Below are 57,671 nucleotides of genomic sequence, written 5' to 3'. Positions count from 1 at the left end.
AAGCCGAGACCAATCAGAATTGCCCCGGTCACCGCTACCGGCGTGCCGAATCCCGCCGCACCCTCGAAAAACGCACCGAAGCAGAAGGCGATCAGCAGCAACTGCAAGCGGCGGTCATCGGTGATCCGCGCGAGAGAATCCTGCAGCACTTTGAACGAGCCGTTCTCGGTAGTCAGGCGATGCAGAAAGATGATGTTGAGGACGATCCAGCCGATCGGCAGCAAGCCGTTCGCCGCCCCGAACAATGCCGCGGAACCGGCCATGCTCGCCGGCATGCCGAAGGCGAAGATCGAGATCAGCAGGGCGGAAGCCAGCGCCAGCAACGCCGCCAGATGCGCCTTGACGTGGAAGAACGCCAGCGTCGCGAGCATCACCACCACCGGCACGGCGGCCATGAGCGTGGAGATTACCGGGTTGCCGAACGGGTCATAGATTTGCTGCCAGACCATGGTCCACCTCTGCTTGTTGTTATTGAGGGCGCAGATCCATTGCGTGGGGCTTGGTTGCAAGGAGTATAGGTGGCATTTCGCCGCTGCTCGGGTGGGGCGGGCAGGGTGACCAACGGTCGGTAGTGCAGACGCGGGGGGAGTGGACGCAATGATGGCAATTCAGTAGCATCGCCGTTTTTTTGCCCCGTCTCCCCAAGGATGATCATGTCTGTCGCTTTGCTGTTGCGCCGTTCACCCGTTGTTATCGGTGCCGTTCTGTCGGGCCTCCTGGCGTCGGGATGTACCCAGATGGGCACTTATCAGGATTCGGCCGCACCTGATGCCGCCAAGCTGCGCTTTGTCGCCAGCACCGATAACGCTTCGGTGGATTACTACGATGCAGAGCATTGCGATGGCCAGACCACCGGCTTGCTCAACAACCTGTTCATCGTCGACAGCACGCGCCGAGTCGGCATGAGTGTGGCGCCACCGGAAAAGGCCAAGAGCTACCTGGAAATCAAACTGCCGCCCGACAAGGACATGTACCTGAAGGTCAACACCCAGACCGGTTATGCCGTGTGCGGGTCGGGTTTCAGCTTCAAACCTCAGCGCGATACAGAATACGAGCTGACCTTCGACCTCAAGGGGCGCCAGTGTTCGACACTGATGCAGCGTGTGCAGCGCATCGATGGCAAGGACGTGCGCACACCGATCCTGATGAAACGCGAGGGCCTGGCGGCCTGTGCCGGGCGCAACCCGATCTTTCCCAAACCGCCAGTGCTGCTGCCGGATACGCCGGAACGTACGGTGATGATCGATCGCATCGTCAATGGCAGTCTCTTCGTGGTGATGAAATCCGAAGCGAAGAAGCCGGTCTCGACGACGTTTACGCCGCAAAAGCTCGATGCCCTGGTCAGCGAACGCAAGGCGAAAATGGGCTTTGAACTGCCAGACGATTACTGGGCGCTGTACCGCCAGAATCTGGCCGAATTCAACAATGAGAGTTCGGCGATTGCCGACGAGGCGATCACCCGTTCCAGCGACGAGTATCGCAAGCGCCTGCGCAGTATCGACGACAAGCGCCTGAAAGAATGGTCTGCCGTCGACGGTACTTCCGGCAAGCGTAGCAACGCGGCGCCGACCGACATGGAAACCGACATGATCATGTACTACTTCCAGTCGTCCAAGGAAATCATGGCCGAATCCGTCATGCGCCATCTCGACCGCATGGCCAAAATGGATGCGCAGTACAACGTCTGCTCGCGTTATGCCGAGTGCTGGAAGCGCTGAACGGCGCAACCCTGATGTGAAAAAGCCCACTGCGCCGAAATGGCCAGTGGGCTTTTTAGTGCGTGCTGCAATTAAAAACGAGCGCTCGCCCGGACGCTGGATCGCGCAGGCACAGCGGCCTCGATGTCCAGCAAATGGGTGGCGAGAATGTCGCTCAGAAAACGGAACTGATCGTTGATGCCGACCACTTCATTGCTGAAGTGATTGATGGCGGCGGGCATCAGCAGATCTTCGAAAGCTTCGTTGAATACCAGTGCCTGCGCTTTGTGCGACACGACGTGCTGGTCGTAATAGTTGCTGCCGAACACCGGGAAACTCACGGAGAGTGTGACGTGGGTGTGAATCATGCTGTGAACTCCTCGTTGTGTCTCGGATGGCTTAATCGTGCCTTTGATGGGCGGTGGGCGGAAGGCAATCGTCGCGATGGTGAATATCGATGGCATTGATGGTGGGGTTTTTGGGGGTGTTGCTGATGGCCTCATCGCTGGCAAGCCAGCTCCCACAGGTTCTGAGGTGATCACAAAATCTGCGGCCGCTGGAAATCCTTGTGGGAGCTGGCTTGCCAGCGATGAGGCCAGTACATCCAGCATCAGGCTCAATTGACCCACCTATACTCAAATCTGCCTCCCACTCATCTCAAGGAAACCGCCACCGTGAACCCGCGTGCGCTGCTCGTCGCCGCACTGTTGTTGCTGGCCGGCTGCGCCACCCCGGCGCGGGCCCCGGTGTCAGCGCCGCAGGCCGTGGTGGTGTCGCCGGCAACCTGGCAGCAGATCGACCGGGAAATCGTCAGCGCTTCGCAGCAGTCCACCGAGCAAGTCAAAGTCTTTGCCCGGGGTTCGATGGAACATTGGCGCACTCGCGTCTATCAGCAAACTGAAGAAAATTTCATCCCGTGGTTCAGTAGCTACTGGACCCAGGAATGGCTGTCGATGAAGGTCAGTTGGTACACGATCGATGCCGGTGGCGAACAGGACGCCTCGGCCAAGCGGCTGGCGGCGTATCTGCTTGAGCAATATCAGGAAAGGGTGCTGGCGCCGGTCGCGGTGGAGATCGATCCGGATGCGATTCTCGGCCAGGCCACAGCGTTCTACGCGCAACTGATGGCGCAGCAGATGTCGCTCATCGCCCAGCGCCACGGTGTGCCTGTTGCGCAACTCAATGGGCGTTTGCAGAAGATCCCGGCCATCGCTCTCGGCCCGCCACCGGCGCGGGATGCTTCGTTGTATCAGGTCATCAGCACCGAGCCGTTGAATACGCTGCCGGCCTACGCCGCGCTGATCGACAAGATCCACACCGAGGGAGGCGCCAAGGGTATTGCCTCGACCGATGCCGGCATGGCGCCGGTGGCCAAGCGCGCCAGCCAACGCATGGAAGCGGAAATGGCCCCGCGCGGTGCCGCCAGTGCGGTCGCTGCCGCCGCAGGGAAACTGGCGGGAGGTTTGATTTCGATCGGTGTGGCGGGCATTCGCGCGATCATCCAGGCCAATGACCGGCCTGACAGTGAAGCGTTGATTCGTAACAGTCTGGGCAGCACCTTCGACAAGGCCTGGCTGAAACTGGTGCAGAACCCGACGACTGGCGTAATGGCCGGCACGTTGCACATGGCCGGGCAGGTTGAGCGCAATTTGGCCGTCGAGGATGAACCGCCGGTCGGCTTGGGCGTGAATCCTGTCGAATGGCAGCCGCCGCAATCGACTAACCAGCAGATCGAACCCAACGTGCAAGGAGAGTGACATGGCTTATATCGATATTTTCGTAGCGCCGGTGCCGACTGCCAATCATGAGCAGTACAAAAAGCACTGCGCAATCGCGGCGAAACTGTTCAAGGAATACGGTGCACAGGATGTGATTCAGTGCTGGGGTGATGACGTGCCGGATGGCAAGGTCACCTCATTTCCGATGGCAGTAAAACTCAAGGAAGGCGAAACGGTGTCGGCCGGCTGGCTGATCTGGCCCGACAAAGCCACCCGTGATGCCGGCATGGCCAAAATGATGGACGACCCGCGCATGCAACCGGACGTCAACCCGATGGGGTTTGATGGCCAGCGGATGATCTTTGGTGGCTTCAAGAACATCCTTGAACCCTGAAGCCAGCGCAAATATCTTGTAGGAGTGTTCACTCCGAGGGGGTGATGCGGCAGCTTTTGCGATCGCGAATCTGCTCGTCCGTCGGGCGTTCGCGGACGAATTCGAAACGCGGCTCACCCTCGCTGTAATGCACCAGCCAGCCCCATTCCAGTTCCTTCTCATCCTGCCCGGGATTCGGGGGGCGCGCCCACCAGGGTTCTTTGCTGAGGATCTCGCGCATGGCGGCCTCCGGTTGATGGCAATCCTTGAACTATAGCTTCCTGTCACGAGTCGTCTGATCAGGCTGTGTAGAATCCGGCGGATCACGATGAACAGGGGAGCAGGGCCATGACCGATGAAGCGAAGCGACTGTTTTTCGCCCTCGATTGCCCTCCGGCGCTACGTAAGGCGATCGCTCAGTGGCGCGGGGAGTTGGGTTTGCGCACTGGTAAGCCGGTGCCTGCGGACAACTTTCACCTGACGCTGCTGTTTCTTGGCGCGGTGCCGTTGGCGCAGATCAATGAAGTCTGCGAGGCGGCCGGGCAAGTGCGCACACCGGGTGAGGCGTTGAAGATTTCGCTGGATCGTCTGCAGGTCTGGCATCGCGCCGGGGTGTTGTCGCTGGCGCCAGAGCAGGCGCCGCAGGCGTTGTTGCGACTGGTCTATGCGCTGGAGCAGGCGATGTTGCCGTTTGGCTTTGAAGAGACGCCACGCGAGTTTCGCCCGCACCTGACGCTGGCCCGTGAGTACCGTGCGCCGGAGCCGGAATCCGCCACGCCGCCGGAGTTCTTCCTGCGCGCCGAACGTTTTGCGTTGTTCGAATCGCACAAGGGGCGCTATCGGATTCTGCAAGATTGGTCGTTGATCTGAGCGCACAAAAAAAGGCGCCCGAAGGCGCCTGAGAATTCACCTGAACCGAGGAAGCCAGGTGAGGCCGTTCATAGCAGGGTGCAGCGGTGGTAAGGCGCTGCGTGAACGGGAAATCAATGAATTATTTAAGCTAAGAAAATCCTGGGCCTGGCACTGTCTGAATGTGATCTCAAAACCCTGTGGGAGCTGGCTTGCCAGCGATGGGGTCAGCACATCCGAAATACCTTTGCCTGACCCTCCGTCATCGCTGGCAAGCCAGCTCCCACAGGTTCATCGTGTTGTTGGAATTCCAACTCCGTAGTCTTACTTACCGAGTTTCACCCGGGTCCAGCCACGGGTCATGATTCGTTGCGTGGCAATCGGCTGATCCGGCACCGCATACAGTGTCGCCATCACCGCTTGCGACGGGTACGAACCCGGGTCGTTGCGGATCGCTTCATCCACCAGTGGCGTCGCCGCCGCGTTGGCGTTGCTGTAGCCGTTGCTGTTGGTGATCTCGGCGATGATGTCCGGACGCATCAGAAAATCCATGAACAGGTAAGCGTTCTCGACGTTCGCCGCATCGCGCGGGATGGCGACCATGTCGTAGAAGCTGCCGGCGCCTTCCTTGGGAATGCTGTAATCGATCACCACGTTGTTGCCCGATTCCACCGCGCGGGCCTTGGCCTGCAGCACGTCGCCGGAGTAACCGACCGCCACGCAGATGTTGCCGTTGGCCAGATCGGAGATGTATTTCGAGGAATGGAAATACGCCACGTTCGGGCGGATCTTCATGAACAGCGCCTCGGCTTCCTTGATGTGCGCGGTGTCCCTGTCGTTCACCGGGTAACCCAGGTAGTGCAGGGCAGCCGGGATCATTTCCGTCGGCGAATCGAGGAAACTGATGCCGCAGGCTTTGAGTTTTTCAGCGTTTTCCGGTTTGAACAACAAGTCCCAGGAATTGGTCGGGGCGTTGGCGCCGAGCACTTCCTTGACCTTGGCCGGGTTGAAACCGATGCCGATCGAGCCCCACATGTACGGGAACGCGTGGGCGTTGTCCGGATCACTGGCGGCGGCGTTTTTCAGCAGCACCGGGTTGAGATTCTTCCAGTTCGGCAGCTTCGATTTGTCCAGCGTCTGATAGACGCCAGCCTTGATCTGCTTGGCCAGGAAACTGTTCGACGGCACGACCAGGTCGTAGCCGGATTTGCCCGCCAGCAAGCGCGCCTCAAGGGTCTCGTTGCTGTCGAAGACGTCGTAGGTCACGCGGATGCCGGTCTCGTCTTCGAACTTCTTGACGGTGTCCGGCGCGATGTAATCGGACCAGTTGTAAACACGCAGCACCTTGTCGTTGGCCTGGGCGCCCATGACCATTGCGCCCATTAAGGACAGTGTCAGCAGAGTCCTGCCAAACATTTTCATCGGTACAACTCCATTCTTTTTATTCACGTTACGCAAAGCCCCCTAGCCCTAGCCCTCTCCCGAGGGAGAGGGCTAGGGATACAGGTTAAGCAGTGGCTGCGGATTGCTGAGGTTGCCACGACTCGTTCGCCGTCTGATCCATCGCTTCCTGAATCGCTTTTTTGCGGTTGGCTTCTGCCTTGCGGCCGAAGTACCAGACCAGGAAGGTCACCAGCGACACCGCCAGCAGAATCAGGCTGGCCACGGCGTTGATCTCAGGCTTCACGCCCAGTCGCACCGCCGAGAACACTTCCATCGGCAGCGTGGTCGAACCCGGCCCGGAGACGAAGCTGGCCAACACCAAGTCATCCAGCGACAAGGCGAACGACATCATCCCGCCCGCCGCCAGCGACGGCGCGATCATTGGAATGGTGATCAGGAAAAACACCTTGAACGGCTTCGCACCGAGATCCATCGCCGCTTCTTCGATCGACAAATCCAGCTCACGCAGGCGCGCGGAGACTACCACCGCCACATAGGCTGCACAAAACGTGGTGTGGGCGATCCAGATCGTGACGATGCCACGTTCCTGCGGCCAGCCGATCAGTTGCGCCATGGCCACGAACAGCAGCAACAGCGACAGACCGGTGATCACCTCAGGCATCACCAACGGCGCAGTGACCAGACCACCAAACAGCGTGCGACCCTTGAAGCGCGTGACGCGGGTCAGTACGAAAGCGGCGAGGGTGCCCAACGCTACAGCGGCGATCGCGGTGTAGCAGGCGATTTCCAGCGAGCGCACCACCGAGCCCATCAGTTGCGTGTTGTCGAGCAAACCGACGTACCACTTCACCGACCAGCCGCCCCACACCGTCACCAGTTTGGATGCGTTGAACGAGTAGATCACCAGAATCAGCATCGGCAGATAAATGAACATCAGACCGAAGATCAGCATGAACTTGGAAAAACCGAAGCGTTTCATCCCCGTGCCTCCATCTCTTTGGCCTGGCTGCGGTTGAACAGCAGAATCGGCACAATCAGGATCAACAGCATCACCACCGCCAAGGCAGACGCCACCGGCCAGTCGCGGTTATTGAAGAACTCTTGCCACAGCACGCGACCGATCATCAGCGTCTCCGGGCCACCCAACAGTTCCGGGATCACGAACTCGCCGACCACCGGAATGAACACCAGCATGCAGCCGGCAATAATTCCGTTCTTGGCCAGCGGCACGGTGATTTTCCAGAAGTTGTTGAAGTTGCTCGAGCCCAGATCCTGCGCGGCTTCCAGCAGGCTGCCATCGTGCTTGACGAGGTTGGCGTACAGCGGCAGCACCATGAACGGCAAATACGCGTACACGACCCCTATATAGACCGCCGTGTTGGTGTTGAGGATCTCGATCGGGTGATCGGTCAGTCCCGTCCACATCAGAAACGCGTTGAGCAAACCGTTGTTGCTGAGGATGCCCATCCACGCATATACGCGGATCAGGATCGCGGTCCAGGTCGGCATCATGATCAACAGCAGCAGGACGTTTTGCGTTTCCTTGCCGGTCTTGGTGATCGCGTAAGCCATCGGGAAACCGATCAGCAGGCACATCATCGTGCTCAGCGCCGCGACCTTCAGCGAACCGAGGTAGGCCGACAGGTACAGCTCGTCTTCGCCGAGCATGGTGTAGTTGCCGATGTTCAGCATCAGCTGGAATTTCTGTTCGGCGTAGGTGTAGATCTCCGAGTACGGCGGGATCGACAGCGCGGCTTCCGAGAAGCTGATCTTCATCACCAGGAAGAACGGCAGCATGAAGAACAGGAACAGCCAGATGAACGGAATACCGATCACCAGTTTTCGCCCGCTGGGCACCAGGCGCAGGAATTGCTGATTGAAGGTTCTCATGAGCGCAGTACCACGCCGCTGTCATCTTCCCACCACACGTAGACTTTGTCGTCCCAGGTCGGACGTGCGCCACGGCGTTCGGCGTTGGCCATGAACGACTGGACGATTTTGCCGCCGGGCAGTTCGACGTAGAACACCGAGTGGCCGCCGAGGTAGGCGATGTCATGTACCTTGCCTTCGGACCAGTTGTAGCGGAACTCAGGTTTGGTGGTGCTGACGAGCATTTTTTCCGGACGGATCGCGTAGGTGACCGACTTGTCCTGCACCGAGGTGCTGACGCCGTGGCCGACGTAGATCTTCTGTTCCAGGTCCGGGCTGTGGATGATCGCGTGACCTTCAAGGTCTTCCACCACGGTGCCGTCGAAGGCGTTCACGTTGCCGATGAATTCGCAGACCATGCGGCTGACCGGCGCTTCATAGATGTCGATCGGGCTGCCGATCTGCGCGATCCAGCCCAGGTGCATGATCGCGATGCGCTCGGCCATGGTCATGGCCTCTTCCTGGTCGTGGGTCACCATCACGCACGTCACGCCGACGCGTTCGATGATCTGCACCAGTTCCAGTTGCATCTGCGAACGCAGCTTTTTATCCAGCGCGCCCATCGGCTCGTCGAGCAGCAACAGCTTCGGACGCTTGGCCAGCGAGCGGGCGAGGGCGACGCGCTGACGCTGGCCGCCAGACAACTGATGCGGACGGCGTTTGGCGTATTGGGTCATGTGCACCAGACGCAGCATTTCATCGACACGGGCATCGATTTCACTGGCCGGCAAACGGTCCTGCTTGAGGCCGAAGGCGATGTTTTGCGCGACGGTCATGTGTGGGAACAGCGCGTAGGACTGGAACATCATGTTGATCGGCCGCTCGTACGGCGGCATGTCGGTGATGTCCACGCCGTCGAGCAGAATCCGCCCTTCAGTCGGACGCTCGAAACCGGCGAGCATGCGCAGCAGGGTCGATTTGCCCGAACCGGAGCCGCCGAGCAAGGCGAAAATTTCGCCCTGATGGATCTCCAGGGACACATCGTCCACGGCCACGGTTTCGTCGAACTTCTTGGTGACACGGTCGACTTTCACCAGAACCTTTTTCGGTTGCTGATGACCTTCAAGTGCCTTCCTGTAAGTGCTGGAGGCGTTTGCCATGTGAAACTCCCAACAGGTTTCGTTCGCCGGGCCAATGTGGCCGGGCTTAAGTGGATTGCAAGCCTGCAAGCGCAGCCCCGGTCGAATCGCCGCAATACCCTGTGGGAGCTGGCTTGCCAGCGATGGCGGTGGGTCAGTCACCCCTAATGTTGAAGGTGACGGCCTCATCGCTGGCAAGCCAGCTCCCACAGGGTTTTGCATTGTTCCGACAGGTATTGCACTTACCGATCCGGCTTGGTCGGCGCCGCCGTCCTGGCTGCCTGGGTCGTACTTGTTGTTATTACGGGTGTTGCTGTTCACGAATGACGGATGCGCAAAGGCACACCCGACATCCATGGGGGCAGTAAATCGTTGTGATCTTTGGGTTGTGTCAGCGCTGGTTGCGTCGCGCCGCCCGTTGCCGGCAAGCCGCGCCGAATGCCTGGAAAATCTTCAGGTAGTTCGGGTTGTCGAGCACTTGCCATTCCGGGTGCCATTGCACGCCGAGGGCGAAGGTCGGGCTGTGTTCGACCGAGACCGCCTCGATCAGACCGTCCGGCGCCAGCGCTTCGGCACGCAGGCCGGGGGCGAGGCGGTTGATGCCCTGGCTGTGAATCGAGTTGACCTGGAACTCGCCCGGCAGCTCCAACGCCTCAAACACGCCGCCGCCCAATACCGTTACGGCGTGAGCCGGTGCGTATTGCACGGCCACATCAGGGCTGTCGGCTTCGCGGTGATCGAGCATGCCCGGCAACTCATGCACCTTCTGATGCAGGCTGCCGCCGAACGCCACGTTCATTTCCTGGAAGCCGCGGCAAATGCCGAGCACCGGAACGCCCGCCGCGATGGCTGCACGCAATAAAGGAAGGGTGGTGGCATCCCGCGCGGGATCGTGATCCGTGCCGGGGGCGCTGGCCGGGCCTTGATAGTGGAAAGGTTCCACGTTGGAAGGCGAGCCGGTCAGCAGCAGACCGTCGAGTTGACCGAGCAGGTCTTCGATTTCAGTCAGGTTGCCAAGGGAAGGAATGACCACTGGCAACCCGTTAGCGCCAACGCTGACAGCACGTACGTACTTGTCGCCGCTGATGTGATAGGGGTGCAGGCCAATCTGTTTGACGCACGCAGTAACGCCGATCAATGGCTTGAATGCCATTTTTATTCACCTCGAAGTTTGACACTTGAACGAGCTTTTCCGGAGCTTAGCCTCGTTGATTTTAATTAACAACTGCCATGTAAAAAATTCTAAACGCCGTTCATCATATCTTCATGATTCTCGGGGCTCTGGCGCCTGTATTGGCACGCAAGTGTTAAAAAAAGCCCGAAAAATAAACCCTGAGCGGTCATCTGTTCGCTATTGACTTCACTTTGCCGTTCGGGTTGACTGGCTCGGCGAAACAGTAGTGAACATAATAATTAACAGCTAAATAGGTGCATCATGTCGGTCCCTCTGCGTACCGTTCAACTCAACGAAGCAAACGCATTCCTTAAGAAATATCCTGAGGTTTTGTACGTCGACCTTCTGATTGCGGATATGAACGGTGTGGTGCGCGGCAAGCGCATCGAACGCACCAGTCTTCATAAGGTTTACGAGAAAGGCATCAACCTGCCGGCCTCGCTTTTCGCGCTCGACATCAATGGCTCCACGGTGGAAAGCACCGGCCTGGGTCTGGACATCGGCGACGCTGACCGTATTTGCTACCCCATCCCCGGCACCCTGAGCATCGAGCCGTGGCAGAAGCGCCCCACCGCACAACTTCTAATGACCATGCACGAGATCGAAGGCCAGCCGTTCTTCGCTGACCCGCGTGAAGTGCTGGCTAACGTTGTGCGCAAATTCGACGACCTCGGCCTGACCATCTGCGCGGCGTTCGAACTCGAGTTTTATCTGATCGACCAGGACAACGTGAACGGCCGTCCGCAATCGCCACGTTCGCCAGTCTCCGGCAAGCGTCCGGTGTCGACTCAGGTGTACCTGATCGACGATCTCGACGAATACGTCGACTGCCTGCAAGACATCCTCGAAGGCGCGAAAGAGCAGGGCATCCCGGCTGACGCGATCGTCAAGGAAAGCGCCCCGGCGCAGTTCGAAGTCAACCTGCATCACGTCTCCGACCCGATCAAGGCGTGCGACTACGCCGTCCTGCTCAAGCGTCTGGTGAAGAACATCGCCTACGACCACGAGATGGACACCACCTTCATGGCCAAGCCGTACCCGGGCCAGGCGGGCAACGGACTGCACGTACACATTTCGATCCTGGACAAAGAAGGCAACAACATCTTCGCCAGCGAGGATCCCGAGCAGAACGCCGCACTGCGTCACGCGATCGGCGGTGTGCTGGAGACCCTGCCTGCGCAAATGGCGTTCCTCTGCCCGAACGTCAACTCGTACCGTCGCTTTGGCGCACAGTTCTACGTACCGAACTCGCCGAGCTGGGGCATCGACAACCGCACCGTTGCGGTCCGTGTGCCAACCGGTTCGGCCGACGCTGTGCGTATCGAGCATCGCGTTGCTGGCGCTGACGCCAACCCGTACCTGCTGATGGCTTCGGTGCTGGCTGGTATTCACCACGGTCTGACCAATCAGATCGAGCCGGGCGCCCCGGTGGAAGGCAACAGCTACGAGCAGAACGAACAAAGCCTGCCGAACAACCTGCGCGACGCACTGCGCGAGCTGGACGACAGCGAAGTCATGGCCCGCTATATCGACCCGATGTACATCGACGTGTTTGTCGCTTGTAAGGAGAGCGAGCTGGCCGAGTTTGAGAACTCGATCTCGGACCTTGAGTACAACTGGTATCTGCATACGGTGTGATTGGCTGAGGCCCTCAAAAGCTGAAGAGCCCCTCACCCTAACCCTCTCCCGGAGGGAGAGGGGACTGACCGAGTTGTCTTGAGATATTCAGCGACCTGAACGATCCAGCCGATTATGGATTCGGCAAAGATTTTTCAGGTCGGCGGAGATTCTGAGCATCCCCCGATCGGTCCCCTCTACCCCTGGGAGAGGGCTAGGGTGAGGGCAGCCATCTCAAACCAGACACAGCAACCTGACACCCCCAATTCCCCCCTTGTCGAGCCACAACAATGACAACGACCCGCAACGACTGGGAACAACGCTTCCAGTCCCTGACCATCGAAGCCCGCGCGTTCATCAACGGTGAATACCGCCCGGCCATCAGTGGCGACACCTTCGAATGCCTGAGTCCCGTCGACGGCCGTTTCCTCGCCTCCGTGGCCAGCACCGATGAAGCCGACGCCAACCTCGCCGTTGAGGTCGCGCGCCAGTCTTTTGAATCTGGCGTGTGGGCAAAAAAAGCCCCGGCCGAGCGCAAGCGCATCCTGATTCGCTTCGCCGATCTGATCCTGCAGAACCAGGAAGAACTGGCGCTGCTGGAAACCCTCGACATGGGTAAACCGATCAGCGATTCGATGAGCATCGACATCCCGGCGACCGCCAACGCGATCCGCTGGAGCGCCGAAGCCATCGACAAGATCTACGACGAAGTCGCCGCCACCCCGCACGATCAACTCGGTCTCGTCACTCGCGAGCCGTCGGGCGTCGTTGCGGCCATCGTGCCGTGGAACTTCCCGCTGATCATGGCCAGCTGGAAATTCGCCCCGGCGCTGGCAGCGGGCAATTCGTTCATTCTCAAACCTTCGGAAAAATCGCCGCTGACGGCGATCCGCATCGCGCAGTTGGCGCTGGATGCCGGCATTCCGAAAGGCGTGTTCAACGTCTTGCCAGGCTTCGGCCACACCGTCGGCAAGGCGTTGGCGTTGCACATGGACGTCGACGTGCTGGCCTTCACCGGCTCCACGGCGATTGCCAAGCAGCTGATGATTTATGCCGGCCAAAGCAACATGAAACGCGTCTGGCTCGAAGCAGGGGGCAAGAGCCCGAACGTGGTGTTTGCCGACGCACCGGACTTGCGCGCGGCAGCACAAGCAGCGGCCGGCGCCATTGCCTTCAACCAGGGCGAAGTGTGCACCGCCGGTTCGCGCTTGCTGGTCGAGCGTTCGATCCGCGAGCAGTTCATTCCGCTGCTGGTGGAAGCGCTGCAAGCGTGGAAACCGGGTCATTCACTGGATCCGGCAACCACCGTCGGCGCCGTGGTCGATCAGCGTCAACTCGACAACGTGCTGCGCTACATCAGCATCGGTCGCGAGCAGGGCGCCGAGCTGATCGCCGGCGGCCAACGCACCCTCGAAGAAACCGGTGGCCTCTATGTGCAGCCGGCGCTGTTCGACGGCGTGACCAATGCGATGACCATCGCCCAGGAAGAAATCTTCGGCCCGGTGCTGTCGCTGATCACCTTCGACACCGCCGAAGAAGCGCTGCAGATTGCCAACGACAGCATCTTCGGCCTCGCCGCCGGCGTCTGGACCAGCAACCTCAGCAAGGCGCACACCTTCGCCCGTGGCCTGCGTGCCGGCAGCGTCTGGGTCAACCAGTACGACGGCGGCGACATGACCGCACCGTTCGGTGGTTTCAAACAGTCGGGCAACGGCCGCGATAAATCGCTGCACGCGTTCGACAAGTACACCGAGCTGAAAGCGACCTGGATCAAGCTCTGACTCTATTACAGCGGTGGTCGCCGTTTATTGGCGACCCTCGGAGAAACGTATGAAACAGCAACACGTAAACAGCTACTACGCCGCCACTCGCAACGAAGTCATCGACTTCCCGGTTCTGGAAGAGTCGGTCGAGTGCGATGTCTGCATTATCGGCGCCGGTTACACCGGCCTGTCCTCGGCGCTGTTCCTCACCGAAGCGGGCTACAAAGTGACGGTGCTGGAAGCGGCGAAAGTCGGCTACGGCGCCAGCGGTCGCAACGGCGGTCAACTGGTCAACTCCTACAGCCGCGACGTCGACGTGATCGAAGAGCGTTACGGCGACAAGACTGCAGAAATTCTCGGCAGCATGATCTTCGAAGGCGCCGACATCATCCGTTCGCGCATCAAGGAATACGACATCCAATGCGACTACCGCCCGGGCGGTATCTTCGCAGCGATGAACAAGAAACAACTCAACGGTCTGGCTGAGCAGAAGCGTGGCTGGGAACGTTACGGCAACCGCAATCTGAAGATGCTCGACGCGGCTGAGATTCGTCGTGAGGTCGGCTCCGACGCTTATGTTGGCGGTCTGCTCGATATGCAGGGCGGCCACGTTCATCCGTTGAACCTGGCGCTCGGTGAAGCTGCGGCGATTACGCGTTTGGGTGGCAAAATCTACGAGCAGTCGGCTGCCGTGGAAATCAAATACGGCGAACCCAACGTCGTGCGCACCGCCAAAGGTCAGGTACGCGCCAAGTACCTGCTGATCGCTGGTAACGCTTATCTGCCGCAAGGCCTCGACAACCGCGTGACCGCGAAAAGCATGCCGTGCGGCTCGCAGATCGTCGTCACCGAACCGTTGACCGAGAAACAGGCGCGCAGCCTGATCACCAACAACTACTGCGTCGAAGACTGCAACTACCTGCTGGATTACTACCGCCTGACCGCCGATAACCGTTTGCTCTACGGCGGCGGTGTGGTCTACGGCGCACGTGAACCGGACGACATCGAACAACTGATCCGGCCGAAGATCCTCAAGACCTTCCCGCAGCTCAAAGACGTGAAAATCGACTACCGCTGGACCGGCAACTTCCTGCTGACCATGTCCCGCATGCCGCAATTCGGCCGCATCGAGAAAAACGCCTACTACATGCAAGGCTACAGCGGCCACGGCGTCACCTGCTCGCACCTCGCCGGCAAACTGATCTCGGAAATGATCCGCGGCGACGCTGAGCGTTTCGATGCGTTCGCCTCGCTGCCACACATGCCAATGATCGGCGGCCGCACCTTCTCGGCGCCACTGACCGCCCTCGGCGCCGTCTATTACTCACTGCGCGACCGCTTCGGCCTCTAAGTTACCTCCCCGGCGGCGGCCCCCAAGACCCCGCCGGTTTTTCTTATCGCAACACCGCAGATATCCAGATGTGGGAGCTGGCTTGCCAGCGATAGCGGCCGATCAGCAAAAGGGATGTTGAATGTGCCACCCAATCGCTGGCAAGCCAGCTCCCACAGGTTTTGTATTCAACCCAGAATTACCACCGGCAGGTCCATTTCACCCGCCGTCCATCGAACCTGCTGAGCAACACCGGCAAACGTGATTTAATAGCCGCCTTTCACGGTTCCGGGACACGGGAGCAACGTGATCCGCGCCCCTCGCGCGGCACCCGCCACCCACCCCCATTACCCGTGGGTCTGCGCGAGAACCGCCGAGCGGCGATCAGGCAAGGCAAAAACAGGCGAGGAAGCGGAGTGTAGGGCCCTACATGAGCATTCCGAGCCTGTTTTTAACGCAGCATGATCGTCGCGCAGGCAGTTTTCGCGCAGAGCCTAAGTACTTCTCACATAAGGCAGTCATGGATACGGGTTCTCGACTCAAACTAGTACGCGAAAGCTACAAACTCTCCCAGCGTGAGCTGGCCCGGCGTAGCGGCGTGACCAATGCCACCATCTCCCTGATCGAACAGAATCGCGTCAGCCCTTCCGTCAGCTCCCTGAAAAAGCTGCTCGAAGGCATCCCGATGTCCCTGGCCGACTTTTTCACCTTCGACCAACCCCCGCGCGAACACCAATACGTCTTCCGCGCCAACGAACAACCCGACCTCGGCCGCCACGGCCTGCGCCTTCTGCTGATCGGCGCCTCCGTGCCCAGCCGGCAGATGCGTCTGCTGCGCGAGCAATACGCCCCTGGCGCGAGTTCCGGGGAGGAGCCGATTGTGCATGCTGAGGGCGAGGAGTGTGGGTTGGTGACGCGGGGCACGGTGGAGTTGACTGTGGATGGGTCGGTGAGTGTGTTGAATGCGGGGGATGGGTATTACTTTCCGACTACGCTGCCGCATAAGTTTCGGAATATCGGGGCGGATGAGGCGGAGATTATTAGTGCGAATACGCCGGCTAACTTCTGATCACTGTTCAGATTAAGCGTACGTTGTAAATAAATCCGACACCTTTTATTGGGTGTCGGATTTTTTTTGCGTGGATGAAATGTTTGTAGGGTGCAGGGTTTTGATTTGTAGGAATGTTCTGGATGGGTGCGGGAAGGTGCAGGATCGATGATGTTGTGGCCTTTCTGGCATGTTTACATTGCGTGGTGGTTGATCGGAAGCCGTTTTTGATTGTTCGTAGGGCTTGGGTTTTTTTGTTGTTATAGCTATATGAGGGAGCGGGCTGTGCAATTAAATGACCTTCGGTGTTTGTCCCGTGTTTATTGTCTAATCCTTGCTTCTTCAGTTTTCTGGAGTGTAATGGTCTTAAATTGTATTGGTCAGTTTATAGAGCTTGAGGGGGACTTTGTATGGTTTTATATTTTCCGCTCCATCGCTTCGCAATATATTCGCTGGAAAAGTGATTGAAGAAAAGCACTGCGATTTACGATGGGTGTTAATCGAAATGGTCTTTTTGTCTATGATATCGGCTATTGCTTTTGTTCCTTTTATGATGGGGTTCGATTTTTTTAATGGCTTTTCGTACTGGATTATAGCGTTTTTTTTTGTATTATTTTTTGGATTGTTTTGCTATTTAAGCTTTTTTCAACGTTCGTTTCGCTCTCACCGTTGACGGAATAGTTTTTAATTTTTGGTCTTTTAGCTAATTGGGAGTGTGAGTGGTAATATGTTAATTCGAGAGTTTGGAGTTGTTGTTGGTCTTTTTATTGTCACTCTCCTTCTCAGTGCGCTGTATAGCGCGTTACTGGTGCATAATTTGGAGAAGGTCGTTCCTCTGAGTGGTGTTGTTAGAAAAGTTATTTTAGGTGTTATTTTTTTTGGAATGTTGTTTATTAATTTCCGTTATTTTTTTTGTTGGGGAGCTTGCGGAGTGGCTTGGTCGAGATGCAGGGGCAGAAGGAACTCCAGTAATTGTCGGATATATTTACATTTTTGTTTCCGCGTTGTTTTGCGCTGAGGTTGTTGTTCAATTCATCGTTCAATTTATTGGTGATGGCTTCGATTTTAGCGATCTTCATCGTGGCGTCATAGGTGTAGGGGCGTTTGTAATAATTTTTATTTGGCTCTGGTTGCGCACGATAGATTTGTGATGGTGCTAGTTTGTTGTTGGTGTGTTTGTGTCATGAAGGTGCGGGGTCAGTGATGTTATGGATTTTTTTGGCGTGCTTACATTGTGTTGCGGTTCAATTTTTCGAGGCTGAGAATTGGTCTTGAGGTTTTAGGGTGAATTAATGAAGCTGGATGAACTTCGGTGTTATGTTAGTACCTTCTGTCTTGTTGCGGGTTCCGCTGGTTTCTGGGCAGTAATGATTGTGAGTGGTATCCGTCAGTTCATTGATCTGGAGGGAGGGTTGCTTTGGGGGATATTCTGGGGTGTTTATGTGTTTCTTATGGTGTTTGATTGTATTTATAATTTACCGCGACTTCGTAATGTGCTCCGTGGCGAAATGATTGAGGAAAAGCATTATAGTTTACGAGTTGCATGGATTCAGATAGTTGTTGTATCTATAGCTGCGACTTTTATTTTTACTCCTTTTTTGATGGGGTTTGATTTTTTTGTTGATGTCTCTTGTTGGGTTATGGCTGGAGGACTGTTTTTTTTGTTTCTTGGGTTGTTTTGTTATTTGAGTTTTTTTCGGCGTTAATTTCATTCTCGTCGTTGATAAAACCGTCACTTGATAATTTTTCAGGAATTGATTCCTTTATAATCGTAGTCAGTGTGATGCTGTCTGCAAGTGCTTCGAGGGCTAGTGCGAGCGCTCCCATTTGTTTGTATCCGCGCTCGTAGTTTATCGGGTCTCTATTGAAAAGCTGTACCGAGTCAGGTTTTCGAACAAAACTCATCATTCCGTGAATAGATAGGTATAAATCGAAACTGTAATAGGCCAAGTTGCCATTTTTAGGACCGAAAGTTTTCTGATAAGCCATCCTTATAGGCCCCAAAACACTTGGTTTTTCAGGGCCGACGTAGATGTTTCCTACCCCCTCGTAAATGTTGTTGATGCCATGAGCCACTAGGGCGGCGCCCTTGACGCCGTCCCTCCCTCGGCTAGCTGAAATTACTAAGGCGCCCGCCTGAAGTTGCATGCTTCCCGCAGCGATAGTCACCCCATTCTGAAAATAAAACATGGATTTGGCAGAAAGCTCTGAATACTCCTCCCTCAGTTTCTGCAACCCTTGCTTCGCACTAATAACACCTTCATCCACCGCCCGAATAATCTCATTCGCATAAGCCGACACGATCTCGCCAAACTTGAGTTGGCTGAAACTGTCGTACAACTGCGTGGCGCCAATCTGACAGCCGAAAGCGACCAGGTCCGACGCGGCGCGGGTAACGTCGTTAATGTCGCATGAGTCCTCATTCATCGTTATTTCCCCAAGTGCTGTGGCCGCACGTGCCCGCTTGAATATGTGTCCAACTGATTTCGCGATAAGTGAATGACACCAATTCTTGTGGCTGCGCATCGTTTAGATGAATGGCGTGGGGGACCTGAAGATTGATATGAGCGATTTTTGCGCCGGTTATGTGGATTTTGAAGTATTTATCCTGAGTGCCGGCGGGCGAGGTTCGGTAGAAGAAGATTGTGCATTCCAGCACTTCGCGCTCGTGAAGTGCTGCGGACAGGAGCGGGGACGATTTGTCTATGTTCTTGGTGATCATGATAGGCAGGTGTTTGCCTCGGTCGGCACCCACGCTGCCGTTATTGCCGGCGGTCATGTTGTGTGAGTAGGCCAGCACCATGATTTCATCCAGGTGGCCCAACTGGCATTTGTTGCCGATTGAACTAGTGTCGGAACACCCGGCGGAGATCAGTCCTTGACGATTTCCGGTAATACTCATGTAGCTGTGATTGGCCATGGTTGCTCTGCTTTATTGGCAAGTTAGTCTTGTCTGCAGAGTAACCGCCAACTAAAGCCAGGGCCGAGAGGCAGAGTTTCGCTGTTTTTGAAACTCAGATGCGTCTTACAGGGGCGGCAGACGTCAGGAAGTGAATGTTCTGAAGTGCGGTGAGGTCATGGCCGGTTTTTGGGGTCGCTTCGCAGCCCAGCGGGAGCAAGCTCCCTCGCCACGTGGGGTGTTTTCCTACGAAGTTTTCAGATATCGAAATTAACTATTCGTCTGGCGCACCGCGACGTTCGTCGCACACCTTCTTCCAATGCTCGCCACGCAGAGGAAGAGCCACCACGCTGAAGCATAAAATCGCGGTGTTTACCCTCGCGGCGTTCCTTTGAACCGGGCTTTTCTTCGCGTAACGCCAGCGCAGATATAGAACGATTACTTCGCCTTCCAGTGCCCGCCACCATTCTCACAATCAATCCGCGCCTGCGCCAAATGCTCCACGTCGTAGTAATACGTGGTCACTTGCGCGTTGTCGGGGATGTTCAGCGCCTTGGCATTCTTGTCCTTACTGGTGGAGTGCGGATTAGCCAAGGATTCCTGGGTGATCGTCGCGATACACGTAGCCTGGTAGTGGTCGGCGCAGTGTTCGACCTTGGTTTTGGTGCTGCTGAGCATGTCTTTGCTTTCGTTGCTGCACGACCAGTCGATGGAGTTGACCGGCATGCCTTCGTATTCATAACAACTGTGGCTTTCGACCGACGGCACTGAGACGCTGGAGGATTGGGTCTGGACGTCGCAGCCTTCGGCCATGACGCAAGTGGGGATGATGGCGAAGGTGGCGATCAGAAGCAGGAGGCGAATGTTCATCGGGGTTTCCTCTTCAAAGGCGCCGTGTCTGATCGATGATTTGGCGCTGATACAGTTTCGAGATTGTGCGGAGGAGGGAGGTTCCATCGGGTTTTTGATTTGCTCCTGTCGCGTACACTGCGAAACAATCGGAAACATCAGCGCCCAAGGAATGGAATATTGCCCATGATCGAAATCGGCAGCCGCAACAATGCGCTCCCCTCACAACATCCGTTTCACGACATCTACCTGTTTCACATTGACCCTGCCAAGCCAGACACGCCTTTTTGTTTCGAACAGTCGATGTCCGGCGGGCATATGGAACATGGCGGCGCCCGCTGGTTGGCGCGGGATGAGCTGGATGCCTGGCCCGGCGAGTGGCGCGAGCATCTGAAAAAGGCCGATTGCGCGTGGGTTGCCGAGTTGATCGATGCCCATCCAAAAGCCGATCAGGCCAAATTGGTGACGCTGATTCTTCAGCGACATTGCGGGCCAGCGAAGCCAGTCAGTCGCCTGAAGGCGATCGGCAACTGGCTCAAACGCAACATCCATGTCGGCGGCCGCTACGGCGTTTAACCCTCGGAGATTCCCATGACCCAGACCCTCGAACGCGCTATCGCCATCGCCGCCACGGCCCATGCCGGGCAGGTCGACAAGGGCGGTGCGCCGTACATTCTGCATCCGCTGAAAGTCATGTTGCGCATGACCACACTGGAACAACGCATCGTCGCCGTGCTGCATGACGTGGTCGAGGATTGCGGCGTCAGCCTCGATGACCTGCGCAAGGAAGGCTTCAGCGAAGAAGTTTTGAGCGCTATCGAATCGGTAACTAAAGTGCCGGGCGAATCCTATGAAGACTTCGTCGACCGCGCCGCACAGAACCCGATCGGTCGGGTGGTGAAGCTGGCGGATCTGGAAGAGAACAGCGACCTGTCGCGGATTGCCTCGCCGAGTTGGGAGGATCTGGAGCGAATCGAAAAGTATCGGCAGGCAATTGGACGGTTACGCTGATAAAGAAAAGTTAACGCTGATTTTTTTGGTGCATTTGTGAAAAAAACAATTGAAAAATTACCCTTTGAATTGCTTCGGTCGAATAAATGGGAGAAACCATGGGATAGTCATGTCGCAGAGCAGATAAAGCTTACCGGGAATTTTGACGATATCATAAAAGGTCATCCGGATTTGGCGGATATGCCGAAAGTGGCTGCGAGGAAAGAAGTTGCGAAAAGTATTTATGCTGCCGGTAAGCAGCCAGATTTGTTAGCTCAGCGATTCGATCCAAAGACTGTAATGGGCTCTGTCGGAGAGGCATTAACAGAGTTGTTGTTACCAGGTGAAGAGGTACCTGTAAATAATCCGGGGCATGATGTCAGCTATAACGGCAATTATATTGAGGTGAAAAGCACAGTTGGATCTCGTGTGAAGCTAAGTAATGTGCAGTATCAACAAGCTCATTTTTTGATAATGCATCGGTTTCATCGAGAACTTGGGACTTATTATAATTCTTATCTCATCCCTGTTGATATTATACGTTGGCACAAGCCTGACAGAGCAACCAATGTTACTGTTGATATTAAAAAGGATGTTTGGGCGCGAGAATTGACTATTACGCCTGATAGAATAGTAGGTTTTTTTGAGTTAATAAATAAATATACTGTCGAGGGCAGAGGCTTTAAGTCCTGTGAAGGATGCTCCAATAAGATTCTAACTGCCGAAGGAATAAATTTTTCTGCGATTACAGACCCTTGCAAAAAATGTACATGGGATAAATGGGAGAAGCGCTATGCTTATTACTCCATTGATATACCAGTAAGAGCGAAAGCAAAAGGTTCGGTGACTGTTCCAAGTACTTTTCGCTTTATGCTGGAGCGTAGAGAGAAATTTGATGAAGATTGGAGTTTTTCTTTTAAGCGAAAAATAAAGGACGGAATGCGGTTTACGGGTAGTGCACCTGCTAGAATGCACGTGGGAAGTGAGGGTGCAGCTATTCATTTTTCCCCGGCTCTATACCCAAGTTCCAGCGTTCAAGTAAAACCTGTCGATTTTGATTTTTGCGATTTTTACAGAGAAATGCAGAGCTACTATGGAAGTGAAGTTGTCCTGCGAGAGTTTTATTTTGGTTATACGGCGACTGAAATTCAGGTGATGGTGAAGGTTGGAATGGCTCAAAATCATGGAGATGGGATGTACAATAAAATTTCCCGACTTGACGTGCATGGGCTTCATCCAAGTTTGATTAAGTTGTTGAATAAGCTGGATGCTTTCAAATTGTCGATCGAAACAGTGGGGCAGTCTGCTTCGCAGGTGACTGGCTGATTTAGTTTGAGTCAGCCGTTGTACAGTATTCCAGAAAGTTACTGCTTGACCAATATTGGACGACTACCCTTTGATAGCCAGGAAGGCGACTATGAAATCCATTCTCTGTTTGTTGATTGCCGCCGGTTTCGGCGCACTCTTGCAGTTCCAAGGCGTGCCCCATGGCCTGCTGTTGGGCTCGATTGTGGTTACCGCATTGTTCGCCAGCAAAACCGGCATCGCCCCGGCAACCCCTTTTGGACTCGGCTACATCCAGGTCACGCTGGGCATCGCCACCGGACTGATGTTTGAAGCGTGGGACAGCGAGACGGCTTCGACGATGTTGCCGAGCCTCGGCGTGTTATTGATCTGCCTGACGGTGCAGATCGCACTCGCCGGTTGGTGGCTGACACGCGGCGCAGGCTGGAATCGCACCGATGCACTGTTGGCGGTTTATCCCGGTGCGCTGGCGGCGGTGTTTGATTTGCTCGAATCGGAAAAGGCATCGAGCAAGGTCATTATCGTGCACCTGATGCGCTTGCTGTTGATAACCGTGCTGGTGAGTTTCCTGATTCCCGGCCAGGTCGCTGCGGTGGCGGTTGCCGACGGCGATCCTTTGACGACAGGCATGGCACTGACCGCGTTTTCAGTGATCGCGCTGAGCGTGCTGCTTGGACGCTTGCTGCTGGTGATCGGCGTCCCGGCGCCGTTCATGCTTACGGCGATCATCATCACTGCGGTGTTTGTGAAGTCTGGATGGCTGCACGGTTTTCACATGCCGGACTGGAGTTTGAATCTCGCGGCGCTGATTCTCGGTGTGCGGATCGGTTCACGGTTTCAGGGGCTTGGCGTCGCGGAATTGGGGCGTCACGGCCGCACGGCGTTGGTCTCGGTCGGATTGATGATCGTGGTCGCGGCGGTATTTGCTGAAGTGGCGGCGCGCTGGTTGGGCAGTGATCCGCTGTCGTTGTGGCTGGCGTATATGCCGGGGGCGATTGAGACGATTGCGATTGTCGCGTTTGGTGGGGGGCTGAATGTGGTGTTTATTCTGACTCATCATTTGAGCCGGATGGTGTTGCTGCATTTTGCCCCGGCGTTGTTGGTGCAGGTGCGGCGGGCGCGCGAAGAGGCCTGACTAGAGCTGCGGTGTGTCAGTTAGATCCGTCCCCCTCACCCCAGCCCTCTCCCCCAAGGGGGCGAGGGGGAAAGGGAGCCGATTGTGGGCTGTTCGAAACTTGCGTTCGGCTCGATATTCCAGGTCGGCGTAGCTCGAAAAAACAACTCGGTCAGTCCCCTCTCCCTCTGGGAGAGGGTTAGGGTGAGGGGCTTTTGCTCTACGTGGTTGATGCGGCACTAGCGGATGTGTGCGTCGAAGCCTTCGCTATCCGGCGCGATATCGCTCTTCAACGTCAAAGCAGGAATCTCATACTCCCCCCCATTCTGCTGCCGAAACCCAATCGGCCGTGCGCTCCACAACTCATCCAGCCGCCGCCCCAATTCCTCACAAGTCTCGGCATACCGCGCCGCATCCATCCGACTCGTCCGATACACCACAAACGGTGGCACCACCTCAAAACCGGGGTAATACAAAATCCCGTGCTGAATCGGAAACAGCAAATCATCCATTGGCCCGTTGATCCCACGCGCCGTGTAATGCGACTCCCAGCCACCGGTGGTGACCATCAGCATCGCCCGTTTGCCTTTCATTTTCCCTTCGCCATAGCGCTCGCCCCAACGGCTGTCGGAATGCTCGCCGACGCCATAGGCAAAACCGTATGCATACACCCGATCAACCCAACCTTTGAGAATCGCGGGCATGGTGAACCACCACAGCGGAAACTGCAGAATCAGCGCGTCGGCCCACAACAGTTTTTCCTGCTCGCGAGCGATGTCGGCGGCCTGGCTGCCTTCGGTGTAAGCGATTTTCGAGTCGAGCGAAGCATGGAACGGTTTATTCGTATCGCGCTGCGGGGCGTCGTCGGCGTCGAGGGTGGCTTTCCAGTTCATTGCGTAGAGGTCGGAGACCTGCACGGTGTGGCCGGCGGCTTGCAGGCGCTGGACGCTGAAGTCGCGCAGCGAACCGTTGAGGGAAGTCGGTTCCGGGTGGGCATAAACCAGTAGTACTTTCATGTTGAAGCTCCGTTTGCTGAGTGACAGCAGAATCGGTGTTCAACAGGTATATTGGAAATGAATGTCTGATATGTCTGGTATAGCCATGAATAATTTGAGACGGCTGGATATCAATCTGCTGCTGACCCTCGATGTGTTGCTCTCCGAGCACAACGTCACCCGCGCGGCGCAGCGGCTGAACCTGTCGCAGCCTTCGGTGAGTGTGCATCTGGCCAAGCTGCGCGACATCTTTGGCGATCCGTTGCTGTTGCCCGGCCCTCGGGGCATGCGCCCGACGGCGCGCGCCGATGAGTTGCGTGAGCCATTGCGCGAGGCGCTGGAAGCCTTGGAGAGGGCGGTGGCGCCGGCCAGTGCGTTCGACCCGGCGCAGGCAACGCACACCTGGAAAATTGCGGCGACCGATTACGGCGAGTCGACGGTGGTGTTGCCGGCGCTGAGCAGCTTGCGCGAACAGGCGCCGGGCACGCGGCTGGCGGTGCTCGATCTGACGCCGGCACATTTGGTCAAACAGGCCGAGCAGGGCGTGTTCGATCTGGCACTGCACATCAGTGAAGACGCGCCGCCGGAGCTGCATCGACGGCCGCTGTTTACCGAGCGTTATGTGCTGGCCGGTCGAGTCGGGCATCCGGGATTGAAGTCTGCACCCACACGCAAACAATTCTGCGCGCTGGAACACGTGATGGTGTCGCGCGAGGGCGGGGGCTTTTTCGGCGTGACCGATCGGGCGTTGGCCGATGTCGGGCTGATGCGCAAAGTGGTGTTGTCGGTGCCGCACTTTCTGATGGCGATGTCGGTGCTGGCCAGCACCGATCTGGTGGCGATGCTGCCGTCACGGCTGGTGCGCGGCAACCCGGCGTTGCAAGTGGTCGGCGCGCCGCTCGAAGTGCCCGGTTACGAAATGGCGATGTTCTGGGGTGAACGCTCGCATCGCGATCCGGCGCACAAATGGCTGCGTGAGCATCTGTTGGCGTCGGTGTGAGACCTTAGGCGTGGCCCAAGGCAATCGCAAACGACACGACGATCATGCACGCGAACGCAAAATTGAGATTCATGAGGTGTTCATCCTGAGCCTTTTAGAAGTGAGGCCATTCTGAACAGGCTGAAAGCAAAGAAAAAATTCGCCGTGTTGATTCCAAAGATCGAAACAATTGATATCCCGCCAGTTTGTGTTTACTCAGGGCTTTCGCTAATCTCGCAGAAACCTGCAACTACAAGCACAAACGGGCACCACCATGCGCGATCACTCAGCGGCTGAACTGCCGTCCCTGCGTCGACAGAAAATCCTTTTGCTCCTCGAACGTGACGGTAAAGTCATGGCGTCCGACTTGAGCCAGCACTTCGCAGTCTCCGAAGACACCATCCGCCGCGATCTAGCCGAACTGGACAACGCCGGACTGGTACAGCGTGTCCACGGTGGGGCGCTGCCGCGTCCGAAGGACTCCGGCAAGGATTACTTCACGCGGCTGGACGAGACCGATGAGGTGAAAATTCGCTTGGCGCAACGGGCGGCGCAGGAGATCGAGGACGGGCAGATTGTGCTGTTCGACTCCGGCTCGACCACGTTGCAGGTGGCGCGCTCGTTGCGTGCAGATATCAGCATCACGGCGGTGACCGCTTCGCCGATGACGGCGATTGCCTTGTCGGAATTCAAGGGTGTGAAAGTTATTCTTGCTGGCGGCCAGTTGAACCCGCGAACGATGGCGGCGGGTGGGCATGAGGCGCTGCGGTTGCTGGCCGGGATCAGGGCGGATCTGGCGATTACCGGGGTGTGTGCGATTCATCCGGAGGTGGGGATTACCTCGCTGCATTTCGATGAAGTGCCGGTGAAGCAGGCGATGCTGGAGGGCGCGGCGCGGGTGATTGCGGTGACCACGGCGGACAAGCTCGGGGCGGTGGAGCCGTTTGTGGTGGCGTCGTGTACGCGCCTGCATACGCTGATTACCGAGCGGCATGTGGCGTCGGGGAGTGTCGAGGATTATCGGCGGTTGGGGATTGTGGTCGAGCAGTTGGCGGATTGAGGTTTTGTGGTTGTTTTGATGGCCCCTTCGCGAGCAAGCTCGCTCCCACATTCGAACGCGTTTCTGAGATAGAACTCGGTCAACTGTGGGAGCGAGCTTGCTCGCGAAGGGGTCGGTACATTCACCCCATCTTTCAGCGCAGGCGCTCAAGCATTTGGTAGTACCACATCCCGGCGGCCAGTAGCGGATTACCGAGCAAATCCCCCATCGGCACACGAATGTGCTGACACGCGGCAAACGTATCGAACTGCTCCATCTGCCCGGTGATCGCCCGGCTCATGATTTCGCCCATGATGTGCGTCGTCGCGATACCGTGTCCCGAGTAGCCCTGGCAATACCAGACGTTGTCCGAGAGCTTGCCCAGTTGCGGGATGCGGTTGATCACGATGCCCATCGCGCAGCTCCACTGGTAATCGATCTGCACACCTTTGAGCGCCGGGAAGGTTTGTTCGATGCACGGGCGCAGCTCGGCGGCGATGTCGCGTGAATCCTTGCCGCTGTAGTTGGCGCCGCCACCGAACAGCAAGCGGCCATCGGCGGTGAGGCGGTAGTAATCGAGGACGAAACGGCAGTCGTACACCGCGAGGTCTTCGGGGTTGATCTGTTTTGCCAGATCGCCAAGGGGCGCCGTGGTAACAATGCCGCCCATGGCCGGGAAAATCTTGCCCTTGAGCTGACCCGGTTCGAGCTTGTGATAGACGTCGCCGGCGAGCATCACCTGCTTGGCGTCGATCTGGCCGTGGGCGGTTCTTACGCCAGGCGAAGCGCCGTGAATGATCTCCAGCACTTCACTGTTCTCGAAGATCAGCGCCCCGAGACTTTCCGCCGCCCGCGCCTCACCGATGCACAGATTGAGCGGGTGCAGATGCATGTTGCGGGTGTTCTTGATTGCGCCGTGGTAGAGCTCGCTTTGCAGCAGATCGCGCACCTGGCTGCGGTCGAGCAGGCTGACCTCATCACCTAATCCGCGCCGTACGGCCTCTTCATAATCCTTGCGCAGGTCGGTCATGTGACTGGGCTTGTACGCGGCGTGCAAATGGCCGTGTTTGAGATCGCATTGAATGGCGTATTTCTCGACGCGTTGCTGGATGATTTCGTGCCCGCGCCAGCGCAGGTGCCAGATGAAATCATCGACATCGTCGCCGAGTTTCGCGCGCATCTGTTTGCGCATTGCGCCGTCGCCGGAAAGGCTGCCGGTGGTCCAGCTTATCCGACCCAGGCGATGTTGACTTGCAGAATAGTCAACAGATGCTGAGCCGTGTTCAGGCCTGTATTTTTTGGGACTCAAGGAAATTTTGGGGCGACGATAGTCAGTCGTTGAGCGTTTCATCGAAATGCGTCGGGTTATTGAAGTGTCACGAGCGACGGTGTCATCGACTGCTAAGGGATATCGGGTGATGGCTTTTTGATGGTGCGGGGCGGAGCCTCTACGTTACAGTGGTCCTGACTTTTTTAGCCTCTCAAACAGGATGTGTTTTAAGCATGCATGCCGCTCTTTCTGCCGATGTCATGATTAGCTTCAATAATGTTCAGACACAGCTACGCATTGTCGTTGATCAAATGTCTTTCAGTCTGAAGGAGGCCAAGGCAGCACAAAGCCAACTGACTCGATTGCCGCGAACGACGGAGGAAAATGAGCTAAAAACCGACTTGCGGTCGCCTATCGAGGAATTGCAAAAGGCCCGACAACAATTGCGTGAACTAGAGAGTGAAGGCCGGTTAGGACGGCTGATTAAAGGGTTCTCCGCCCGAAAGTTGGTTGCGACAGCAGAGCAGGTATTGGCTGACCAAAAGGGCAAAGCTAGTGGTCCTAATGAATCAGCGCGTCGCAAGGAACAGGTCGCCGCACACAACCGCCAGGTTGAGGATGTGGCCCGGCAGTTTCAGGAACTAAGCCAGAAGATGGAACGAGCCAAGGCATGGCTAATCGCTGGAAAAAAACTGCAAGAGCAGTTGCACCCGTTGGAGCAGGCGTTGTTGCGCCAGGGTTGGGTCAACGGGGACAGCGCTGCTCTACTAGACGAAATTCAGCAGCATTTAACCCGAAGCGACATATCGGCAGCACTACAAGTAGCCGGCAATTTACTCTTTCAAACGATGCCGACTACGGTGCAGATCGAAAAATGGATTGAAGAGACTGTGCGCCTCCGTACGGTGGCGTGTAGTGAGGGCGGAGTTGGGTTCACCGCGTTGGGTTCCTTCACATCGGTCGTGAGCGGTTCCACAGAATTGATGCTGGCAAGTTGCACCCGTCCGGTCCAACAAGCGGTGCATGAAGATCTAGAACCGGCAGATCGCTGGTATCACCTGGCTCACCAGTTGACCCGGCCAGAACACGTCATGCACTGGGTGCAATGGGCTTTGTATTGGGCCGGCTTTCAAACCGCACAGCGATTTTCCAAAGAGTTGTCTTTGGCCGATGCGCACGAAGAGCATTCCACGGGGGCTTTCCTGAGCAGTTTTCGCGCTGAGCTAGAGCGCTGGGCAGGGCCGAAAATCGATAGCATGGGGTTCCCCAAAGTGACGTCTTTCATGGGCACGTTGGCATTAGGCGGAACCACAGCTGAAGCACATCTGGGGGCGGATTTCGGCATCATTGTAGACGTCAACGTGGGCGGGCTGGTGGTGCGTAAGGTTGCGTTGGTACAGGGCAAGGTGAGTAAAAATGGTAAGGCTGACATCGGAAGTAAGCCTAGCGGGCCGCATAAATTGACCCAGCTGGAAAAGCTGAATGACCCGCAACGGGATTTTTACGCTTTTTATCACTGTGGATTACGGCAGGCGAGTGTTCCATGGCCAACGGTTGATCGAGCGTGTGCATTGGTCAAACCTGATACAGACGTGCAAGCCGGGTCGATCATCGTCTCAACGCGGGAAAACGGCTGGGATTGGGCCTCTTTTTTCGCTTTTGGGTTGTGCAGCGAAAGCAGTGGGGTCGGGCGGATGTTGGAGGAGCACGAGGATGCGCTGGCCGTTCTGGGCGGTGAACATCGCGAGCTTCTACCCAGTCGACTGATTGTGGTTGCAGCTGGGGGAAGTGACTACAGCTTCGAACTTCAACGTCGCGTGCAGCAACACTATTCCACCATCGGCACCGGGTATAAGCGAGCCATGGACAAAAGAGATGGTCCCAAAATGCAGGGGCCGGGCTGGGGCCGATAGCCTAGCGATAAATCAGAATTAAAAACGTTATCTGCCCAAGCAAAAAGGGACACGGTTAAATGGATATGGAACAGGATATGGATTGGCTCTTCGGCAACATTGGCGGCGGACCAGCCAAGCAAGTTGAGTCGGTTCCAGAAAGCTATGAGTCTATACAAGCAGCGTTGACTGCCATCGTTAACGCTGGCCCAATCGGTCGGTCCGAAGCACGAGGTCTGGTCAACTGGGATGCTGTGGAACAATTATTTTCTGCTGAGCTCGAAACCCTCGCCCTCAGCGATGAGATGTTTTCGAACGTATACATGGCGCTAAAAGCACATGGTTTTGCGGCCAATACCACGCGAAGCCAAATTGTGCAATACGGAAACTTTCGCTGGAGCGAGTTTTCTTCAGCCGTTAGGCGCTTGGCGTTGGAGTCGTTCGCGGCCAAAAATTTTTTGATGTTCAGCACAGCATTTCGAGAAATCATCGGGGACTTCCCGGCACTAGCCAGCGATGAGGTGATCGCTGATGAGGTTATCGACTTCATCAGGTACAACCGCACGGACTTGGAGGTTACTCTTCTTCAGCTACGGGCTCTGAGCGGTAACGAAAGACAACTCAGGCGGGTCCTGCGCGCGATCGGCGCTGCAGGACATCAATCGGCCCCTCATCAGTTTTCACTCTTGTGTGCTGAGTGGGCAGCCGCGAGTACGTTCGGTAACTTGCAATATGCGTTGTGGTACGCCCCTTCGAAGAAGCAATGTGACGAAGCTCCCATTCACCTGGAAATTTCAGGCCAGATGAGAAAGGTGGCTGACCTGCTCGTTGAGTTCGGTATTGGCGTGAATGCAGACCCAATGCATTACGCGTTGTCCAACTTAGGCGCTGCGGCTATGAGCTCTTGGAAGGAGGAGCTTGTAGCAGTGATCGTCGGGGACCGGGAGTTGGAGGAGGCCACGATCGAGACCTTATTGGTCATGGGCGCCATCGGACGAGATGAACAACTGTTGCTAACCATTATCGAACTTGCCAAGTATGCTGAAGAGACTGTGGCTGCTCACATCGACCCTGATACAACACTGGCCAACCGACGAGGCCGTGCTTGTATAAGTATGCTTCGGGGAGCTCCGGACGTGATGGACTTGATGGTTGAAGCACAGCGTGGCGTCGCTGTGCCATTAGCTGACACCGCAGTTTCTCAACCTAGAACCTGGTTGAATGATGCTCGAGTAGAACTACTTTTTGAGTTGAGTGTGAATGAGCTGGCTAAGCGGGTGGGCGGAGAAATCTTTGATAACCTCCACGCTGGTGAAGAAACGCATCTAGCTGAGCTGTTCATACAGTTGAAGCATTGCCTTGAGCAGTTATCCAACCGTCTCGTCTCTGCAGCCAAAGCGTTGGACTCACGTGAAAGATTTGAATTCAGCCTTTCGCAGAGAATCATTGGAAAACCAGAGGAAGGGGGCTCTGGCGTCGACCATCCGCGTTTCTCAACAGACATTTGCCTGATTTTTAAGGCAACGGATGAAGGTGTCTGTCTTAGCCAACGAGCAACATTAATTCAAGCTAAAAGGCTGCAGGTTAGTACCAAGAAATCGTATGCGTATTTTCTCAAACGCGATCAGCTCAACGACATTGCACAGCAGACGCTGGCCAGCTTCTTGCTGCTACTTGGTCCGGCCTATGCGAGCAGCTGTTTGCCAGTGATGCCCGCAAGGCTGATGGTCGACCTGATGAAGCAGAACGCCTCCATGTCACTTTCTATGCCTCGTGCCGCTAATCTGGGCAAAAGCCTGGGTACCTGGCTGCTCGAAGATATCATTGGGCTTTGGACCGGCGACGATTCTCATAAGCTTGTAGATAAGGCGTTAGGCGTGGGCAATGGCCGGCCACGGCTCATATACGAACTTGTCGTGCGGCGGCATTTGAAAGGATCTGACGGTTGGTAGGTTCAGTGGCAGTGTGTGCTAACGGATAGGTTCATCGCGGCTGATCGACTGCTCTGGCGCAATTAACAGTATTATTTTCTCACCCAATCTCCCAGAAGGCACCGGAACAGCTACCCAGCCCTGGTAGGGGAGAGCATACCGGTAGCTTTGACTAGATAGTATCAACAAGCCGTTCCTGACCTGAATTCAGAGTAGTCACATTTTAATCTCTTTTTGCTGATGTCGGCGCTGGCCCTCGAGTAGGGCCTGGTTTACGCAGAAGAGGCCTACACAGGAGTATTTCAGGATGAGTGCGTCACCCGTTGCGGACTGCCAGAGCGGTCGATGAAAGTCGACCGGCTCGAGGATTAGGTTTTACGGAGTCGACCCGGCGCGACTCCTCGCCAGCGTTTGAACATTGCCACAAATGCACTGGTGGTTTCATAACCTAACTCCAGTGCAATAGTGGTTACAGGGAGTTCGCTAGCAAGCAACTCAAGTGCACGCAATACTCTTGCCTGCTGCCGCCACTGGCCGAATGTCATACCCGTTTCATCAATGAAATGCCGTGAAAGGGTTTTCGAGGAGGATCCGGTCCAACGCGCCCATTCAGCAATACTTCTGTTATCCGACAGGTTAAAAGCTAGGGCATTTGCCACACGTAATGCTCTGCTGTCCTTGGGCATCGGTAACCCGATTGCATCGTGACGTAGTGAGTAGATTTCATCCAAAATCACCAGAGCGATTCGCTTCTGCGCTTCAGTGATGTCGCCGGCCTCCCAACGTGCGGCCCTGCATGCGGCTTCGTTGAGAAGGGAGGTCGTTTGCATCGTTCCCGGATCCGCGGGTAGACGCTGGCAGGCTTCTTCATCGAGGTAAATGCTCCAACTTTGAAGGGGGCCGTAGGATTGCAACGAATGGGTACAATTGGCAGGAATCCAAACCAAACGCCCAGCTGGAACGATCCAGTGATGCTCGCCCACTACTACTGCGACTAAACCACGCATAGTACCGAACAATTGACCGCAGTGATGCTGATGGGGCTGGGTGTTCTTAATCACCTGCTCGTCTATCGCGCGTACCGCTAGAACGGGACTGAATATTGATGGAGGGATGTCGATTGTTGCCGTCTTGACTGAGCTCATGACCATTCACACGTATAAGTTGACCGTTCTCAACGAGCGGCATAGATGTCTTACGCGCTAATTTGAGTCTCCCAAACTTCACGGATCCACCCAATTATGCGTGCACACGATTTACTACCCGATCATATCGACTCGATGCAGACCAATGGAATCCAAGTCCGAAAGGGCACAGTGGGTGCGTTTTTGGTAAATGCCCGCTCTTGGTTGTCAGCCGATGCCGAAAGTGAAGCCAAATTAATGGCCCAACTAGATATTCTTGATGCTTTGCCAGCATTGCAAGCCTTGGGGCTGTTCGACCTCATGACCATCAATGACATCCGATTGCGGCTGCTTGTCGACAATCACATTGAGGTTGCTGAGCGGCGATAATCATCTTGGGGCGACCATTTTCACCTCGCCATTGGAGATGGACATACTCGCCGGAGTGAGTACCTGGCAACGTCGGGATTGGTGCTTACAATTCTGCTGTGCGATAAATATCACAAGGCAAAAGTGCCTCAGGTGGTTGCCGCGTATGTTGTCGCAGCCTACTGGTTTACTTCCTCTACGAGCTTTGCAAATCCGGCGGTGACGATTGCTCGCGGGTTCACTGATACGTTCTCGGGGATACGGATATCAGACGTAGCGCCGTTCATCATTGCGCAGTTTTTCGGTGGGCTAACGGCGCTGTTCCTGGCGAAGGTTCTCGGTGGTAAAGACGTCGTCGTATATATCCCGCAGCCTGGTCTCCACGAGCAGAAGCTCCAAATTCAGTAAACGGTGCTCTCTGCGGTACGTGGATGCGGTGATCCCGTTTGAAGGAAAGTTCACGGTTCACCCGCTGATACCTCTGCCATCTAGGCTATCTACGCGCCAATGGTTTTGGACACGGTCATCTCGTTCGAGCTGATACCACCGACTGTTGATGAGATGGCCGCACGAATAGCCGCAACACTGCCGACGTATCCCTATCTGGTAGCCGAGGTGGAAGGCAAGGTCGTTGGATACGCTTACGCAAGCCAGCATCGAGCGAGAGAAGCCTATCGTTGGTCGGTGGATGTCACCGTGTACATCGATCCGGCTGTGCACCGAAAAGAGGTTGGTCGTGCGCTTATCAGCAGCTTTTACCAGTCCTAGAGAAGTAGGGGGTTCATGCCGCCTATGCCGGTATCGCCTTACCCAACGCGGGGAGCATCGGTATCCATGAGGCGCTCGGGTTCACACACATCGGCACCTATCCGGAGGTTGGGTTCAAGCACGGCCAATGGCATAGCGTGGGTTATTGGCGCAAACCACTTCGTCCTGGTACTCCGCCAATAGAAATCATTCCGTTCAGTAACTTGAAGGACGGCGTAATTGTCTGAGCTTGGCCGTCCATCAACCCGCTAGGTAGTTAGTGCCGAAGACGACGTCCTCTAAAGTGCTCACGCGAAGCCCACTGCACTAGCCCCCGTGATTGGGAGCAAACGTTGCTACTCGGATCCAATCCGCATTGGCTTACGATCTGCAGCGTTTTGTAGGTGACAGTCTTTACACACGGCCTGTAGTGTCGCGCTTTGATGTGCCTTAAGCGTGAAAGCGAGAGCGGGGTTGTCTGCAGGTAAGATGAACGGGTTCTCGCTCCACCAATCAAAACCACGAAACGCTTTATGGAACTCAGAAGTCGTCATTAGATGCATAGCCTGATGAACTATTGCTCGAAATTCGGGATTAACGTGATCCACCTCGGTAGAGGGAGAAATGCCACAACGTTCACAAATGGGGAACGCGCGCCTTCGAGCGGTTAAGAATGGCGCGGATGCCAAGCGCAGGGCAGATTGAATCCAGTCGTTTTGATCCCTTGGATCTAAGCACTGAGACCAAGACACTTTATGCCATCTATTTGAATCAAACAGACCATAAAAGTCATAGCCGCCTCCAGGTCGGTTGAGCATGCGGAATTGGCTTGGACGCAGGTCGTGAACAGCGCAATAGTAGTGTTTTTCAGCGATAAGATCGGAAATCAATTCATCCTGAAAGGCCACCTCTAACTCTCGCACTTTCAGCCGCAATCGGATACAGGCGCGCAACTGAGCCCTGGTCATTCCTGCAAAAAAAACTGCACCTCGTGCCATGCTCTTGTCTCCCTCTACGTTGATCCATCTTCAGTCCCCATGCCACTTTGACGGCCGTATCTCACCTTATTGAAGATCTTTATCCCGTTACTTACTCGCGGTACAGATGTGTGTGAATGCAAGCGCGCTCAGAAATGCATTTGCCTCATTCCGCAGTTCGCTGAGGAGGTCTACAGTCATGGGTGGTGAACCTGCCACATTTGTCGAGTTCGCCAAGTCGGCGTATACCTCGCGCCCCTATGCCACCTATTGCGGCGGATCAAAATGGACGATTACTTTACCTTTGCTCGATTTTGGCGCTGTGCTCTACAAGTCAATCCCTTTAGTTATCAAGGTACCTACCGAGGCTCTGATCACGGCTTTGATGAGGATCAGTACAACCACGCATTGCTTGAAAAGTGCTTGGCACATGACATCAAGGTTGTTGGGATTGCTGACCATGGCAGCGTAGTCAGTGTGCATAGCTTGAGAAAGGTGCTTGAACCGAATGGGATCGTTGTGTTTCCGGGTTTCGAGATCGCCGCAAATGACAAAACCCACTACGTATGCTTGTTCCCTGAAGATACGGGTACACAGCAGCTTGAACGTTACCTCGGCAATCTCGACTTGCTTGATCCTGCGGACGGCGTTCGACCTTCTGGCTTGAGCTCTGAACAGTTGATTGACAAAGTAGATCAACTTGGAGGGTTTATTTACGCCGCGCATTGCACTCAGGATAGCGGTTTGTTGAAAAACCGACTTAACCATGTGTGGAAGCTTCCAAAACTTCGGGCGGCCCAGATACCGGGGGCTTTGGAGGATTTGGAAGGAGTCGAAAGTGATTTCTACAGCCGAGTGCTAAAAAATAAAGACGATGCCTACAAAAGAAAGCGTCTGGTCGCCTTGATCAATGCCAAGGACATCTCCAAACCATCAGATTTGGAACATGCTGGGGCGACATGTCTGATCAAGATGACACGTCCCACATTCGCGGCTTTTAAGGTGGCGTTCCTCGATCCCGCCTCCAGGATTCGGCTAAATTCTAAGTTGGCCAAGAGCCCAGTCGGCAGGGTTCTTAGCATGGTGGTCGCCGGTGGCTATCTGGATGGTTTGAAGGTCAATTTTTCTGACCATCTCAATACTGTCATTGGTGGACGCGGCACTGGTAAATCCACCCTCTTGGAATGTCTTCGTTTCGCATTGGACCTTGCGCCGAAAGGTAAGCAAGCTCAAAAACTGCATCAAGAAATTATCAAAGAAAATTTAGGAAGGGCGGCCGGTCGAGTGGAATTGGTCGTGGTCTCATCAGCGCAAAATGGTAAGCAATACACTGTGTCTCGCCGGTACGGTGAGCTGCCGGTGGTGCGAGACGTGAATGGTGACGTATCTACCATGCTGCCCAGAGAACTCCTACCTGGCTTGGATATATATGGACAGAACGAAATCTACGAGTTGGCCCAGGATGAAGCCAGCCGATTGCAACTGCTCGACCGATTTCTGCCGCAGGACGATGATTATGAGAAAAAGCGATTTGATGCGCAGAAGCGTTTAAAGGAAAACCACCTCAAATTTGTGGATTCCCTGTCTGGGCTGGACGACATTGAGTTCGAACTCAACCGGCTCCCTAATCTTGAAGAACAATTGCGTGACTACGAGACGTTGGGTGTTGCTGAAAAGTTGGCCACGACGTCTTTGCTAGCAAGGGAGCGAGTGCTAGTCGGTACCGCTAAAGAAAGTTTGAAAAGCTACGAAAATGCGCTGGTTTGCCTGAGACAAGCCTTTCCGGATCTGTCTTTTATGAATGACGAGGCGGTCAACGGGGTGCCCGATAGGGACGTGCTTGTGGCAATGCGCAGAGTTTTAGAATCACTCAAGATGGATTTCGAAACCCATTTGACCGTAATGGAGGAGCTTGTTTCCAACGGTCAAACGCAGTTTTCGACTGAACACGATGCCTGGCTGCTCGCGGTCCAAGAACATGACAAGGACTTGGAAAAAGAACTCCGCAAGCTTCCTGAGACTGCCGGTAAGTCAGGGCAGGAAATTGGTGTTGCTTATCAAAAGTTGCAAGGAGATATCGAGCACATAAGGCCATTAGGGGCAAAGCTACCTTTATATCAAAAGCAATGCGAAACGCAGGAGCTGGAGCGAAGAAATATATTGGCGGAGCTTTCAGGTTTGAGAAGTCTTCGCCTTGATGCCTTACAGAAGGGGGCTAAGAAGCTAACGCGTAAGCTGGATGGAAAATTAAGAATTGAAGTTGTGCCTGAAGCTGACCGTTCACCACTGATGGCGTACCTATTGAGTTGCAAGCTGGAAGGGATTGCTGAAAAGAGATTGGCGTGGATCGAAGAGGTAGAAACGATCAGTCCATCCCTGCTGGTAGCATCGATCCGGCAAGGGAGCATGATGCTGCAACTGGAGTGGGGTTTGACACCTTTGGTCGCTGACGCATTGGCCAAGCTCCAACCGTCGCAGATAATGGAGCTTGAGGCGCTGGAATTGGAGCATCGCGTGGACATTTCTCTGAACGTTGCTCATGGAGATGCTGAGCCATTATTCCGTCCTTTGAATAAGCTTTCGACTGGTCAACAGTGCACGGCGATTCTGCACATGCTGCTTCTGGACAACATTGATCCGCTATTTATGGATCAACCGGAAGACAACCTTGATAACGCATTCATCGCTGAGAGAATTGTAACCGAGTTGAGGGACGCCAAAACTAATCGGCAATTTCTCTTCGCCACTCACAATGCGAACATCCCTGTATTCGGCGACGCAGAGTGGATCGGGGTGTTCACTACTGAAGAGAACCGCGGTTGCCTTCCACCTGATGCGCAGGGTTCCATCGACGTCACCCTAATCCGAGACCAGGTGGCGAGAATCTTGGAGGGAGGCCGAGATGCCTTCATCCAGCGCATGGAAAAGTATGAGTTTTAGCAGTCTGGTTCCATCGCAGCCACCACCTCCAGTGTTCGTCCACTGAGGTGATACTTCTTCAAAAATACATCGAAGCTGCCCAGCTCGCCCTCATGGGTCATCTCAACGCCGGGAATTTTCGTAGCGCGTAGCGTTTTTCTCTGCCGCCAAATGCATCACGTCTCTGCTGGGCACGTATAGAAACTCGGTCTGCGGATCGATATAGCGAGCCTTCGCTCCGTCCTAGAGCCTGTATGCTGAAAGTAAGAATCAAAGCCGTCGAAGGAGTCATCGATGAAAATAACCGGGAGAGTCGAAGTCGAGACTGTCACTGACGTCTTATGCGATGTGTGTCGTTGCTCCACCCGCCTGGATACTGGTGGGCACCAGTTCGGCACCCTACAAGCACACTGGGGGTGTGGCACTACCCATGAAGGGGAGCGCTATGAACTGCACCTGTGTGAAGAATGTTTCTTCCTGTCGTTGGCTCACCTTAAGCAGGAACGGCGAATTCAAAATCTATTCAGTGAGGACGGCCGAGATTTCACCGATAACTTCGGTCTTGTCGCGAAGGATGACTATTTTGGTGACGTTGGGAGCCGATAGATAATCTCCGACTGACTGGTTCAAAGTCGCAAGATAGAGGGGAGCGCCCAATTTGGGGGTATGAGGGCGCTGCTAACAAACAGGAGCTTGTCATAGCATAATCTGATGGCACTAATGGGATGAAGAATTTACAAAATCAAACGCCCTGACGGTCGGGGCGCTTAATCGAGCTTCATCAGGGTGGTGCACTGCTGTTGTCCGTGGGTGGAGACTCTCGCCTGCGTTTCCCTCGGCTAGCAATTCAATATAAAAATATGCGCTCTTGATGTCAACGCTCAGCACGTTACCCCGCTAGCTATGTTGCGGGAGCGTTTACGATGAATTGCAGCTCCCTGTTTATGCGTGCAAGGAAGGTCTCAACGTCAGTTTCGCCCTCCTTTCGCATGTAGCACGCCGATAATAGGCTGACGGGGTGAACATCAAGCACTTGGCAAAGCTCGGCTAGCTTCTCTAGGGTCGGATTGGTGGCTCCACGTTCCAACAAACTGATGTTGGTGCGGCTGCTCACAATCGAGAAGTCTTCCTGCGTGAGGCCTTTTTGATGGCGTACGTGTCTCAAGGATGCTCCAAACGCGTCTTTCAGTTCCATTTTGCGATCTCACAAAAGGAACGATGGAGCGATATTGCACAATATATGACTACAACATATATTGGTCATTCGTGATTCAGGGGGGAGGTATCGATGAGTAGAGACCGCGAAGCGTCGGAAATTCTTACCGGCCTTTTTGATACCGACTTTCTCGCTCAACCCTTCATCCGTCAGGCAATGGCGTGCCCCTGGTTTTATCTAGAAGCACAGATCCGTGAGGGTGAAAATTTCGTCGGCGAAATGCTAATGATCTCTTCATTTGAGTCATTGAAATCTATTCTCTCACTCCGACATGAGTCCTTTCGGGTCCAGTCAATAAAATTCGTCACTCCCAGTTTCGTAAATCAAACTGGAGACTGGAAAATGGAGCCTCTTTTGGAGGCGATTGAGGCAACAGACCAAAACGGGGAGCTCATTTCTCTCTTCAGGGTTTCCGGCCAAACCTACTCGAACTTAGGAGATACCCCGGAAACGAATCTGCAAAATGTCAAAGTCTTATTCCCGCTACAGCATGAGGTTTGACCACCAGTGGCTAGGCTGTCTCATCGGCGCAATCGACTCAACTTGGATGATTTTTTGGGCGCACATTGAGCTGCCTCGGAAGAACATCCATCCACTGGAGTGAGCATGACGTTGGCAGATAAACGTAAAAGATCTCTCATTCATGCCAGGGATTTTTTGATTGATCTTTCCGGTGACCACTCGGTTGCTGAACCCTTGCGCCTAAGGGCTTTTCATCTATTAAGGCACTATCCTGATCCGACTGAAATTCTGTCAGCCGTGTTTTCTGATGATCAATCACATTGCGTTGATTCACCCGCCCCTTAAGCGCCGTTACTTGCGTTCTGTTCGCCAATAAGCTGACAATTGTGAAGTGCGCGAGTCGACCCGGTTCAGCCCTTCGCCCCCAGTGGAAATTGCCGTTGCTGACTGATCGCAATGGAGCGATTCTGCTGAGCTTTAGGTCGGTGTTTACAGCGGAAAATTAAGCGTCTGATATTCAGATCCAACGGTGGCGCAGAAGTGAGCAGGTGTACCACCACCGCACCCCGTCACTTCGCGGATCGAATCTGGTAAAGAAGATAGACTTTCAGTAGAGAAATTCGATCGAGTTGACGTCATTGTATAACCGCTTGCTGTCCTGACATCGTAGTAGTATTAGCTGGCAGCGCGAAATCGTCGTTCTACCAGGCACTCCGCCTCGCCTCGTAACTCTCGTGTCATGCTGATCGCATCACGTCAGATTCGAGGGCAAAGGTACCTGTGAATGATCTTATGTCTGACGAGCATGAGCGACCTGGCTTGGCGCGGATTGGAGTAACAATGCAGCATGAGCTACGACTTCAGAAATCTCTCATCAGCGGACTTTGAGGATCTAGTCCGTGACCTCATCGGAAAAGAAGAGGGGGTTCGCTTTGAGGCATTCTGTGCAGGCCCAGATGGTGGTATTGACGGTCGGCACGCGCACGCCAGCGGGAACGTTGTTCTACAGGCGAAGCATTATGAAGGTTCGCCGTTCAGCAAGTTAACCGCGGCCATGAAGCGTGAACGTTCTTCAATCGATAGACTGGCCCCCGGCCGCTACATACTCGCGACTTCTTGTAGGTTCACGCCGCTTGGCAAAAACAGGCTCTCCCCACTCATAGGGCCAAGTTTGAAATCAGAGGCGGATATTTTCGGTCCGGAGGATCTCAATGGTCTTCTCCGGAAGTACCCAGAAATTCTCAAGTCGCACATCAAACTCTGGCTCTCGGGTGTGGGGGTTCTGGAGCGCGTAGTACATGCGGCGGCCCACACCTTTGCAGCGCTAACCCTCGAAGATATTGAACAAAAAGTTCGTGTCTACGCCGCAAACCCTAGCTTCGACGAATCACTGGTCACGCTAGAAAAGCATCGGCTTCTGATCATATCCGGGCCGCCGGGCGTCGGAAAAACCACATTGGCCGAGATGCTTTGTTACACATTTTTAAGCGAGGAGTGGGAGCTTATTCCTATACGAAGCCTTGAAGACGGTTTCGCGGCCATTAAAGACAGCAAGAAGCAAATTTTTCTTTTCGATGACTTCCTTGGAAAAGTCGCCCTCGATCGACAAGCTTTGGCGCATAAAGACTCTGATCTTGCGCGCTTTATGAGCCGCATACGTCGCTCACCGAATGCCCGTTTCATTCTGACAACAAGGGGTTATATATTTGAAGAAGCCCGTAGAGTCTCTGAACATCTTGGTGATCAGCGCCTCGATGTGACGAAATATGTGCTTGATGTTGGCATTTACACTCGTCGAATCAAGGCGCGGATTCTCTACAATCATCTTTTCGTGTCAGAGACGCCGCAGTCGCATATCCGGGCGTTACTGGAGAGTAAGAGTCTCCCAGAAATCGTTGATCACAAAAATTATAACCCACGTGTCATCGAGGCAATGACCGATGCATTTCGCGTCGGTGACATTGAACCCATCAACTATCCCGCTGCCTTTATCGGCGCCCTGAACAATCCGAGCCAGATTTGGGACACCGCGTTCCGAACGCACATTGACCATCGTTGTAGGCATCTACTGATGGCGATGTTTTTCCTCTCAGAATACGGTGTCTCAATTACGACTCTTCGCTCATCTTTCGATATCCTGCATACCTCGATGAGCATGACCTATGGTCTGCCGCACGGTCCTAAAGATTTCGAAGAAGTCCTTCGTATTCTGGAAGGTAGTTTCGTCAATGTCGTCATCTTCGATAGGCCAACGGTTTCTTTTCTTAACCCTTCGCTCAAAGACTATCTATCAACCTACCTGTTGGACACAGAACTCCTTATTCGCCTCGTTCCCACGGCGGTTTCAATCGACTGGCTGTCGAGCCTTTGGGACTTCGTGCATACGTCTGGGCTTAGCGAGGCCGACCAAGCAAAGATCGCTAGAGCCTGCGCAGATAAGGTCGAGATGATCGAAGAGCGCCCAAACTGGCGGCCGCGAGCCGGTGACGCTCGCTCGCTCGAATACAATGATGCCGCAAACTCCCGGCGACTCCGGATGCTGATGGATTGGTGGGAGATCACTGACGATCAACGGTTTGCAGATAGCATAATCAGGGTCGCGCGCAATCCACAGCAGGGCTTCAGTCCATGGTCAGATGGGGAGGCTCTGATCGAGTTCTTTTCCCTGCGAGGCGGGAGTGGTTATGACCGGCCGTTCATTTATGAAGCCGAATTTCTAGAGCTCATCGAAAAGGCACTCACCGACGTCATACGCTGGAGTTCAAGTGACATGCTCTCCACCCTTGTCGATGCAGTGGATGCTGCGAATGGACTGCCCGATAGCATCACCTGTGCCTTGCAGACGGCTGTGCTAGAGGAGTTCGAGGATAACGCTAGCCGCATTCGCGAGGACGATAGCGAGTCCTCCCTATCGGACCGGATCGATGCCTTAAAAAAGTTCGCGCCGCGGTTTGGTGTGCCGGAAACTGAGTTGAATAGCGCCGTCTCAGCCATCGAGGATCGAATGGGCGAGATTGAAGACCGAAGCAGTCGCGCACCCTCTCCGAATATCCCCTTATCGAGCAAGCGAGACGGGGAAAAATTTGACGACCGCGCTCTTCGAGACCTGTTTACCCCTCTCCTTGATCGCTAGGCCAGCTTCGCGGAATGGGTGCGTCTCCCTTCGTAACGTATTGGAACTGTCTCTTGTCGTGTTCTCTGCATCCCGACCGTCTGGTATTGATCCAGGCTGTGTGGAAACTTAAGCGTCCGGCCAAGTCACCTTCCAAAGTCCAGCATTAATGGCGAGTGGCCGCGTATTTTAAGCGGGCGCGATGACCCTTATCTCCCAACGCCTGATTGCCCACAGTCGCCCCTTAGTCGCAAGCGTCCGGTGATCTCACCTTGAAATTACATGATCCCAGGCCAGCTGTAGGATTTAGAAATTAATGCGACATTTTGGGAGTTAATGCGACAAAAGACACTGCAAGAATAACCATGAGGGTTAGTTCTCCGCTGGTTGCAAAGTGAAAACGCAATCGCAGGCCGCGGGAGGTTCATTCATTCAAGCGGCATCAAGATGTATCAAAATTAAGGAGTTTATCTTCCGGACATAAACTCACTAATTTCGATACATATGCACTGACTGAGGAGGTCAACCTGAATCGCGATGAGCGTGTTTGAGTGATCACATCCCTACACCGGCGCTTGGCCGACCAAAGACGGCCCTATCAGATCGTTCTTGATCACGTTCGGAAGAATCGCGCACTCGAACTGCTTAGTAACTCACACTCGACAATTGAAGAATTGTGACTTATGAAGTGAGATTCATCGAAATTCACAACTTCCGCAGAGCGCTCAAGAGATGCACCGGACACGGACCACGGCAGTAAATCCAACGCGTCTTGCGCAAATTCGGCGGAATCAGCTCGAGAAATCAGTGTAAAGTCAGTACCGTTTCCAATGGGTTCTCAAATCAAAAGGATTTTGTTAAATGAAAAGTAATGCACTGTATTTCCCATCGATTGATTTACCTCAGGATGCGTGGAGCGCCAGAGCTCTATTGTATTGGGACGGTTTAGCTACCATCATTCCCATGGCTCACCTAGAGGGTCCTGAAGAAGTGAGCTATTTCATGCAAGGCCTGTTGTCAGAAGGACTTGTACGGCCCGTCATACCTGCACAGCACTTATACGAATGCCGGAGTTTTTCGGAGAATTTTATTTCTTACCTGGACGAGAAATTGCGCTTGGGTACGCTGCCGGGCCGGGATGCCCCTAATCTGGGTTTCAAACGAATTCACGCTGAAAAACTTGAAGATGTGCCCCAATTTCTTTCAAGACAGAGGCTCGCTTACGAGATAACCAATGGCTGATATGATGTTAGGGAGGATGTAGCTGATCAGTTCATGTTTTATCTCGCCGCCTGCCTGGGAGCAATGGAACGAGTTGACGCAATACCTGTGACTGATGGCAAAGCGTTTTCAAAACGCCCATTTACCCCACCTTCATCCAGTCGTTCGCGTCACGTGGACAAAGCGCGACAAGTGGTACTGAATAACATACTTCCAGCCCCAGCTGGGGGGGTAACGGTTGATCAGTTACTGTTTTTCAAAGAGAAACATGGCCACCTTTTACCGAGGTTTCGTCAGAGTGTAGAAGAGCATTGCGTTCTGATAGCGGGCATTCTGGACGCAGAATTGCGGCTGGAAAGTACTAATAACTTCATCATGCGTTGCAAACAAGAAGTGAAGCAAATCGAGGATGCAATGAGGCCCACTTTCGGGAGCATCATGTTTACCTCGCTGTTACCTCTATTAGGTTCCGGTATAGGCTTTGATGTGAATGGGGGAGCGCGAAACTATGCGGCAGGAGCTATTACTCTCGCTACAGCCATTTACGACACGGTCTCTCTTGTTCGGGAGCATCGCGACATTGAGGTGAACCATCCGCTTGCTTATGTTGCTCGTGCTAGTGGGTTCAACTTTAATAGTTTTTACGTGCCGGAATGATTCCGCTCTAGCATTCCGGGAGTGAGGTAGCATACACGGTCTGGCTAGCGGACGAGCATCAGCGCCGAAAATGTCGGCCCTGATGCTGCTATTTCAGCCTCTTTTGACCATTTTCTGTTATGGCGAATATCAATCGCAGTTTGTGTCACTTTCACCTAGTTGGTCCTCGCATAGAAGGCGAACGATATCCCCATCCTCTGCGATAGAGTTTTTCCACCAAAGCGATATCTCCTAGTGCCTCCTCTCGAGAGCTTTTCCAATCAGTGAAGGCTACTTCTGCTTGATAAGCGGCGATTGATTTTATGAGACAGTCTGTAAAAGCGACATGTCCTTTCGCCTATGTTATTCACCAATACCAAATACTTAAGCGTTTCGGGATTTTTAGAGGCGGCAATCGGAGACCTTCCTTTGTACAGGCGGGCAAAAGGGGGGGGGTACCTTGGTTTTTGGTTACGAATACGCGTATGGGGTTGATAGAGCCACCTCTAGGCGATTAAACAACTCAGCAGTGTACTTCGTCTTGTTGAGCAGAAAGCTCGTTTCACGACCACAAGACATCTGGAGACTACATAATGAACCCATGCAGTGCTACGCCTTTGGACCTGATTGGTATTGGCTTTGGTCCCTCTAACTTGGCCTTGGCGATCGCTTTGCAGGAGCAAGCGGGTCTGCTAAATCGTGGTTACAGTGCGCTTTTTTTGGATAAACAAATCGACTACCGCTGGCACGGTAATACGTTGGTTAGTCAGAGTGAATTGCAAATTTCCTTCCTGAAGGACTTAGTTACATTGCGCAATCCCACTAGTCCATACACCTTCGTCAATTATTTACTTCAGCAAGGCCGTTTGGTTGATTTTATTAATCTGGGTACTTTTTACCCCTGCCGGCTCGAGTATAACGATTATCTACGTTGGGTTGCTGAGAGCTTCAATCGGCAGTCTGCCTACGGCCAGACGGTGACGGCCGTCGAACCTGTTAACAATCAAGGCAAGGTGGAATTGTTGCAGGTTTGCAGCCATGATGCGCAAGGGCGCGAGCACAAGCGCTTAGCGCGTTCGATCGTCCTCTCCACGGGAGGTACACCCCGTATTCCTAGGCAGTTTTTGCGCCTGCGTGGGGACCGCCGAGTATTTCATCACTCCCAATATTTGGAGCGGATGGCAGAGCAGCAATGTGCTCGTCATGAACCGATGCGAATCGCCGTAATTGGTGGAGGTCAGAGTGCCGCAGAGGCCTTCATTGATCTCAATGACAGCTACCCGTCCGTGCAGGTTGATATGATTACGCGGGCGGCGGTGCTCAAACCTGCCGACGACAGTCCTTTCGTCAATGCCATTTTTTCACCCGAGTACACTGAGCTTGTATTTAATGAGCCCGAGCAAGAGCGGGAAAAACTGATTGCTGAGTTTCAAAATACGAACTACTCGGTTGTCGATCTGAACCTGATCGAACGCATATACGGCATATTCTATCGACAAAAAGTTGCGCAGCAGTTTCGTCACGGTTTCCTCTGTCATCGTCAGGTAGAGTGCGCGGAAGCTACGGCCGAAGGTATCGACTTGACGCTGCGTGATACTGCTACGGGCGAGACTCGAACCCATCGCTATGACGCGATTATCCTTGCAACCGGCTATGAGCGTGTCTCGCACCATCAAATTCTGGAACCGTTACATGAGTATGTGGGCAACATGGCAGTGAGTCGCGATTATCGTGTTAAGACCGATCCGCGAATGACGGCGGGTGTTTATTTGCAGGGGTTCAGTCAGTCAAGTCACGGGCTGAGTGACACCTTGCTTTCGGTTCTTCCGGCGCGAGCCCATGAAATCGCGGTCTCTTTGTTCGATCATTGGACAGATTCCGCATCAATTGACGAAACTACTTTTCAGCGCAGGGCGTGAGACATGAATCAGACCTTGCCTTGGCCAGATGGCCGCACTTTGAGCATTGATGTAGAAACAGGATCATTCAGCCTGGATGGGCAACTCTTATTACGAGCTCATCTCGACAATCAACGCTGGTATTTAGAGTCCAGCGAAGATCTGTTTTGGGCATATTGGGCCTTAGGATATTGGCATTTTTCAAATGATCCTGAATGTCAGGTGTTGAAGCTGGGTCAGGGCCAGTTCTCCGCGGCGTTACTTTGCCAAGGCTTAATACAGTCTGATGGTCAAGATGGCTGGCAGATTGAGCGCAGTACATTTTGGCAATTGCCTTGGCCGTGTTTGCGCGGTCCTTCCAGCGCCGGCTATCCACTGCGATATGTAACGAGTGAAAGGGCGCGCCATCCATCGCGTCCACCTAAGCCTGAAGGAGAGGTGTACCGCCGATTTGATCCAGCGCTGGGCAGTTGGATTTCGTTTCGCGCACTCGACCCCTTAGCTGATCTCGCTCTGTTCCATCGCTGGCAGAACGATCCGCGAGTAAATGCGTTTTGGAATGAAGCTGGCTCCATCGAGCAGCATCGTGAATACCTTCGGAGGCAAGCTGAAGACCCACACATTTATAGTCTTATCGGTTCATTTGATGATCAACCGTTTGGCTACTTTGAAGTGTATTGGGCCAAAGAGGACCGGATTGCACCATTTTGTGATGCGGGCGACTACGATCGAGGTATGCATGTGCTTGTGGGAGAGGCTGCGCATAGAGGGGCGCACAAGGTGCATAGTTGGTTCCCAGCACTGACCCACTATTTGTTTCTAGATGAGTGTCGAACCCAGCGCATCGTGACTGAGCCTCGTGCTGACAATACGACGATTATCACTCATATGCTTCAGATGGGTTATTGGCATGAAAAAAACTTTGATTTTCCTCATAAGCGGGCTGCGCTAGTGGTGCTGAGTCGAGAGCGCTTCTTTGATCGGTGTGCGTTACGCTGATGGGTGTGTTGTAGGGAGATCCAGTGGGCGGTTTACCGCCCGCTGGGCTTGGAGATTGGAGGTTGGAGGTTGGATTTTGCCCATAAAAACTTTGAGGGTTATTGGGATATTAGGCAGCCTCAGGTGGGGCCTAACGCCCCTTTAGCTTATTGACTACGCTGGTAACTACCTGGTGTTCGTGCTGGTTGATGAAGAAATGATTTCCTTCAAACCAATCAAGTGTGAATTCACCGCCTGCTTCCTTCCGCCATGCCTCAATGCGCTCGGCTGCAATATCGTCTGCCTTGCCCCCGAAAACGTGCAGCGGCATGGAGTAAGGTTCAGAAAATTGGTATTGGAAACTCTCACAGATTCGGTAGTCTGCCCCTAGTGTGTCCAGAGTCATTCTCAGTAACTCATCATTCCCGAAGATCGCTTCCGGCGTACCGCCCAGCCTGCGCAAATCCTTAATCAGCGCTGCGTCATTGTTTTTATCGACAAACCGCTCTCGGAAAAAGCGCGATGGGGCAGGGCTGGCTGATGCGAAAACGGTATTAGGTTCGACATTGCCGAGCTGTCGTTGGCGCTGCACTATTGCATGTGCCAGTAAAGCGCCCATGCTGTGCCCAAACAGTGCATACCTTTCTCGCATTTTCGGCGCTTGCTCTTCACAAATTTGTTCGACGAGTCGGTCGAAGTTCTTTATGAAGGGTTCGCTCAGTCGACTTCCTCGGCCCGGCAGCTCGACTGGTACCAGGCTAATCCAATCAGGTAGTAGTCGACGCCAGCGCAGATACATGTTGGCGCTAGCACCTGCGCAAGGCAGGGCTAGCAGATTGACGTGTTGGATTTTCCTGCTATGCATTCTTTTACCGTTGCGTCGACGGTAGGAGGGTGGTGGTTTGCTCATCCATCCAGGTGCGTAGTGAAAGTGGGCGCATGTCGGTCCAGACTCGCTCGACATATTCCAATAGGGTCTTTTTATCTCCTTTGATGTTATCAACCGCTTTCCAGCCACCAGGAATTGCTTTCCAGTGTGGCCATAGTGAGTACTGTTCCTCATGGTTGATCAGAACAATGAAAGTTTCGTCTTCGCGATCGAAGCAACTCGTAGTCATGTGTAATCTCGCACGGCTATTAGGGGAGGGGCTGCCAACGAGTGGCTTGCCTTAGCATCTAGACGAAACCAACCTAAAATTTGTTTAGATGCCCAACTCTCGCATCTGGCCTTTGGCGTTTTTATCCGCTTGTCAACGTGTGCTTAAAGCTGTGGAAAGGGGTTGCATACCATATTAGGTTGTGTTCAGTGTTACTTAGCGACCTTCCATCATGTCGTTGAAGGGGGCAACGACAACTGCAGCATCCTTGAGCATAAAGTTAACCAGTGTTGCCGAGCATCCTAGCTTTAGTGCTATCTCGCGTTGAGTGAAACCTGCCAGTCGATGCATCTCAAAGGCTGTTCTTGTTCTTTTTGGTAGCACCTTGAGCGCATTATCAATTGCTTCAAGTATTCGGCGATCATGCAAAATTTGTTCGGGTGGAGTTTCATCATAAGGATGCGGAAGTTCGATATTTTCAACGTGAACGCGGTATGTCGACTCCACGGTATAGCGACGGTAGTAATCGAGGGCGAGATTTCGTACGACCTGGCAGCAATATGAGTAAGGTTTATCGATCAGGGTTGCACGTAATCCCACGGTCACCTTCAAGTAGGCTTCTTGAATAACCTCATCAGCTAATTCAAATTTTCCGACAATTTTTATTGCGATACTGCGCAATTTTGCGCGGTGTGCAATGAAGACGTCGCCGAGTGAATTTGTAGATAGGTCTAGCGTCACGTGTAGCGCTTCCTTTCGCTGAGTAGCCTGCTTGGCAGGGGTAGGCGGCGGAATTGTTGCCACACTTTTGATCGAAATCAAGCTTTTCTGTAACTAATTGTTACGTGGCTAACTGCTACTATTTATGTGTTTTGTGACCAATAGCTAATTTCAGGTCACATTTTGAGCGGAAGGGGTGGGGCCAGCGAAGCCCAATAATGGGGCACTAAACAAATTTTGAGCTGGATCGTCTTGGTTAGCTACTGGCGTTATATGAACGGTTTTCGCTTGGATTTGCGATTTTTTCTTTCAAGAGGGGGGCGCTTCGTTGATCTATTTTCGGCTCCATTAGAACGATCAAGGAGCTTTCACTGGTGAGATCAATCGGTCAGTGAGCCTTATTTTGACTCATTTTAGGCAGGGGCATCTTCTCTGAGAGGAAAGCTGGAGCAGGCCTGATCAGCCTCGCCACAAAATAAAAAATTGACTTTTGTTTGTTTTTAATATTCGTGATTTTTTTTCGCTTTTTTCGGTATGTACATCGTTTGGAATTTCTCTCGAAATTTAGGCTGCTACCGAAAGGCTAAGAATTGCTCGACGGTTTCGGGCGGGATGCTATTTAGCGAAAACGGATAGCTGAGTTTTAGTGATAACTCGTAAAAATGACAAGTATAGAATCCCGACAGTAATTATTTTTTAGCGCCACTTGCGTGGAATAAGGGTATCCATGAAGACATCAGTAGATAACGGTAAAGACACTTTCTTCGACATTGCACGGGCTCGAGCTCTGAAATCGAATGGTCACGCGTCTCGGCCAGTCTTCACGTATCTGAATGATGGAGAAAATGTCAGTGGGGAACTGACGTTTGCACAGTTAGATCATCAGGCAAAGAAACTAGCCGCACATCTTCAAAAGATAACCAAGCCTGGCGATCGTGTCCTTCTCGTTTATCCGCCCAGCCTTGACTATATTATCTCGTTTTATGGGTGTCTTTATGCTGGAGTGATTGCTGTTCCAGCTTTGTCGCCGGCGAATGCGAATGCGTTACGGCGTTTGTCGGCCATCGCCGACGATTGTAAGCCTGTGGTTGCCCTAACGCATGCTGGAATTGCTGAAAATGTAGCGAAAATGGAGTTTTCGGATAATAACAAGCAGCTAGAGAGTTTGATCTGGTTTGCAACAGATGATCTCGAGGATCTTTCAGAGTATTGGATACCTCCTACACTATGTGGTTCCGATATTATATTTTTGCAGTACACATCAGGCTCCACGTCTTCTCCCAAAGGAGTGATGGTGAGTCATGATAATTTGCTCGCCAATCTCGCGCTTATTACTGAATCTTGCAATGCGTCAGCGGGCGACAAGGTGGTTTTTTGGTTGCCGCCCTATCATGACTTTGGCCTAGTGTGTGGCATCGCATGGCCTATCTTCTTCGCTGGGCATTGTATTCAGTTCCCGCCCTCTGTTTTCCTGATGCGACCTATTAGATGGCTTAAGCTGGTATCTCGTTATCGAGCTCGGGTAACGGGTGCGCCCAACTTTGCGTACCAGTTGTGTGCTGAACAAATATCTGAGGCTCAAAAAAGCGAACTCGATCTAAGTTGCCTGGATCTTGCGCTAAACGGTGCGGAGCGGGTGCGAGTTTCGACGTTACGACATTTTTGTGAAGCGTTTGCTGGCCAAGGGTTCCGGCCTGAGGCGATCGCGCCTGCTTATGGTCTCGCTGAGTCGGTGCTGCTGGTTGCTATGCGTTCGCGAGCGGCGTCCGGTTTTCCCGCTGTAGAGAACATAAGCAAGGCAGCACTTGCAGTCGGTTGGATTGCGACCAGTAATGATTCACTGGATACAACACCGGTTATCTGTCTAGGGGAAACGAGGCGCGGGAATCATCACGTTGCAGTTGTCGACCCCAAAGCACTGAGGGAGTTGCCGGAAGTTAGCGTGGGCGAAATTTGGGTGAGTGGCGGGTCGGTTGCTCAAGGCTATTGGGGGCAACCCACATCTGTTTGCGACGAAACGTTCGGTGCCCGCATTGAAGGTAGTGATCGTGGCTGGTTGCGCACCGGAGACACTGGGTTTATCCGTAACGGCGAGCTATACGTAATTGGTCGCATCAAAGAGATGATGATAATTAATGGGCGTAATGTTTATCCGCAAGATGTTGAAGTAACCATTGAAGGGATTGACCCCGCTTTCCGGGCCAATGGTTGCGCCGTCTTCGCGTTAGAGGATGAGGCCAACTCTCCAGTTGTAATCGTCCAGGAAGTTAACAGTCGACAGAAGGTTGCGCATGAAACATTGATTGGAAAAGTACGGAAGGAGCTTGCTCAACAGCATGGGATTTTTGATCTCGCCGCTGTGCTGCTGGTAAAACCTGGGCGGCTTCCTCGTACGTCAAGCGGCAAGATCCAGCGAATCCAATGCAAGCAGATGTACATCACACAGACTATCGATGCTAACTGGTCTTGGCGCGCCAGTTTTGAGCAAGATGCAATATCTCTGTCGCCATACGAGGCACCGCAGGGGGAAATTGAGCAAACACTGGCGCGTTTTTGGTCGGAGCTTCTGGATGTAGAAAGGGTCGGTCGAAATAATAATTTTTTCGAGCTGGGTGGTGATTCGCTGCTAGCAGCTCGTTTGCTCGCGCGCGTACATAGCAAATGGAGTGTCTCCGTCCCGCTGGCTACGTTATTTTCAGAATCGTCATTGGGTGCGCTGGCAGTTGTGGTGAGCTCGTTACCGCCGACTAAGCACTCGGCAATCCAGCCTGCGGATCGTAGTCGACCTCTCCCGCTATCTTTATCGCAACAGCGGCTTTGGTTCTTGAACCAACTGGATGCGTCGCTTCTTGCTGCCTATCACATGCCTGTCGTTTTGGATCTACAAGGCCCGGTGAGATTTGATGTCGTACAGAAAACGCTCGCTGATATCGTCACGCGGCACGAGTCCCTGCGTACGACTTTTGTCGCAAGTGGAGAGGAGGTGTTCCAAGTCGTTGCGCAGTCAGTTCAGGATTTCGTCCTTGCGCAAAATGACCTTAGTGAGATGACTCAGTGTGCGCAACACGAATCAGTTACTGACTGGGCTAATTACGAAGCATCCAAGCCGTTTGATCTATCGGGCGGGCGGTTGATTCGTGCCCGGTTATTACGCTTGGCACACGATAAACATGTCTTACTAGTGACATTTCACCACATGGTGGCAGATGGCTGGTCTGTCGGTGTATTCGTGAGAGAGTTCAGTGCGCTATATGCTGCCTGTAATGAAGGCCGTTCGGCACCATTACCTCCTATGACCATCCAGTACCCCGATTATGCAGTTTGGCAGCGTAAATGGTTGCAGCAGGAACACCTGCAACAACAGGCTGAGTATTGGAAAGAACAATTAGCTGATGCGCCCGCATTGTTGGCTTTGCCGACGGACCGTGCTCGTCCGACCCGCCAATCGGTAGCGGGCGCCAGCGTAGAAGTTGTTCTTGATAAAGAGCTTACACATGCTTTGAAGCAACTGAGCCAACATGATGGCGTGACGCTCTTTATGACATTGCTCGCAGGCTGGTCGGCTGTCCTATCTCGTTTGGCAGGACAAGAAGATGTCATTATCGGCACGCCGACGGCGTATAGGCCACGCCAAGAGCTGGAAGCGCTCATCGGCTTTTTTGTCAACAGTTTGGCGCTGCGCATTAATGTGTCGGGTGCGACTCGACTAGATGAATTAATTTCACAGGTTCGTCGGGTCACACTGCAGGCGCAGGAGAATCAGGATCTGCCGTTTGAAAAAGTGGTAGAGATCGTGCAGCCCGCTAGAAACCTTGGGCATACCCCATTATTTCAGGTAATGCTCACTTGGCAAAACAATGATCTGAAAGCACCCGATATTCCTGGTGTGCACTTGAATCTTCGCGGCAGTCCAATCAATGCAGTTAAGTGTGATTTAGAGTTGATACTGGCAGAGTCTAACGACACGATTGTTGGGGAGTTTGCCTACTCGACTGCATTGTTTGACGCGGAAACAATTGAGCGGCATCGCGACGCGCTGATTTGTATGTTGCGAGCAATGATCAGTGATCCAACGCAGGTCGTTTCAAGTGTAGAAATAATATCGTCGACTGAACGGGCTCTTTTGCTAGAAACGTGGAACCAGACAGACGCCTCATATTCTTCGGAATCTTGCCTGCATCAGCTTTTTGAAGCCCAAGTGAACAGGACACCCGATGCAGTTGCATTAGTGCAAGACGGATGTGAGCTGACGTATTCACAGTTGAATGTTCAGGCTAACCGACTGGCTCATTACCTGATTGCTCAAGGAGTACGTCCTGACAGTCGCGTGGGAGTGTGTGCGGAGCGACGGCCTCATATGGTTGTAGCTTTGTTGGCTACCTTGAAGGCTGGTGGCGCCTATGTACCTCTAGACCCCGATTATCCAACTGAGCGTTTGCTGGATCTGTTGTTGGATGCCAATCCCACAGTGCTTTTGATGGATGAATCAGGAGATAAGGCGTTGGGGGAAAGCGTTGAGAGGCTTTTGCCCTCTCTTTGCGTGCAACATTTGCCCAGCGCTTTAGCTAACTTGTCCGAATGTGATTCCAATCCAGACTCCGGAGTTTCGGGCGTTAACTCAAGGCACCTTGCCTACGTAATCTATACCTCCGGTTCCACCGGTAAGCCTAAGGGAGTGATGGTGGAGCATCGCAGTATCGTTAACCGTTTGGAATGGATGCAGGACGCCTTTTCACTGACCGAGAAGGATGTCGTTCTGCAGAAAACACCTTTTAGTTTCGACGTCTCTGTATGGGAGTTTTTCTGGACACTTCTCTATGGTGCGAAGCTGGTGCTCGCTGTACCGGGCGCTCATAAAGATCCGCGCGCACTCATTGATTTAATTCAGCAGCAGAACGTCACGATCTTGCATTTCGTGCCCTCAATGTTGAGTGCGTTTGTGAGTGATGATTTTGCAATGGATTGCCGTTCGCTTAGGTATGTCTTTGCCAGCGGTGAGGCATTACCCTCTTATATGGTTCGCAAGCATCAAGAATTACTGCCGGATGCTCGAATTGTTAACTTATATGGCCCTACGGAAGCGTCCGTAGACGTCACCGCATGGATCTGCCCAGAAGGGTTCAACGATATTGCGGTGCCAATGGGGCGTCCGATTTCTAACACCCGTCTTTATGTGCTGGACGGGCATTATCAACTTGTTCCAATTGGGTCAGTCGGTGAATTGTTTATTGGTGGCGTAGGCGTAGCGCGAGGTTATTTAAACCGTCCTGAACTGACTGCCGAGCGTTTCTTGAATGATCCTTTCTCTCAGAAAGAGGGCGCGCTCCTGTACCGCACGGGTGATCTGGTGCGCTATCAGGCAGATGGCAATCTGGAGTTCCTGGGACGCAATGATTATCAAGTCAAGGTTCGAGGTTTCCGTATTGAGTTGGGAGAGATAGAGGCCCAGCTGATTCAGCATGCGTCTGTCCAAGAGGCCGTTGTGATCGCGCGCGGTGAAAACGATTTCCAGCAGTTAGTCGCATACGTTGTGTTAAATCCGGAAGCTTCGGTCGAAACGCCAGCTTTGCGTGATTATTTGAGTCGGCAGTTACCGGACTACATGGTTCCTTCCGCATTTGTACAAATGCCCCAGCTACCTTTGACACCGAACGGCAAGCTCAACAGAAAAGCATTACCTGCACCGGGCGTAGAAGCAGTAGTGACCCGAGTTTATGAAGCACCGCTCGATGAGCTCGAACATACACTTGCCACCATTTGGGCAGAGCTATTGGGGGTAGTCGATGTCGGTCGGCGCGATAATTTCTTTGAATTGGGTGGCCATTCACTGTTGGCCATTCAGGTGACCACTCGACTGAGGTCAAGCCTAGGTCGAGATGTACCGCTTACAACACTTTTCAATGCGCCAGTTCTGTGCGAGTTCGCGCGGGAAATCAAATGCACCCAACGCTATGCCGATGATCAGCAATTGCTCGATCTTGATGCATTCATGAGTTCGATCGAGGAGAAAGCCTGATGAATGCGCCATTGGCTCGCCGTTTGGCGGAGCGTTTTCTTGAGTTGGCACCCTTTCAGCGTAGAGCGTTCTACGAAAAGCTGCGCAATGACGGGCAATCTTTTCAGCAATTTCCAATAGTGCCCCGTCTGAAGTCGCAAAAGCTGGCTCTCTCCTATGCACAGGCCCGTCAATGGTTTCTGTGGAGCTTGGAACCCGGTGGCTCCGCCTATCACATGACTGGGGCGATGAAGCTAACTGGAGCTCTTGATGTTGAGACCCTCAAAGCCAGCTTCGATGCGGTTATAGGACGTCACGAAGCTTTGCGCACACAATTTCGATTGGGGATGGATGGACAGGTTCAGCAGTTCATCCAGACCGACCTGCAGACTGAATGTGAAGAACTTGACCTGAGAGATATTTGCTCGCTGGAGCTTGAGGCGCGTGTTCGCGATGCTGTGGACCGGATGCATCAGCGCCCATTTGATCTAGAGGCGGGCCCACTACTGCGATTGGGGCTGATTCGACAAGCCGACGATGTACATATTCTCGTCGTGATGATGCATCACATCATCTCGGACGGTTGGTCGGTAAAGGTCATTGTCGATGAATTCGTAGCGCAGTACAGCGCGCGTGTTCAAGGCCATACGCCAGACTTGGCCCCCTTGCCGATCCAGTACGCCGATTACGGCATGTGGCAACGAATTTGGCTTGAGGCGGGAGAGAAAGAGCGGCAACTGGCCTACTGGAAGGTGCAGTTAGGTGATGAACACCCAGTTTTGCAATTGCCGACGGATAACCCTCGCCAAGTGGATGGGCGTTACCGTGCCGGTCGTCATAGCTTCGAACTACCAGAAGCGTTGATTCAGGGGTTGCATAAACAAGCTCAACGCCAAGGTGCTACCTTGTTCATGGCTCTGCTGACTGGGGTCCAGACGCTTTTGTATCGCTACAGCGGCCAGCAGGATATTCGCGTCGGTGTGCCTATCGCGAACCGCCACCGGGTGGAAACCGAAGGGGTGGTAGGTCTGTTCGTTAACACCCAAGTGCTGCGCAACGTCCTACACGGACGCCTTAGTCTGACGCAGGCACTCGAGCAAGCGAAAGCGGCCACTCTAGGCGCGCAGGCACATCAGGATCTGCCATTTGAACAACTGGTCGAAGCGCTGCAACCGGAGCGTAACCTCGGCATTAATCCGTTGTTTCAGGTAATGGTCAATCACCAACAGCAAGATCTTAGGGCGTTGCAACATTTGCCCGGAATCAACCTGGAAGATTATTCACTCGGCGAGCAAACCGCGCAGTTCGAGTTGACAATCGATACTTGCGAAGATGCAGAAGGGCGGGTGAAAGCCAGTTTTATATATGCTCAGGAGTTGTATGAAGCTTCGACCATTAAGCGCATGTCGCAGCATTATATTAGGATGCTGCAAGCGTTGGTCGATCAGCCGCAGACGGCGCTGAGTGATGTGCAACTACTGGGTGAACTGGAGCGACAGGAGCTTAAGCTCTGGAGTGAAAATGAAACACGCTCTCCCAATATGCTGCCGGTCCATTACCTGTTCGAACAAGAGGTCCGCAGGAGTGGTCATGCGACGGCGGCGGTTTTTGGCGGCGATAGCCTAACTTACGCCGAGTTAAACAAACGGGCCAACCAACTGGCGCACTACTTGATCAAACAGGGTGTGCAGCCGGAAGTGAAAGTCGGGATAGCGGTCGAGCGCTCGCTGGATATGGTGATTGGCTTGTTGGGGATTTTGAAGGCAGGGGGCGCATATGTGCCACTCGACCCTGAACTTCCTGCCGAACGTTTGACTTACATGGTGATAGACAGCGGCATTGAGTTGTTGTTGACGCAAAGCACGATAAATAAAGATTTTCCACACCCGGCCAGCCTTAAGGTGTTGGCGCTAGATACGCAGGATCTGAGCACTCAACTTCCTACGAACCCGAGCGTCGCCTTACACGGCGAAAACTTAGCCTATGTCATCTACACCTCGGGTTCCACCGGTAACCCTAAAGGCGCAGAGATTCGTCATCGTGCACTCACGAGTTGCCTGACGTGGATGCAGCAGACGTATGGGCTGACAAAGGCTGATGGGGTATTGCACAAGGCACCGTTCAGCTTTGACGTCTCGGTATGGGAAACTTTCCTGCCACTGATCGTCGGTGCACGACTGGTGGTGGCTTTTCCTGGAGATCACCGTGATCCGGAAAGGATCGTCCAGCTCATTCGTCAGCATCAAGTGACGATTCTTAGCTTTGTACCTTCGATGCTAAAAGCTTTCCTGGCCCACATCGGCAAAGATGTGCAATTACCGTTGCGTCATGTGATGTGGGGGGGAGAAGCCGTTTCTGAGAACACCCAGAGCGAGGCGTTGCGTCTTCTCAAAGGAGTCAATCTCCAAAACTTGTATGGCCCGACTGAAACCACCATCCACGTGACCCATTGGACTTGTCGTGATGATGGACGCAGTTCTGTTCCAATAGGCCAACCTGTCTCGGAAACGCAGACCTATGTACTGGATGAATATTTGAGCGAGGTGCCACCAGGTATAGCGGGTGAGCTCTATATCGGCGGCGAACTGTTGGCTCGAGGTTATCTCGGGCGGGCAGCTTTGAGTGCTGAACGCTTTGTGGCGAGCCCGTTCGCCAGGGCGGGTGAGCGTCTGTATCGCACCGGCGATCTGGTGCGCTGGAACCATGAAGGACAGTTGGAGTATCTCGGCCGGATCGACCATCAGGTCAAAATCCGCGGTTTCCGGATTGAGTTGGGTGAGGTCGAGGCGCAACTGCTGGCGCAGCCTGAAGTGACAGCGGCGGTGGTGATGGCCAAAGAAGGGCCAAGTGGGGCGCGACTGATCGGTTATGTGGTGGCGCAAGCTATCGACTCCCCGACATTACGCGAGCGCTTGAGCCAGACACTGCCGGACTACATGGTGCCTGGTGTAGTCGT

The 57,671-nt window shown here is 53.9% G+C and carries 49 protein-coding genes and 2 pseudogenes (1 of these 51 running past the window's edge); 31 read left to right on the top strand and 20 right to left on the bottom strand.

Translation table 11 applies throughout. From position 1 onward, the window contains the following. Positions 1-449 carry the start of an L-lactate permease gene (locus WA225_RS04530; protein WP_422607009.1) on the bottom strand. 1,306 nt of this gene lie to the left of the window's left edge, so the window shows 449 of its 1,755 coding nt (coding positions 1-449); its start codon is at positions 447-449; the stop codon falls past the left edge of the window. A 204-nt stretch (positions 450-653) separates the two neighbouring features. On the opposite strand from WA225_RS04530, the gene WA225_RS04525 reads away from it, so the two are divergent. Continuing rightward, positions 654-1,718 carry a hypothetical protein gene (locus WA225_RS04525; RefSeq protein ID WP_422607008.1) on the top strand — a complete coding sequence of 355 codons (1,065 nt, stop codon included), beginning with the start codon at positions 654-656 and terminating at the stop codon, positions 1,716-1,718. A 71-nt stretch (positions 1,719-1,789) separates the two neighbouring features. On the opposite strand, the gene WA225_RS04520 is transcribed toward WA225_RS04525, so the two are convergent. Further along, positions 1,790-2,065, bottom strand: coding sequence for a hypothetical protein (locus WA225_RS04520; RefSeq protein ID WP_422607106.1), 276 nt, complete (start codon positions 2,063-2,065; stop codon positions 1,790-1,792). A 306-nt stretch (positions 2,066-2,371) separates the two neighbouring features. On the opposite strand from WA225_RS04520, the gene WA225_RS04515 reads away from it, so the two are divergent. Then, entirely contained in the window at positions 2,372-3,454 is a 1,083-nt protein-coding gene (locus tag WA225_RS04515; protein WP_422607007.1) for a hypothetical protein, read from the top strand. Position 3,455: 1 nt separating this feature from the next. Beyond that, positions 3,456-3,809 carry a DUF1428 domain-containing protein gene (locus tag WA225_RS04510; RefSeq protein WP_422607006.1) on the top strand — a complete coding sequence of 118 codons (354 nt, stop codon included), beginning with the start codon at positions 3,456-3,458 and terminating at the stop codon, positions 3,807-3,809. A 28-nt stretch (positions 3,810-3,837) separates the two neighbouring features. On the opposite strand, the gene WA225_RS04505 is transcribed toward WA225_RS04510, so the two are convergent. Beyond that, entirely contained in the window at positions 3,838-4,029 is a 192-nt protein-coding gene (locus WA225_RS04505; protein ID WP_422607005.1) for a hypothetical protein, read from the bottom strand. 107 nt (positions 4,030-4,136) lie between these two features. Here WA225_RS04505 and thpR point away from each other — a divergent pair, with 107 nt between their 5' ends. Further along, complete coding sequence (gene thpR / locus WA225_RS04500) at positions 4,137-4,658, top strand: RNA 2',3'-cyclic phosphodiesterase (protein ID WP_422607004.1); 522 nt, start codon at positions 4,137-4,139, stop codon at positions 4,656-4,658. Positions 4,659-4,961: 303 nt separating this feature from the next. Here the strand turns inward: thpR and WA225_RS04495 are convergent, their stop codons facing one another. From WA225_RS04495 to WA225_RS04475, 5 genes are all read right to left on the bottom strand, one after another. Then, entirely contained in the window at positions 4,962-6,059 is a 1,098-nt protein-coding gene (locus WA225_RS04495) for a polyamine ABC transporter substrate-binding protein (protein ID WP_123594281.1), read from the bottom strand. Positions 6,060-6,144: 85 nt separating this feature from the next. Beyond that, positions 6,145-7,020 (bottom strand): ABC transporter permease subunit, encoded by an 876-nt coding sequence (locus tag WA225_RS04490; protein ID WP_064120851.1) that lies wholly within the window; start codon positions 7,018-7,020, stop codon positions 6,145-6,147. Further along, a complete protein-coding gene (locus tag WA225_RS04485) occupies positions 7,017-7,931 on the bottom strand; it encodes an ABC transporter permease subunit (RefSeq protein ID WP_034155532.1) in 915 nt (304 codons plus the stop codon). Before WA225_RS04485 ends, WA225_RS04490 begins: the two co-directional genes overlap by 4 nt. Further along, positions 7,928-9,070: an ABC transporter ATP-binding protein gene (locus WA225_RS04480; RefSeq protein WP_160058510.1), complete on the bottom strand. Its 1,143-nt coding sequence runs from the start codon at positions 9,068-9,070 to the stop codon at positions 7,928-7,930. The genes WA225_RS04485 and WA225_RS04480 overlap by 4 nt, the downstream gene beginning before the upstream one ends. A gap of 370 nt (positions 9,071-9,440) precedes the next feature. Beyond that, positions 9,441-10,202: a gamma-glutamyl-gamma-aminobutyrate hydrolase family protein gene (locus WA225_RS04475; RefSeq protein WP_422607003.1), complete on the bottom strand. Its 762-nt coding sequence runs from the start codon at positions 10,200-10,202 to the stop codon at positions 9,441-9,443. Between the two features lie 282 nt (positions 10,203-10,484). On the opposite strand from WA225_RS04475, the gene WA225_RS04470 reads away from it, so the two are divergent. The 5 genes from WA225_RS04470 (at position 10,485) to WA225_RS04450 (ending at position 17,132) form a co-directional block, all read left to right on the top strand. Beyond that, the gene (locus WA225_RS04470; protein ID WP_007918694.1) at positions 10,485-11,861 is read left to right on the top strand and encodes a glutamine synthetase family protein; all 1,377 of its coding nucleotides are present in this window, start codon (positions 10,485-10,487) and stop codon (positions 11,859-11,861) included. A gap of 269 nt (positions 11,862-12,130) precedes the next feature. Further along, a complete protein-coding gene (locus WA225_RS04465; protein ID WP_064389317.1) occupies positions 12,131-13,621 on the top strand; it encodes an aldehyde dehydrogenase in 1,491 nt (496 codons plus the stop codon). Between the two features lie 49 nt (positions 13,622-13,670). Then, positions 13,671-14,954: an FAD-binding oxidoreductase gene (locus WA225_RS04460; RefSeq protein ID WP_322843905.1), complete on the top strand. Its 1,284-nt coding sequence runs from the start codon at positions 13,671-13,673 to the stop codon at positions 14,952-14,954. A gap of 499 nt (positions 14,955-15,453) precedes the next feature. Further along, the gene (locus WA225_RS04455) at positions 15,454-16,002 is read left to right on the top strand and encodes a cupin domain-containing protein (RefSeq protein WP_007950154.1); all 549 of its coding nucleotides are present in this window, start codon (positions 15,454-15,456) and stop codon (positions 16,000-16,002) included. Between the two features lie 845 nt (positions 16,003-16,847). Then, positions 16,848-17,132: a hypothetical protein gene (locus WA225_RS04450; protein WP_422607002.1), complete on the top strand. Its 285-nt coding sequence runs from the start codon at positions 16,848-16,850 to the stop codon at positions 17,130-17,132. 487 nt (positions 17,133-17,619) lie between these two features. On the opposite strand, the gene WA225_RS04445 is transcribed toward WA225_RS04450, so the two are convergent. The 3 genes from WA225_RS04445 to WA225_RS04435 form a co-directional block, all read right to left on the bottom strand. Continuing rightward, the gene (locus WA225_RS04445) at positions 17,620-18,408 is read right to left on the bottom strand and encodes a DUF4225 domain-containing protein (protein WP_422607001.1); all 789 of its coding nucleotides are present in this window, start codon (positions 18,406-18,408) and stop codon (positions 17,620-17,622) included. Next, positions 18,401-18,901, bottom strand: a complete 501-nt coding sequence (locus WA225_RS04440; RefSeq protein WP_422607000.1) for an Hcp family type VI secretion system effector — start codon at positions 18,899-18,901, stop codon at positions 18,401-18,403. The genes WA225_RS04445 and WA225_RS04440 overlap by 8 nt, the downstream gene beginning before the upstream one ends. Before the next feature lie 417 nt (positions 18,902-19,318). Then, on the bottom strand, positions 19,319-19,750 hold the full coding sequence (locus WA225_RS04435) for a hypothetical protein (protein WP_422606999.1): 432 nt from the start codon (positions 19,748-19,750) through the stop codon (positions 19,319-19,321). Between the two features lie 165 nt (positions 19,751-19,915). On the opposite strand from WA225_RS04435, the gene WA225_RS04430 reads away from it, so the two are divergent. The 4 genes from WA225_RS04430 (at position 19,916) to WA225_RS04415 (ending at position 23,159) form a co-directional block, all read left to right on the top strand. Then, positions 19,916-20,305, top strand: a complete 390-nt coding sequence (locus tag WA225_RS04430) for a hypothetical protein (RefSeq protein WP_422606998.1) — start codon at positions 19,916-19,918, stop codon at positions 20,303-20,305. Between the two features lie 15 nt (positions 20,306-20,320). Next, positions 20,321-20,740 (top strand): HD domain-containing protein, encoded by a 420-nt coding sequence (locus tag WA225_RS04425; RefSeq protein WP_422606997.1) that lies wholly within the window; start codon positions 20,321-20,323, stop codon positions 20,738-20,740. A gap of 36 nt (positions 20,741-20,776) precedes the next feature. Beyond that, on the top strand, positions 20,777-22,045 hold the full coding sequence (locus WA225_RS04420; protein ID WP_422606996.1) for a hypothetical protein: 1,269 nt from the start codon (positions 20,777-20,779) through the stop codon (positions 22,043-22,045). 91 nt (positions 22,046-22,136) lie between these two features. Continuing rightward, positions 22,137-23,159, top strand: a complete 1,023-nt coding sequence (locus tag WA225_RS04415) for an AbrB family transcriptional regulator (RefSeq protein ID WP_422606995.1) — start codon at positions 22,137-22,139, stop codon at positions 23,157-23,159. 218 nt (positions 23,160-23,377) lie between these two features. Here WA225_RS04415 and WA225_RS04410 read toward each other — a convergent pair whose 3' ends face one another. Next, positions 23,378-24,154 (bottom strand): NAD(P)H-dependent oxidoreductase, encoded by a 777-nt coding sequence (locus WA225_RS04410; RefSeq protein WP_422606994.1) that lies wholly within the window; start codon positions 24,152-24,154, stop codon positions 23,378-23,380. A gap of 85 nt (positions 24,155-24,239) precedes the next feature. On the opposite strand from WA225_RS04410, the gene WA225_RS04405 reads away from it, so the two are divergent. Further along, on the top strand, positions 24,240-25,133 hold the full coding sequence (locus WA225_RS04405; RefSeq protein WP_422606993.1) for a LysR family transcriptional regulator: 894 nt from the start codon (positions 24,240-24,242) through the stop codon (positions 25,131-25,133). 253 nt (positions 25,134-25,386) lie between these two features. Further along, a complete protein-coding gene (locus tag WA225_RS04400; RefSeq protein WP_422606992.1) occupies positions 25,387-26,172 on the top strand; it encodes a DeoR/GlpR family DNA-binding transcription regulator in 786 nt (261 codons plus the stop codon). 133 nt (positions 26,173-26,305) lie between these two features. Here WA225_RS04400 and WA225_RS04395 read toward each other — a convergent pair. Next, a pseudogene (locus WA225_RS04395) lies at positions 26,306-27,370 on the bottom strand (NAD(P)/FAD-dependent oxidoreductase); the annotation flags it as partial. A 284-nt stretch (positions 27,371-27,654) separates the two neighbouring features. On the opposite strand from WA225_RS04395, the gene WA225_RS04390 reads away from it, so the two are divergent. Next, positions 27,655-29,334 (top strand): hypothetical protein, encoded by a 1,680-nt coding sequence (locus tag WA225_RS04390; protein WP_175553956.1) that lies wholly within the window; start codon positions 27,655-27,657, stop codon positions 29,332-29,334. A gap of 59 nt (positions 29,335-29,393) precedes the next feature. Then, entirely contained in the window at positions 29,394-31,265 is a 1,872-nt protein-coding gene (locus WA225_RS04385) for a hypothetical protein (protein WP_175553957.1), read from the top strand. Between the two features lie 347 nt (positions 31,266-31,612). On the opposite strand, the gene WA225_RS04380 is transcribed toward WA225_RS04385, so the two are convergent. Continuing rightward, positions 31,613-32,389: an AraC family transcriptional regulator gene (locus tag WA225_RS04380; RefSeq protein WP_218586347.1), complete on the bottom strand. Its 777-nt coding sequence runs from the start codon at positions 32,387-32,389 to the stop codon at positions 31,613-31,615. A gap of 96 nt (positions 32,390-32,485) precedes the next feature. Here WA225_RS04380 and WA225_RS04375 point away from each other — a divergent pair, with 96 nt between their 5' ends. The 3 genes and pseudogenes from WA225_RS04375 to WA225_RS04365 all read left to right on the top strand — a co-directional run bounded on the left by WA225_RS04375 (position 32,486) and on the right by WA225_RS04365 (position 33,732). Continuing rightward, positions 32,486-32,758: a hypothetical protein gene (locus tag WA225_RS04375; protein WP_175553959.1), complete on the top strand. Its 273-nt coding sequence runs from the start codon at positions 32,486-32,488 to the stop codon at positions 32,756-32,758. Between the two features lie 81 nt (positions 32,759-32,839). Further along, positions 32,840-33,145, top strand: coding sequence for an aquaporin (locus WA225_RS04370; protein ID WP_256668307.1), 306 nt, complete (start codon positions 32,840-32,842; stop codon positions 33,143-33,145). 87 nt (positions 33,146-33,232) lie between these two features. After that, a pseudogene (locus WA225_RS04365) lies at positions 33,233-33,732 on the top strand (arsinothricin resistance N-acetyltransferase ArsN1 family B). Between the two features lie 108 nt (positions 33,733-33,840). Here WA225_RS04365 and WA225_RS04360 read toward each other — a convergent pair. Further along, entirely contained in the window at positions 33,841-34,482 is a 642-nt protein-coding gene (locus WA225_RS04360) for a hypothetical protein (protein WP_175553960.1), read from the bottom strand. Between the two features lie 264 nt (positions 34,483-34,746). Between WA225_RS04360 and WA225_RS04355 the strand changes: the two genes are divergently transcribed. Next, on the top strand, positions 34,747-37,401 hold the full coding sequence (locus tag WA225_RS04355) for a TrlF family AAA-like ATPase (RefSeq protein ID WP_422606991.1): 2,655 nt from the start codon (positions 34,747-34,749) through the stop codon (positions 37,399-37,401). Here the strand turns inward: WA225_RS04355 and WA225_RS04350 are convergent. Beyond that, a complete protein-coding gene (locus WA225_RS04350) occupies positions 37,398-37,502 on the bottom strand; it encodes a hypothetical protein (RefSeq protein WP_371929250.1) in 105 nt (34 codons plus the stop codon). The two genes, WA225_RS04355 and WA225_RS04350, sit on opposite strands and share 4 nt — an antisense overlap. Before the next feature lie 172 nt (positions 37,503-37,674). Here WA225_RS04350 and WA225_RS04345 point away from each other — a divergent pair, with 172 nt between their 5' ends. Continuing rightward, a complete protein-coding gene (locus tag WA225_RS04345; protein ID WP_422606990.1) occupies positions 37,675-37,986 on the top strand; it encodes a hypothetical protein in 312 nt (103 codons plus the stop codon). Positions 37,987-38,281: 295 nt separating this feature from the next. Here WA225_RS04345 and WA225_RS04340 read toward each other — a convergent pair whose 3' ends face one another. Next, positions 38,282-38,575: a helix-turn-helix domain-containing protein gene (locus tag WA225_RS04340; RefSeq protein WP_175553962.1), complete on the bottom strand. Its 294-nt coding sequence runs from the start codon at positions 38,573-38,575 to the stop codon at positions 38,282-38,284. Positions 38,576-38,668: 93 nt separating this feature from the next. Between WA225_RS04340 and WA225_RS04335 the strand changes: the two genes are divergently transcribed. From WA225_RS04335 to WA225_RS04305, 7 genes are all read left to right on the top strand, one after another. After that, the gene (locus tag WA225_RS04335; RefSeq protein WP_175553963.1) at positions 38,669-39,097 is read left to right on the top strand and encodes a hypothetical protein; all 429 of its coding nucleotides are present in this window, start codon (positions 38,669-38,671) and stop codon (positions 39,095-39,097) included. Between the two features lie 105 nt (positions 39,098-39,202). Continuing rightward, positions 39,203-39,403, top strand: coding sequence for a BPSL0761 family protein (locus WA225_RS04330; protein WP_371929251.1), 201 nt, complete (start codon positions 39,203-39,205; stop codon positions 39,401-39,403). 502 nt (positions 39,404-39,905) lie between these two features. Next, on the top strand, positions 39,906-42,191 hold the full coding sequence (locus WA225_RS04325) for a restriction endonuclease (protein ID WP_175553964.1): 2,286 nt from the start codon (positions 39,906-39,908) through the stop codon (positions 42,189-42,191). Between the two features lie 840 nt (positions 42,192-43,031). Continuing rightward, positions 43,032-43,412: a hypothetical protein gene (locus WA225_RS04320; protein ID WP_422606989.1), complete on the top strand. Its 381-nt coding sequence runs from the start codon at positions 43,032-43,034 to the stop codon at positions 43,410-43,412. A 33-nt stretch (positions 43,413-43,445) separates the two neighbouring features. Next, entirely contained in the window at positions 43,446-44,048 is a 603-nt protein-coding gene (locus WA225_RS04315) for a hypothetical protein (RefSeq protein WP_422606988.1), read from the top strand. Positions 44,049-44,620: 572 nt separating this feature from the next. Continuing rightward, positions 44,621-45,946, top strand: coding sequence for a lysine N(6)-hydroxylase/L-ornithine N(5)-oxygenase family protein (locus WA225_RS04310; RefSeq protein ID WP_175553971.1), 1,326 nt, complete (start codon positions 44,621-44,623; stop codon positions 45,944-45,946). Between the two features lie 3 nt (positions 45,947-45,949). Beyond that, positions 45,950-46,924: a GNAT family N-acetyltransferase gene (locus WA225_RS04305; RefSeq protein WP_175553972.1), complete on the top strand. Its 975-nt coding sequence runs from the start codon at positions 45,950-45,952 to the stop codon at positions 46,922-46,924. Positions 46,925-47,054: 130 nt separating this feature from the next. Here WA225_RS04305 and WA225_RS04300 read toward each other — a convergent pair whose 3' ends face one another. The 3 genes from WA225_RS04300 to WA225_RS04290 all read right to left on the bottom strand — a co-directional run bounded on the left by WA225_RS04300 (position 47,055) and on the right by WA225_RS04290 (position 48,822). Continuing rightward, complete coding sequence (locus tag WA225_RS04300; RefSeq protein WP_175553973.1) at positions 47,055-47,768, bottom strand: thioesterase II family protein; 714 nt, start codon at positions 47,766-47,768, stop codon at positions 47,055-47,057. A gap of 4 nt (positions 47,769-47,772) precedes the next feature. Further along, positions 47,773-48,021 (bottom strand): MbtH family protein, encoded by a 249-nt coding sequence (locus tag WA225_RS04295; RefSeq protein WP_005759447.1) that lies wholly within the window; start codon positions 48,019-48,021, stop codon positions 47,773-47,775. Positions 48,022-48,216: 195 nt separating this feature from the next. Then, positions 48,217-48,822, bottom strand: a complete 606-nt coding sequence (locus WA225_RS04290; RefSeq protein WP_259368700.1) for a sigma-70 family RNA polymerase sigma factor — start codon at positions 48,820-48,822, stop codon at positions 48,217-48,219. 625 nt (positions 48,823-49,447) lie between these two features. Here WA225_RS04290 and WA225_RS04285 point away from each other — a divergent pair. Together WA225_RS04285 and WA225_RS04280 are read left to right on the top strand one after the other, a co-directional pair. After that, positions 49,448-54,736 carry an amino acid adenylation domain-containing protein gene (locus WA225_RS04285; RefSeq protein ID WP_422606987.1) on the top strand — a complete coding sequence of 1,763 codons (5,289 nt, stop codon included), beginning with the start codon at positions 49,448-49,450 and terminating at the stop codon, positions 54,734-54,736. Further along, a partial coding sequence (locus tag WA225_RS04280; RefSeq protein WP_422606986.1) for an amino acid adenylation domain-containing protein occupies positions 54,736-57,671 on the top strand: 2,936 nt, incomplete at its 3' end. The genes WA225_RS04285 and WA225_RS04280, both read left to right, overlap by 1 nt.

Origin of the sequence: Pseudomonas sp. (assembly GCF_049300855.1) — a bacterium.
In the GTDB taxonomy this organism is placed as follows: domain Bacteria; phylum Pseudomonadota; class Gammaproteobacteria; order Pseudomonadales; family Pseudomonadaceae; genus Aquipseudomonas.
Note: the sequence above shows the minus strand (reverse complement) of the source record. Positions and strands in the feature narration are given on the sequence as shown.

Bases quoted from the DNA above. Each gene is read 5' to 3' on its own strand.
- WA225_RS04525 (WP_422607008.1), top strand. From the start codon at position 654: ATGTCTGTCGCTTTGCTGTTGCGCCGTTCACCCGTTGTTATCGGTGCC.
- WA225_RS04520 (WP_422607106.1), bottom strand. From the start codon at position 2,065: ATGATTCACACCCACGTCACACTCTCCGTGAGTTTCCCGGTGTTCGGC.
- WA225_RS04510 (WP_422607006.1), top strand. From the start codon at position 3,456: ATGGCTTATATCGATATTTTCGTAGCGCCGGTGCCGACTGCCAATCAT.
- WA225_RS04505 (WP_422607005.1), bottom strand. From the start codon at position 4,029: ATGCGCGAGATCCTCAGCAAAGAACCCTGGTGGGCGCGCCCCCCGAAT.
- thpR (WP_422607004.1), top strand. From the start codon at position 4,137: ATGACCGATGAAGCGAAGCGACTGTTTTTCGCCCTCGATTGCCCTCCG.
- WA225_RS04495 (WP_123594281.1), bottom strand. From the start codon at position 6,059: ATGAAAATGTTTGGCAGGACTCTGCTGACACTGTCCTTAATGGGCGCA.
- WA225_RS04490 (WP_064120851.1), bottom strand. From the start codon at position 7,020: ATGAAACGCTTCGGTTTTTCCAAGTTCATGCTGATCTTCGGTCTGATG.
- WA225_RS04485 (WP_034155532.1), bottom strand. From the start codon at position 7,931: ATGAGAACCTTCAATCAGCAATTCCTGCGCCTGGTGCCCAGCGGGCGA.
- WA225_RS04480 (WP_160058510.1), bottom strand. From the start codon at position 9,070: ATGGCAAACGCCTCCAGCACTTACAGGAAGGCACTTGAAGGTCATCAG.
- WA225_RS04475 (WP_422607003.1), bottom strand. From the start codon at position 10,202: ATGGCATTCAAGCCATTGATCGGCGTTACTGCGTGCGTCAAACAGATT.
- WA225_RS04470 (WP_007918694.1), top strand. From the start codon at position 10,485: ATGTCGGTCCCTCTGCGTACCGTTCAACTCAACGAAGCAAACGCATTC.
- WA225_RS04465 (WP_064389317.1), top strand. From the start codon at position 12,131: ATGACAACGACCCGCAACGACTGGGAACAACGCTTCCAGTCCCTGACC.
- WA225_RS04460 (WP_322843905.1), top strand. From the start codon at position 13,671: ATGAAACAGCAACACGTAAACAGCTACTACGCCGCCACTCGCAACGAA.
- WA225_RS04455 (WP_007950154.1), top strand. From the start codon at position 15,454: ATGGATACGGGTTCTCGACTCAAACTAGTACGCGAAAGCTACAAACTC.
- WA225_RS04445 (WP_422607001.1), bottom strand. From the start codon at position 18,408: ATGAATGAGGACTCATGCGACATTAACGACGTTACCCGCGCCGCGTCG.
- WA225_RS04440 (WP_422607000.1), bottom strand. From the start codon at position 18,901: ATGGCCAATCACAGCTACATGAGTATTACCGGAAATCGTCAAGGACTG.
- WA225_RS04435 (WP_422606999.1), bottom strand. From the start codon at position 19,750: ATGAACATTCGCCTCCTGCTTCTGATCGCCACCTTCGCCATCATCCCC.
- WA225_RS04430 (WP_422606998.1), top strand. From the start codon at position 19,916: ATGATCGAAATCGGCAGCCGCAACAATGCGCTCCCCTCACAACATCCG.
- WA225_RS04425 (WP_422606997.1), top strand. From the start codon at position 20,321: ATGACCCAGACCCTCGAACGCGCTATCGCCATCGCCGCCACGGCCCAT.
- WA225_RS04415 (WP_422606995.1), top strand. From the start codon at position 22,137: ATGAAATCCATTCTCTGTTTGTTGATTGCCGCCGGTTTCGGCGCACTC.
- WA225_RS04410 (WP_422606994.1), bottom strand. From the start codon at position 24,154: ATGAAAGTACTACTGGTTTATGCCCACCCGGAACCGACTTCCCTCAAC.
- WA225_RS04405 (WP_422606993.1), top strand. From the start codon at position 24,240: ATGAATAATTTGAGACGGCTGGATATCAATCTGCTGCTGACCCTCGAT.
- WA225_RS04400 (WP_422606992.1), top strand. From the start codon at position 25,387: ATGCGCGATCACTCAGCGGCTGAACTGCCGTCCCTGCGTCGACAGAAA.
- WA225_RS04390 (WP_175553956.1), top strand. From the start codon at position 27,655: ATGCATGCCGCTCTTTCTGCCGATGTCATGATTAGCTTCAATAATGTT.
- WA225_RS04385 (WP_175553957.1), top strand. From the start codon at position 29,394: ATGGATATGGAACAGGATATGGATTGGCTCTTCGGCAACATTGGCGGC.
- WA225_RS04380 (WP_218586347.1), bottom strand. From the start codon at position 32,389: ATGAGCTCAGTCAAGACGGCAACAATCGACATCCCTCCATCAATATTC.
- WA225_RS04375 (WP_175553959.1), top strand. From the start codon at position 32,486: ATGCGTGCACACGATTTACTACCCGATCATATCGACTCGATGCAGACC.
- WA225_RS04360 (WP_175553960.1), bottom strand. From the start codon at position 34,482: ATGGCACGAGGTGCAGTTTTTTTTGCAGGAATGACCAGGGCTCAGTTG.
- WA225_RS04355 (WP_422606991.1), top strand. From the start codon at position 34,747: ATGGACGATTACTTTACCTTTGCTCGATTTTGGCGCTGTGCTCTACAA.
- WA225_RS04350 (WP_371929250.1), bottom strand. From the start codon at position 37,502: ATGACCCATGAGGGCGAGCTGGGCAGCTTCGATGTATTTTTGAAGAAG.
- WA225_RS04345 (WP_422606990.1), top strand. From the start codon at position 37,675: ATGAAAATAACCGGGAGAGTCGAAGTCGAGACTGTCACTGACGTCTTA.
- WA225_RS04340 (WP_175553962.1), bottom strand. From the start codon at position 38,575: ATGGAACTGAAAGACGCGTTTGGAGCATCCTTGAGACACGTACGCCAT.
- WA225_RS04335 (WP_175553963.1), top strand. From the start codon at position 38,669: ATGAGTAGAGACCGCGAAGCGTCGGAAATTCTTACCGGCCTTTTTGAT.
- WA225_RS04330 (WP_371929251.1), top strand. From the start codon at position 39,203: ATGACGTTGGCAGATAAACGTAAAAGATCTCTCATTCATGCCAGGGAT.
- WA225_RS04325 (WP_175553964.1), top strand. From the start codon at position 39,906: ATGAGCTACGACTTCAGAAATCTCTCATCAGCGGACTTTGAGGATCTA.
- WA225_RS04320 (WP_422606989.1), top strand. From the start codon at position 43,032: ATGAAAAGTAATGCACTGTATTTCCCATCGATTGATTTACCTCAGGAT.
- WA225_RS04315 (WP_422606988.1), top strand. From the start codon at position 43,446: ATGTTTTATCTCGCCGCCTGCCTGGGAGCAATGGAACGAGTTGACGCA.
- WA225_RS04310 (WP_175553971.1), top strand. From the start codon at position 44,621: ATGAACCCATGCAGTGCTACGCCTTTGGACCTGATTGGTATTGGCTTT.
- WA225_RS04305 (WP_175553972.1), top strand. From the start codon at position 45,950: ATGAATCAGACCTTGCCTTGGCCAGATGGCCGCACTTTGAGCATTGAT.
- WA225_RS04300 (WP_175553973.1), bottom strand. From the start codon at position 47,768: ATGCATAGCAGGAAAATCCAACACGTCAATCTGCTAGCCCTGCCTTGC.
- WA225_RS04295 (WP_005759447.1), bottom strand. From the start codon at position 48,021: ATGACTACGAGTTGCTTCGATCGCGAAGACGAAACTTTCATTGTTCTG.
- WA225_RS04285 (WP_422606987.1), top strand. From the start codon at position 49,448: ATGAAGACATCAGTAGATAACGGTAAAGACACTTTCTTCGACATTGCA.